Source organism: Candidatus Venteria ishoeyi (assembly GCF_030378065.1).
Taxonomy (GTDB): Bacteria; Pseudomonadota; Gammaproteobacteria; order Beggiatoales; family Beggiatoaceae; genus Venteria; species Venteria ishoeyi.
In genome coordinates, this window is the sequence record NZ_JAUCGJ010000022.1 from 1 (window position 1) to 57,671 (window position 57,671).

The 57,671-nt window shown below is 44.2% G+C and carries 50 protein-coding genes (1 of these 50 running past the window's edge); 23 read left to right on the top strand and 27 right to left on the bottom strand.

The annotated features are described in order from the left end of the window. The first annotated feature begins 134 nt into the window (after positions 1-134). The gene (locus tag QUF61_RS09070; RefSeq protein ID WP_289681388.1) at positions 135-977 is read left to right on the top strand and encodes a restriction endonuclease; all 843 of its coding nucleotides are present in this window, start codon (positions 135-137) and stop codon (positions 975-977) included. Between the two features lie 163 nt (positions 978-1,140). On the opposite strand, the gene rsxG is transcribed toward QUF61_RS09070, so the two are convergent. The 3 genes from rsxG to QUF61_RS09085 are packed head-to-tail and all read right to left on the bottom strand — an operon-like array spanning position 1,141 to position 3,124. Further along, a complete protein-coding gene (rsxG, locus tag QUF61_RS09075; RefSeq protein ID WP_103919191.1) occupies positions 1,141-1,794 on the bottom strand; it encodes an electron transport complex subunit RsxG in 654 nt (217 codons plus the stop codon). Positions 1,795-1,803: 9 nt separating this feature from the next. Beyond that, a complete protein-coding gene (locus tag QUF61_RS09080) occupies positions 1,804-2,091 on the bottom strand; it encodes a hypothetical protein (protein WP_289681389.1) in 288 nt (95 codons plus the stop codon). Between the two features lie 7 nt (positions 2,092-2,098). Beyond that, entirely contained in the window at positions 2,099-3,124 is a 1,026-nt protein-coding gene (locus tag QUF61_RS09085) for an RnfABCDGE type electron transport complex subunit D (RefSeq protein ID WP_289681390.1), read from the bottom strand. Between the two features lie 58 nt (positions 3,125-3,182). Here QUF61_RS09085 and QUF61_RS09090 point away from each other — a divergent pair, with 58 nt between their 5' ends. The 3 genes from QUF61_RS09090 (at position 3,183) to QUF61_RS09100 (ending at position 6,265) form a co-directional block, all read left to right on the top strand. Beyond that, complete coding sequence (locus tag QUF61_RS09090; protein ID WP_289681391.1) at positions 3,183-4,418, top strand: permease; 1,236 nt, start codon at positions 3,183-3,185, stop codon at positions 4,416-4,418. Positions 4,419-4,568: 150 nt separating this feature from the next. Next, complete coding sequence (locus tag QUF61_RS09095) at positions 4,569-5,918, top strand: sigma-54-dependent transcriptional regulator (RefSeq protein ID WP_289681392.1); 1,350 nt, start codon at positions 4,569-4,571, stop codon at positions 5,916-5,918. A gap of 14 nt (positions 5,919-5,932) precedes the next feature. Next, a complete protein-coding gene (locus QUF61_RS09100; protein WP_289681393.1) occupies positions 5,933-6,265 on the top strand; it encodes a hypothetical protein in 333 nt (110 codons plus the stop codon). A gap of 27 nt (positions 6,266-6,292) precedes the next feature. Here QUF61_RS09100 and QUF61_RS09105 read toward each other — a convergent pair whose 3' ends face one another. Beyond that, complete coding sequence (locus QUF61_RS09105) at positions 6,293-7,336, bottom strand: AAA family ATPase (RefSeq protein WP_289681394.1); 1,044 nt, start codon at positions 7,334-7,336, stop codon at positions 6,293-6,295. Between the two features lie 80 nt (positions 7,337-7,416). After that, the gene (locus QUF61_RS09110; protein WP_289681395.1) at positions 7,417-9,000 is read right to left on the bottom strand and encodes an IPTL-CTERM sorting domain-containing protein; all 1,584 of its coding nucleotides are present in this window, start codon (positions 8,998-9,000) and stop codon (positions 7,417-7,419) included. A 139-nt stretch (positions 9,001-9,139) separates the two neighbouring features. On the opposite strand from QUF61_RS09110, the gene QUF61_RS09115 reads away from it, so the two are divergent. Genes QUF61_RS09115 through QUF61_RS09125 form a run of 3 tightly spaced genes read left to right on the top strand, consistent with a single transcriptional unit; the run spans position 9,140 to position 12,737 of the window. Next, the gene (locus QUF61_RS09115; protein WP_289681396.1) at positions 9,140-10,192 is read left to right on the top strand and encodes a hypothetical protein; all 1,053 of its coding nucleotides are present in this window, start codon (positions 9,140-9,142) and stop codon (positions 10,190-10,192) included. Further along, positions 10,192-11,724 (top strand): SAM-dependent methyltransferase, encoded by a 1,533-nt coding sequence (locus tag QUF61_RS09120; protein WP_289681397.1) that lies wholly within the window; start codon positions 10,192-10,194, stop codon positions 11,722-11,724. Before QUF61_RS09115 ends, QUF61_RS09120 begins: the two co-directional genes overlap by 1 nt. 47 nt (positions 11,725-11,771) lie before the next feature. Continuing rightward, positions 11,772-12,737: a hypothetical protein gene (locus QUF61_RS09125; protein WP_289681398.1), complete on the top strand. Its 966-nt coding sequence runs from the start codon at positions 11,772-11,774 to the stop codon at positions 12,735-12,737. Between the two features lie 97 nt (positions 12,738-12,834). Here the strand turns inward: QUF61_RS09125 and lysA are convergent, their stop codons facing one another. Then, positions 12,835-14,076 carry a diaminopimelate decarboxylase gene (gene lysA, locus QUF61_RS09130; protein ID WP_289681399.1) on the bottom strand — a complete coding sequence of 414 codons (1,242 nt, stop codon included), beginning with the start codon at positions 14,074-14,076 and terminating at the stop codon, positions 12,835-12,837. Positions 14,077-14,082: 6 nt separating this feature from the next. Further along, a complete protein-coding gene (gene lptM / locus QUF61_RS09135) occupies positions 14,083-14,277 on the bottom strand; it encodes an LPS translocon maturation chaperone LptM (RefSeq protein ID WP_289681400.1) in 195 nt (64 codons plus the stop codon). A 151-nt stretch (positions 14,278-14,428) separates the two neighbouring features. On the opposite strand from lptM, the gene QUF61_RS09140 reads away from it, so the two are divergent. After that, a complete protein-coding gene (locus QUF61_RS09140) occupies positions 14,429-15,151 on the top strand; it encodes a magnesium transporter CorA family protein (RefSeq protein ID WP_289681401.1) in 723 nt (240 codons plus the stop codon). Between the two features lie 25 nt (positions 15,152-15,176). On the opposite strand, the gene QUF61_RS09145 is transcribed toward QUF61_RS09140, so the two are convergent. The 5 genes from QUF61_RS09145 to mgtE form a co-directional block, all read right to left on the bottom strand. Next, positions 15,177-16,319 carry a sensor histidine kinase gene (locus QUF61_RS09145; RefSeq protein ID WP_289681402.1) on the bottom strand — a complete coding sequence of 381 codons (1,143 nt, stop codon included), beginning with the start codon at positions 16,317-16,319 and terminating at the stop codon, positions 15,177-15,179. A gap of 49 nt (positions 16,320-16,368) precedes the next feature. Next, positions 16,369-16,758, bottom strand: a complete 390-nt coding sequence (locus QUF61_RS09150) for a PilZ domain-containing protein (RefSeq protein WP_289681403.1) — start codon at positions 16,756-16,758, stop codon at positions 16,369-16,371. Between the two features lie 66 nt (positions 16,759-16,824). Beyond that, positions 16,825-18,156: a phosphate regulon sensor histidine kinase PhoR gene (gene phoR / locus QUF61_RS09155; protein WP_289681404.1), complete on the bottom strand. Its 1,332-nt coding sequence runs from the start codon at positions 18,154-18,156 to the stop codon at positions 16,825-16,827. Next, positions 18,153-18,848, bottom strand: coding sequence for a phosphate regulon transcriptional regulator PhoB (phoB, locus tag QUF61_RS09160; RefSeq protein ID WP_289681405.1), 696 nt, complete (start codon positions 18,846-18,848; stop codon positions 18,153-18,155). The genes phoR and phoB overlap by 4 nt, the downstream gene beginning before the upstream one ends. A 183-nt stretch (positions 18,849-19,031) precedes the next feature. Continuing rightward, the gene (mgtE, locus tag QUF61_RS09165) at positions 19,032-20,435 is read right to left on the bottom strand and encodes a magnesium transporter (protein WP_289681406.1); all 1,404 of its coding nucleotides are present in this window, start codon (positions 20,433-20,435) and stop codon (positions 19,032-19,034) included. A gap of 286 nt (positions 20,436-20,721) precedes the next feature. Between mgtE and QUF61_RS09170 the strand changes: the two genes are divergently transcribed. From QUF61_RS09170 to QUF61_RS09190, 5 genes are all read left to right on the top strand, one after another. Next, positions 20,722-21,513 carry a hypothetical protein gene (locus QUF61_RS09170; protein WP_289681407.1) on the top strand — a complete coding sequence of 264 codons (792 nt, stop codon included), beginning with the start codon at positions 20,722-20,724 and terminating at the stop codon, positions 21,511-21,513. A 107-nt stretch (positions 21,514-21,620) separates the two neighbouring features. Then, positions 21,621-22,082 carry an ATP synthase subunit C gene (locus QUF61_RS09175; protein ID WP_289681408.1) on the top strand — a complete coding sequence of 154 codons (462 nt, stop codon included), beginning with the start codon at positions 21,621-21,623 and terminating at the stop codon, positions 22,080-22,082. Then, on the top strand, positions 22,082-22,432 hold the full coding sequence (locus QUF61_RS09180) for a V-type ATP synthase subunit F (RefSeq protein WP_289681409.1): 351 nt from the start codon (positions 22,082-22,084) through the stop codon (positions 22,430-22,432). Before QUF61_RS09175 ends, QUF61_RS09180 begins: the two co-directional genes overlap by 1 nt. Further along, positions 22,429-23,130 (top strand): V-type ATP synthase subunit E family protein, encoded by a 702-nt coding sequence (locus QUF61_RS09185; RefSeq protein ID WP_289681410.1) that lies wholly within the window; start codon positions 22,429-22,431, stop codon positions 23,128-23,130. The genes QUF61_RS09180 and QUF61_RS09185 overlap by 4 nt, the downstream gene beginning before the upstream one ends. Beyond that, positions 23,123-24,901, top strand: coding sequence for a V-type ATP synthase subunit A (locus tag QUF61_RS09190; RefSeq protein WP_289681411.1), 1,779 nt, complete (start codon positions 23,123-23,125; stop codon positions 24,899-24,901). Before QUF61_RS09185 ends, QUF61_RS09190 begins: the two co-directional genes overlap by 8 nt. Before the next feature lie 47 nt (positions 24,902-24,948). Here QUF61_RS09190 and QUF61_RS09195 read toward each other — a convergent pair whose 3' ends face one another. Continuing rightward, a complete protein-coding gene (locus tag QUF61_RS09195; protein WP_289681412.1) occupies positions 24,949-26,073 on the bottom strand; it encodes a hypothetical protein in 1,125 nt (374 codons plus the stop codon). Between the two features lie 79 nt (positions 26,074-26,152). Further along, a complete protein-coding gene (locus tag QUF61_RS09200; protein WP_289681413.1) occupies positions 26,153-26,629 on the bottom strand; it encodes a L,D-transpeptidase in 477 nt (158 codons plus the stop codon). 144 nt (positions 26,630-26,773) lie between these two features. On the opposite strand from QUF61_RS09200, the gene QUF61_RS09205 reads away from it, so the two are divergent. Beyond that, complete coding sequence (locus QUF61_RS09205) at positions 26,774-28,915, top strand: TonB-dependent receptor plug domain-containing protein (protein WP_289681414.1); 2,142 nt, start codon at positions 26,774-26,776, stop codon at positions 28,913-28,915. A 32-nt stretch (positions 28,916-28,947) separates the two neighbouring features. Continuing rightward, entirely contained in the window at positions 28,948-29,853 is a 906-nt protein-coding gene (locus tag QUF61_RS09210) for a DUF58 domain-containing protein (protein ID WP_289681415.1), read from the top strand. A gap of 30 nt (positions 29,854-29,883) precedes the next feature. Here the strand turns inward: QUF61_RS09210 and QUF61_RS09215 are convergent, their stop codons facing one another. From QUF61_RS09215 to QUF61_RS09230, 4 genes are all read right to left on the bottom strand, one after another. Then, positions 29,884-30,255, bottom strand: a complete 372-nt coding sequence (locus QUF61_RS09215; protein ID WP_289681416.1) for a cupin domain-containing protein — start codon at positions 30,253-30,255, stop codon at positions 29,884-29,886. 194 nt (positions 30,256-30,449) lie between these two features. Then, positions 30,450-30,791, bottom strand: coding sequence for a hypothetical protein (locus QUF61_RS09220; RefSeq protein WP_289681417.1), 342 nt, complete (start codon positions 30,789-30,791; stop codon positions 30,450-30,452). 388 nt (positions 30,792-31,179) lie between these two features. Continuing rightward, positions 31,180-34,269 (bottom strand): ChaN family lipoprotein, encoded by a 3,090-nt coding sequence (locus tag QUF61_RS09225; RefSeq protein ID WP_289681418.1) that lies wholly within the window; start codon positions 34,267-34,269, stop codon positions 31,180-31,182. A gap of 88 nt (positions 34,270-34,357) precedes the next feature. Further along, positions 34,358-34,834, bottom strand: coding sequence for a hypothetical protein (locus tag QUF61_RS09230; protein ID WP_289681419.1), 477 nt, complete (start codon positions 34,832-34,834; stop codon positions 34,358-34,360). Here QUF61_RS09230 and QUF61_RS09235 point away from each other — a divergent pair. Further along, the gene (locus tag QUF61_RS09235; RefSeq protein ID WP_289681420.1) at positions 34,833-39,050 is read left to right on the top strand and encodes a hybrid sensor histidine kinase/response regulator; all 4,218 of its coding nucleotides are present in this window, start codon (positions 34,833-34,835) and stop codon (positions 39,048-39,050) included. The two genes, QUF61_RS09230 and QUF61_RS09235, sit on opposite strands and share 2 nt — an antisense overlap. A 320-nt stretch (positions 39,051-39,370) precedes the next feature. Here QUF61_RS09235 and QUF61_RS09240 read toward each other — a convergent pair whose 3' ends face one another. The 5 genes from QUF61_RS09240 to QUF61_RS09260 form a co-directional block, all read right to left on the bottom strand. After that, a complete protein-coding gene (locus QUF61_RS09240; RefSeq protein WP_289681421.1) occupies positions 39,371-40,600 on the bottom strand; it encodes an exonuclease SbcCD subunit D C-terminal domain-containing protein in 1,230 nt (409 codons plus the stop codon). Then, positions 40,597-41,697 carry an undecaprenyldiphospho-muramoylpentapeptide beta-N-acetylglucosaminyltransferase gene (gene murG / locus QUF61_RS09245; protein ID WP_289681422.1) on the bottom strand — a complete coding sequence of 367 codons (1,101 nt, stop codon included), beginning with the start codon at positions 41,695-41,697 and terminating at the stop codon, positions 40,597-40,599. Before murG ends, QUF61_RS09240 begins: the two co-directional genes overlap by 4 nt. A gap of 17 nt (positions 41,698-41,714) precedes the next feature. After that, a complete protein-coding gene (locus tag QUF61_RS09250) occupies positions 41,715-42,263 on the bottom strand; it encodes a hypothetical protein (protein WP_289681423.1) in 549 nt (182 codons plus the stop codon). Next, on the bottom strand, positions 42,260-43,273 hold the full coding sequence (locus tag QUF61_RS09255; RefSeq protein WP_289681424.1) for an ATP-binding protein: 1,014 nt from the start codon (positions 43,271-43,273) through the stop codon (positions 42,260-42,262). The genes QUF61_RS09250 and QUF61_RS09255 overlap by 4 nt, the downstream gene beginning before the upstream one ends. A gap of 74 nt (positions 43,274-43,347) precedes the next feature. Further along, a complete protein-coding gene (locus tag QUF61_RS09260) occupies positions 43,348-44,535 on the bottom strand; it encodes a thioredoxin family protein (RefSeq protein ID WP_289681425.1) in 1,188 nt (395 codons plus the stop codon). 86 nt (positions 44,536-44,621) lie between these two features. Here QUF61_RS09260 and QUF61_RS09265 point away from each other — a divergent pair, with 86 nt between their 5' ends. From QUF61_RS09265 to QUF61_RS09295, 7 genes are all read left to right on the top strand, one after another. Beyond that, entirely contained in the window at positions 44,622-45,965 is a 1,344-nt protein-coding gene (locus QUF61_RS09265; RefSeq protein ID WP_289681426.1) for an alanine/glycine:cation symporter family protein, read from the top strand. 91 nt (positions 45,966-46,056) lie between these two features. Beyond that, positions 46,057-47,409 carry a TolC family outer membrane protein gene (locus tag QUF61_RS09270; RefSeq protein ID WP_289681427.1) on the top strand — a complete coding sequence of 451 codons (1,353 nt, stop codon included), beginning with the start codon at positions 46,057-46,059 and terminating at the stop codon, positions 47,407-47,409. Positions 47,410-47,426: 17 nt separating this feature from the next. Further along, positions 47,427-50,399, top strand: coding sequence for a cyclic nucleotide-binding domain-containing protein (locus tag QUF61_RS09275; protein WP_103921258.1), 2,973 nt, complete (start codon positions 47,427-47,429; stop codon positions 50,397-50,399). Between the two features lie 51 nt (positions 50,400-50,450). After that, on the top strand, positions 50,451-50,897 hold the full coding sequence (locus QUF61_RS09280; RefSeq protein ID WP_289681428.1) for a GNAT family N-acetyltransferase: 447 nt from the start codon (positions 50,451-50,453) through the stop codon (positions 50,895-50,897). A gap of 287 nt (positions 50,898-51,184) precedes the next feature. After that, positions 51,185-52,024 (top strand): class I SAM-dependent methyltransferase, encoded by an 840-nt coding sequence (locus QUF61_RS09285; protein ID WP_289681429.1) that lies wholly within the window; start codon positions 51,185-51,187, stop codon positions 52,022-52,024. 369 nt (positions 52,025-52,393) lie between these two features. Continuing rightward, positions 52,394-53,437 carry an STAS-like domain-containing protein gene (locus QUF61_RS09290; RefSeq protein ID WP_289681430.1) on the top strand — a complete coding sequence of 348 codons (1,044 nt, stop codon included), beginning with the start codon at positions 52,394-52,396 and terminating at the stop codon, positions 53,435-53,437. 131 nt (positions 53,438-53,568) lie between these two features. Beyond that, positions 53,569-54,081 (top strand): GNAT family N-acetyltransferase, encoded by a 513-nt coding sequence (locus QUF61_RS09295; RefSeq protein ID WP_289681431.1) that lies wholly within the window; start codon positions 53,569-53,571, stop codon positions 54,079-54,081. A gap of 145 nt (positions 54,082-54,226) precedes the next feature. On the opposite strand, the gene QUF61_RS09300 is transcribed toward QUF61_RS09295, so the two are convergent. The 4 genes from QUF61_RS09300 to zipA form a co-directional block, all read right to left on the bottom strand. Next, a complete protein-coding gene (locus QUF61_RS09300; RefSeq protein WP_289681432.1) occupies positions 54,227-55,201 on the bottom strand; it encodes a S49 family peptidase in 975 nt (324 codons plus the stop codon). After that, a complete protein-coding gene (locus QUF61_RS09305) occupies positions 55,201-55,842 on the bottom strand; it encodes an HAD family hydrolase (RefSeq protein WP_289681433.1) in 642 nt (213 codons plus the stop codon). Before QUF61_RS09305 ends, QUF61_RS09300 begins: the two co-directional genes overlap by 1 nt. A gap of 90 nt (positions 55,843-55,932) precedes the next feature. Then, the gene (gene rluC / locus QUF61_RS09310; RefSeq protein ID WP_286019469.1) at positions 55,933-56,898 is read right to left on the bottom strand and encodes a 23S rRNA pseudouridine(955/2504/2580) synthase RluC; all 966 of its coding nucleotides are present in this window, start codon (positions 56,896-56,898) and stop codon (positions 55,933-55,935) included. After that, positions 56,885-57,671, bottom strand: the 3' portion of a protein-coding gene (gene zipA, locus QUF61_RS09315) for a cell division protein ZipA (protein WP_289681434.1). 116 nt of this gene lie beyond the right edge of the window; only the last 787 of its 903 coding nucleotides appear in the window; its start codon lies beyond the right edge, outside the window; it ends in the stop codon at positions 56,885-56,887. Before zipA ends, rluC begins: the two co-directional genes overlap by 14 nt.

The window sequence follows — 57,671 nt, forward strand, 5'->3', positions numbered from 1 at the left end:
GGCATGAAGATGCCTGAATATCATCGTATGACGGAATTGGAGGTAAGGCTTTTGGCATAATTCTATCTTTTATGGTGTCTATTTTTCCTATATTTTAACTCATTTTATGCTGACCGGGAATTGCTGCCTCACCGGTGCATCCTCATCAAGCAAACCGCATATATTTTAACTCATTTTATGCTGACCGGGAATTGCTGCTTGAATACAACGTTCAGCGAGGTGAGCAGGCTAAAAGCATCAGCTATGATCAAATGAAGTTTGGTAACAGTTTCAAGCTAAAGGAAACCTCCAGTGAGCATAATGTCCACTCGATTCACTCAGCAGTGAAATACGACCTGATCGGCAAGGTGGCTGAAAACGTGCAACTGACCAGACATACTGTTACAGAGATTTTATCAGGACTCGAAAAGCCGGTATTTGCACAGTTTAAAAACAACCCGGAAAGCTTCATCTCTGAAGCCACGCGCCTGATTCAGGAACAAAAAGCGAGCGTTATTATCGAGCACTTGAGCTACGATGCTGTAACCGAGACTCATGACATCGATATCTTTACAGATGGACAAAGTAAACAGGACTTCAGTAAAGCCGGAGATCTACTTAAACGACATATATACGACTATGTCATTACCGACTCCAAAACAGAACGTAATTTTGTCAAAGAGCTTGATACAAGTTCCGAAGTAGTTGTATACGCTAAATTACCAAAAGGATTTTCAATCCCCACGCCGGTTGGAAACTACAATCCCGACTGGGCCATATCCTTCAAAGAAGGTACCGTTAAGCATGTCTACTTTGTCGCAGAAACCAAAGGCTCCATGTCCAGCATGGAACTCCGTGAAATTGAAAAGACAAAGATAAAATGTGCACGTAAGTTCTTTGATGAAATTAATCGAAAGATTGACCCTGAAAATGTAAAATATGGTGTGGTAAATAGCTTTAGTAAACTGATGGAAATTGTTGGCGCTGGGGCTATCTGAATGATGCTATAGAAAATTGTTATGAATGTGCTTTTCTACCTCATCAATAACTTACTGTAAAAAAATGCTGATATAAAATCTCACACAAAGTTACAAAAACATCAGGAGCCTTCTTTGCGATCTTGGCGGCTTTGTGTGAGATTTTTTTCATCGTATGTCGAACTCAGATTTGTTCATTTGGATTCGCTTCAAACAACTGCTCACGATACTTTTCATAATATTTCAAACTTTTAAGCACGGCGCGAACTACAGCTCTCGGTGTAATCGTCGCGCCGGTGAATTGATCAAACACTCCACCATCACGCTTAACCTGCCAGCGATCTTCTTCCGGGTTATGCAATGAATGGCCTTGAAAACGGGTGATCCAGTCTGACTTACGTTCATCAACATCATCGCCCAGGCCTGGTGTTTCCTGGTGGCTGATCACGCGCACGCCGAGTAAAGTACCCGCATAATCAATACCTACCAGTAAACGGATATTACCGTTATAGCCATCGGGGGCAACCGGCATAAAAGCCAGGGCCACTGGCTGTCCTGCTTTACGCGCGCGATAAACAGTGATGGGATCAGAGGTACCCAGTAATACCGGGTGTTGTATTTCAAGCGTGTCTATCAGTAAATCATTATCGTGCAGCTCTGGTGGTAACAATTGGTGCAGCTTATTGAGTAAGGCAGCCCTTTCGTTGTTTTGAATTTTTTCACGAGTGCCTTCATAAGTCAGGGCCACAAGTAAGGTACCGAATACGGCAAAAATCAGTAAGACAATACCGCCACGCGCTGCATTTTTCAGTGCTGAGACTTCTTGTTTTTGGTTCATGAAACTTCCTTAATCTGCATTCGCTTCCGTGCCTGCTGTTGTGTCTGATGGGATGCTGGTTTTTATTTCTGCTTCATCTTCTTCATTGTCTTCATCCAGATTTTCCTCATCTGCCTCTTCATCCTCATCTTCCGCAGGTGCCTCTTCTGTTTCCTGGGCATTATTTTTTTCGCTGTGTTGGGCATCACTCTGCTGGGTTACGGGCGGGGCAACCTTCAGACGCGTGGCAACATCATAGTAACAGGCAAAAAGTCCCATGATAAAACTTAAAAAAGCAACAATTAACAGTTTTATCATGTCTTTTCTAATCCCGGTTTTCTGCGCCAAAAACCGGTGGCTGGGTATAATAATCCAGCGTGGGTACAGCCATATTCATCAATAAAACGGCAAATGCAACGCCATCAGGATAACCGCCCCAGCTGCGGATAATGTAGATAAGCAAACCAATGCCTGCGGCATAATAGAGCTTGCCACGATTGGAGGTTGCTGCGGTAATTGGGTCAGTGGCAATAAAAAAAGCACCCAACATGGTTGCACCGCTGAATAAATGGAATAAAGGCGAAGGCATGCTGTCGAGATAAAGCACATGAAATAAACTTGCAATTACAAACAGGCTGCCCAGCAAGGCAACAGGAATCTGCCAGCCAATAATTTTCCGGTAAACCAGCCAGATGCCGCCTAATAATAAAGCCAGACTAATCCATTCCTGTTCTTGACCGCCAACCAAGCCAAAACCGGGTAGTTGCACAATTTCACTGAGCATCCAGGATTCGTTCAGATGATTTTTCATCACATCCAGCGTTGTGGCACCACTTAGACCATCAACCTGTAGGTTGTTAAAAATAATCTGAAAGCTTTCCATAAACCCCGCATAAAATACCGTACCATTGGCATCAGCAACTTGCCATTGGGTCATTTCCACCGGAAATGAAATGAGTAACATGGCATAACCTACCATTGTGGGGTTGAAGCTGTTATAACCCAGGCCACCATATAAATGTTTGGCAAATATCAACGCAAAACTGATACCCAGTACACTAATCCACCAGGGGGCCAGCGGTGGAATCGCAACTGCCAGCAAACAGGCGCTGAGTAAGGCGGAATTATCACTGACAAAGGCTTTAATCGGGCGTTTGCGTAGATGCAGCATTACAACTTCAGTCACTAATGCTGCGGTGCAGGTCAGTAGTAATTGCCAGAATATGCCCCAACCATAAAAGATAAATATCAATAAAATAGCGGGTATCAAGGCGTATAATACCTGGCGCATAATTTCAGAAATGGTATAAGACTGGTGGCTGTAAGGGGCTGGACTGACTGTAAATGGCATTTCACGCATCCTGCGGGTGTAAATTCGGGTTGATTATAACATTCAGGAAAATTCCACTATGGATTTATTTATACATATTTTAGAACAAACCCTTTATTTCTATAATGAAATTGCCATTTATCTGGTATTGGGTTTTGTAATTGCAGCATTACTGCATATTCTGTTTCCAGAATCACTGGTGCGTAAACATTTAGGGCATAACTCCTTTTTATCAGTATTAAAATCCACCGCTTTTGGTATTCCGCTGCCGATTTGTTCCTGTGGTGTGGTGCCGGTTGCCGCTTCCTTGAAAAAAAGCGGGGCTTCCAATGGGGCTACGGTTTCTTTTCTGATCTCAACCCCGCAAATTGGCGCGGACAGTTACTTAATTACCTACTCATTATTAGGCTGGATTTTTGGTGTTTTTCGCATTATGGCCGCTTTAATAACCGCGTTGGCTGCCGGTTTATTTGTGAATTTATTTCAACGCAAGCCAACAGGCATCGATAAACAAGAGGCAACAAGCTCAGGTACACAGGAAACTGCCAAAGATCGTTTGTCTCATATTGGTCGTTATATTGAATATGAATTACTTGGCCCAATCGCCAATGCGCTGTTGATTGGCATTGTCATTGCGGGTTTTATCAGTGCTTTGGTACCAGAAAATTTCTTTGAAGCCTGGATGGGCGGCACCTGGACATCAATGTTGGTTATGCTGGTGGTGGGCATCCCCCTGTATATCTGTGCTTCCGCCTCAACCCCAATTGCGGCCTCGTTAATTTTGAAGGGCATGTCACCCGGCGCGGCTTTGGTATTTTTATTAGTTGGTCCGGCAACCAATGCCATGAGCATTGCCACCGTACTGAAAATCGTGGGTAAGCGCGCCACTGCGATTTATTTATTAACCATTGCCGTGGTCAGCTTGTTATTGGGCGGCCTGTTAAACCTGATGGTTGCACATTATGGGATGGGACAAATCATTTTTACCCATCAGCATGAATTGTTACCCGCCTGGCTGAAATTAATCGGCTCAGGCTTGCTGTTGTTGATGCTGGCTGGTTATTATATGCGTCGCTTTTTTTCACAAAAAACACAGGAGATGTTGGATATGAGCAATCGTATTACCTTAACCGTTGATGGTATGACATGTATGCATTGCGCAGCGAATGTTAAACGCGCTGTTGAGGGTATTGAGGGTGCCGCTGACGCGCAAATTAATCTGGAAAATAAATCAGTTAGCTTTGAGTTGGATGACAGCAGCAAAACTGAGCAGATTAAACTGGAAATCCGGGCTGCGGGTTATGAAACATCATAAAGTTTTCCAGCCAGTTTTGCGTTAGTACTCTGCTTGCCCTCGCTATTGAAATAAAATGACTTCCAAATACTTCAATGGCATTGTTTCTGGCATCCTGCTGCAAAAAACAGGATAATGGCCCTTTTTTTATGACAAAGAACGACTAGGAACATGAGCGCACACATTCTTGTTGTTGATGATGAACCCGATATTTGCAGCCTGCTACAGGAAATTCTTGAAGATGAGGGGTTCCATGTTGATATTGCTGAAAATGGGGAAAGTGCCCGCAATTTACGTCAGGAAAAACGTCCTGATGTGATTTTACTGGATATCTGGATGCCGGATATCGATGGCATTTCTCTATTAAAAGAATGGATGGAAAGTGGTTTGAATGAAACCCCGGTCATTATGATGTCCGGGCATGGCACGGTGGAAACTGCGGTGGAAGCCACCCGTTTGGGAGCCTATGATTTCATTGAGAAACCCATTGCCTTATCCAAACTCTTATTAACCATTCATCGTGCCTTGGAAATAAGTAATCTACGGCGCGAAAATACCGGCCTTAAACATAATGTTGAAGTTGCTGAGCCATTAGGGCGCAGTGAGGTGATGAACACCCTGCGCGAGCAGGTATTGCGTATGGAGCATCACGATGCTTCGGTATTGATTATCGGCGAGCCAGGCAGTGGTCGCTCGCTGTTTGCGCATTATCTGCACGATAACAGTCCGCGTAAAGGTGCGCCATTTATCAATGTGCGTATTGCTGGCATGAGCGCGGAAAATCAATCGGTCGAATTATTCGGTAGCGAAGGCAACACCCCGGCGCGTTTAGAGCAGGCAAATGGCGGTACCTTATTTATCCGTGATATTGCTGATTTAGACAGCGCGCTGCAAGCAAGGCTGCTCAGTAGTCTGGAAAACCAAGCCTTTGTGCATAATGCCACAAATCAAACCGTGCCGATTAATGTGCGTATTATCGCGGCGATCCCTTATGAATTAGAGCAGGTGGTCAGTACCGGAAAATTACGTGAAGACTTGTATTATTATCTGAATGTCCTACCCTTACATATACCACCTTTGCGCGAACATTGTGAAGATGTGCCGGAGTTGCTGGAGTATTATGTCAACCTGTTTGTTACTCAGGAAAATCTCCCTTACCGGCGTTTTACCGTGGCCGCACAAAATCGTTTACGCAATTATCATTGGCCGGGTAATGTGCGAGAATTAAAAAATCTGGTACAGCGCCTGTTAATTTTAGGCCATGATGATGATATTGATGTGGACGAGGTTGAACCCACGCTCAATGCACAGCAACGTGCGGTCACGACCAGTAATATGCCAATTTTTGATTTGCCATTGCGAGAAGCGCGCGAGCAGTTTGAACGGGCTTACCTGGAATATCAGTTGCAGGAAGCCGGTGGTAATGTCAGCAAAGTTGCCAGCCGGGTAGGGCTGGAGCGCACCCATTTATATCGCAAACTGCGTGCGCTGGATATTGATCCGAAACAGACGAAACGATGATAGAGGACAGCTTTATGTATCAATCACTTATCACCAGTATCACAGTTATTGCTTTATTAAGTTCGACTATTGCATTTGCTGAAGGCAGCGCCCGACATAGTGAATTATCACTACAACACGGCATCAATGCCAGCGCTCAAGGCGCGGCAGGTAGCGCGCAGATCGTTTCAGGCGCTTCCAGTGTGCCGCTGGGGGCTTCTGCGGCGGTTAGTGGTACTTTGGCGGAAGATCTATCCGAATCAGCACAGCTTAAAATTGGTGATCCCCTGCCTATCGGTGATGCGGTTGTCAGCGCTGGGCCTGCGCCGAATGAAGCCTTACAGCAATCTACAGCGGTAGATGAATAGTTATGCTCATCTACTTAAGCTGAATCATTACTCATACAACATCACTTCTGCCACCTGCTGCGCCCAAGCTTGAAACTGTGGCACACGGAACAATTCATCACCAATGGCGCGTTGCATATCAGAAATGAGCATCACGCCCATTTCACGCTGTGGGAAATAACCGGCATATTCTAAAATACGCCCGTATACTGCCTGTGAATCCTCGCTGCCCTTGGCACGGATAGCGCGACCCACCAAAGCTGAGGCTACCGCATATTGTAAGTCGATAGCCTTAGGCACGGGGACATCCTCGCCATTTAAGATGGCATCCAGGCTGGGCATATTCTCCAGGTTATCAATAAACGCTTTTAATTCAATGCCTGCCGCCGGGCCAATACAAGCTTGCAGCCCTCCCAGTAATAAATCCGGCAATTCCATGAATTTTTGCACAGCACGATGGGCAAACTCCCAGGAGCGCGGCGAAGGGAAAGCTACGGGATTATGCGCGGGATCAAAATCAAATAATAATTCCGGGCGAAAACGCAAAAATCCGATAATACGCTCATCAATCTGATTCTGATAAGCCCAGGCCACCCAGTCATCCAAATGGGTATCCACTTCAAAATGGGAAAAACGGTTTGCCAGCGGCGCGGGCATGGTGTAAGTCACGCCACGATCACCCTGGCGGTTGCCTGCTGCGACAATAATCCAATGCTCCGGCACTTCATAAGCGCCCAGACGCCGATCCAGAATCAGTTGGTAGGCTGCCGCAGAGACACTGGGTGGAGCTGAGGTAATTTCATCCAGAAACAGTATGCCGGCTTCACCATGACGCTCACGGTCGGGCAATAAGGCGGGTACTGCCCATTCCACCAGTTCTTTGCTGCGAAAAGGAATACCCCGTAAATCACTGGGTTCCATTTGTGATAGACGGATATCAATCACTGGCACCTGATGCCGTGCAGCAACCTGAGCCACAATCTGGGATTTACCCACACCCGGCGGCCCCCATAACATAACCGGTGTATGATGTCCGGCAACGGCGCTGATAAATTCACGATCAAGTAACACACTCAGTTGAGCTGGACGCATCTTGTTATTAATCCTTAAAGTTCAGATGTTTCGCTGTAAGAGTGACTTTGATATATGCGTAGCATGCAAAATTCAAGAGCCTATGAAATCTCTCTCACTTTACGCATTCCCAGACCTAGCACTAATAAAGACAATAAAATCATCGCCCATTCTGACAGGGTGGGAATTGAGGCTGCGGGATTATTGACTGTAGGCACTGGGGCAACGGCTTGTCCAGTCACAAATAAACGAAACAGTGGCATTGCCGGATCATTGCTTTGAAATTGTAATCTACCGCTGAACTGTCCGATTGTTGTGGGACTAAATTGTACCCCAAAACGGCTGGTGCCTCCGGGGGTGATAGGCGTTTGTGGGAAGTTGACCAGTTGATAAGCCGCAGGCAGACTGGAATTACTGAGCACTAAATCAGCCGTGCCGGTGTTTTGCAGCGAGATTAATAAAGTTTGGCTGCCACCACTGGGCAGACTGGCAAAGTTCAGGTTATCCACATCGCTGTTCAATGCTTGCCCATTACTGTTCAGTACCGTCAGTTTGGGCACTGTGCTGATAACGCTGCCTTGCAAAGATAGTTGAAACGGATTTTCATCCGGGTCATTATTATCCAGTTGCAAGTTCCCGGAAAATTGTCCAGCATTATTGGCATCCAGTTGCACGATTAAATCCAGACTGGCAGCAGATGCCAGCAACGTTGGCAGGGCGCTGGTATTTTGCAGGGAAAAGCCTGCAGGTAAAGTCAACTGACTCAGGTTCAAGTCCGCAGCACCAAGCCCAGCGCTGTTTTGCACCCGCAAAGTTTTTGTCAGTGGCTGGTTTTCAGGTGTGCTGCCAAAGTCAACAAGACTGCTGCCGCTGACTAAATCTGTAGCCCCATCAAATATCTGAATTTCAGCAGGAATGGTACTGAAACCACGTAAAAAAACCGCAGAATCAAAACTGGAATCACGCACATCGGCAACTGCCAGTTTCAGATGGTATTGATTGCCTGCCGTCAATGCCGTGGTGGCAGTTTGCAGGCGGGTAAAACCGTCATATTCAATCGCAAACGGAGCGACTTGATTGGCAAAATCATTATAGTCATTATTAACAAATTCAGTGCTATTGCTGGTTTTATTAATACTGTTAATCGAAATATTGGTCAGATTGATTTTTTGAGTGGGGTTAGCGATATCATGCAGAAAAAAACCAAAAACATCATTAAAATTGGAATTTACAAACTCATTATATTCTTCTGAGGCTAACAAATATTGGAAAGACAGATTGCTACCCTGGGCGAGAAAGTCAAATTCCAATACTGCCGCATCGTAACTGCTGCCTGTTGTGGTTAAGTTATTGAGATCGCTATCCCCTGCACTATTAAAATTGGTTGTTTTACCACCGGAAAGGTTAGGGCCGCTGGCATCCTGGGTTTTGCCTGTACTCAGCACAATACCACTATCGATGTCCAGGCCGGAACTTGTCCCCTGATTGAACACAGCCGCTGCTTCAGTCGCGCCATGATACTGGCATTGCGAAACCGAAGAACCGGCAAGGCAGGCTTGTGGGTCATTGAGCAGTTGCTGCACCAGGGTATTGGCTGTTTGCGGACTTAATATATCAAGCGCACTCGCCACGGGATTAAGTAAGGTTAAAAATATGGCTGTTAAAAAATATGCTATAGGTTTCATGGTTTATATTCCTGAACATCGGGTTTTATCCAATAATATACAGGGCAAAACGAAAAAAGTCTTGTTTGTTGCTTATTCACGCTATGGGTTTTGTTACACTAAAGAAACGGGAACAATAATTTTATAAGGTCAAATCCTCATGACAGAAAAACAGACAAAAACCTATGAAATGATGTGGGACTGTAAGTTTTGCGGCACCACCAAGCTGCTGGGTAAAACGCATCGTTATTGTCCGGCCTGCGGCGCGGCGCAAGACCCGGAACAACGTTATTATCCCTCGGATCAGGATAAGGTTGCAGTTGAAGATCATCAGTTTATTGGTGCTGACAAGCTTTGTCAGGCTTGTGATACGCCAAATGCCGCCAATGTTGAGTTTTGTATCAGTTGCGGTTCGCCCATGAGCGAAGCGGCGCAGGCGAAAGTACGGGATTCACAGTTGCGTGCTACTGATGAAAGCTTCTCGGAAACACGTCAGGCTGATCAACTGACTGACCAGGCAACAGCAGAAAAAGCACAATTGGCTGCGCAACAGGCAAAAAAGAAAAAACAAATCTGGATAATTGCCGGCGTAGCGGTGGTTATTGCTTTAATTGCCACATTTTTGCTGTGGAGCAAAGAAGTGACGGTGGAGTTGCAGCAACATCGTTGGGAATACAGTATACAAATCGAGCAATATCGCGCCCAGGCCAAAGCCAGTTGGTGTGATGCCATGCCACATGATGCTTATCGCATTAATCGCAGTGAAAAAGTGCGCAGCCATAAACAGGTAGCGGATGGTCAGGAATGCAGTATGCGCCGTATTGATCAAGGTGATGGCACCTATCAGGAAAAACAGGAATGCCGCACCCGCTACCGTAAAGAACCCATTTATGATCAATATTGTAATTACCAGCTCAACCGTTGGGCGCACAACCGCGCTGCAACCAGCCAGGGACAGGATAAAAAACCACGCTGGGCCAGTTTTAAGCTGGCTTGTGGCGGTCAAAGACAAAGCCAGAAGCTGGGTTGTGAACGCGAAGGGCAGCGCTTGGCCCAGCATTATTTGATGCTCAGTGATAAGCAAAATGGTAAAACCTATCAATGCGAGGTGCAGCAAGCCTTGTGGCAACAGTCACAGCTTAAATCACGCTGGCATCTGGACATTAATCTTGCAGGTAGTCCACGTTGCGGCACTTTGGAGCCTTTAAGGTAATGGATAAAAAAGGCAGTTTAATCGTCGCTGGCTCTGGCATAAAAAGTATTGCCCATATCACGCTGGAAACCCGCGCCTGGATACGTAGTGCAGATTTATTATTATATTGCGTTGCTGATCCGGCAACTGCCATCTGGCTGCGCAAACAGAATCCACGTTGCACTGATTTATCCGGCTTTTATCAGGATCAGCAGCCGCGTATACAAACTTATCAAAACATGGCGCAATACATCATGCAGGAAGTACGGCGGGGGCAGCAAGTCTGTGTCGTGTTTTACGGTCATCCCGGCGTATTCAGTCTGCCGCCACATTTAGCCATTGCCATGGCGCGCGCAGAGGGTTTTCCTGCCGCCATGCTGCCCGGCGTTTCTGCTGAAGATTGTTTGTTTGCCGATATTGGTTTTGACCCGGCAAACAGTGGTTGCCTGAGTCTGGAAAGTACGGAAATGCTGCTATGCAAACGGCAGTTGCCTACAGATATGCATGTGATTTTATGGCAACCCGGTAATGTCGGTGAGCTGCATTATCAGGAAAAGACCCATGACAACCCGAATAAACAGGTATTGCTGGAATATTTGCAGCAGTTTTATCCGGCACAACATGCAATATTTATTTACCAGGCCAGCCCTTATCCAGGCTGTCCGGCACAGATTGAATACCTGCCTTTAGCGCAATTACAACAGCGCAGCTTAGGTTCAATCAGCACCTTATACCTGCCGCCTGTATCGCCACCGCAGATTGATAAAAGCATGGCTGAAAAACTGGGTATAGCGTTAGAATCGCCCATACCTGAAAATAGTGAGCAAACGCATAACAACTCAGCAACAGATGATGCCATCACGTTGAGCGCAATGACCAGTCATGCCTGCCCACCTGCTAAACAACCCTTGCCAGGTCGTAGCGCACTGACAAATTTATTGGAAAATTTTGCTCTACAACCCGCATTACTTGCCGTATTACAACAGCAACCCACGGTAATACGTCTGGCAATGACACTGAATCAAACGGAATACCAAGCCATTTGCGATGCCAGTCCCAGCGCAGTTTATCAAGCTTTGTATCAGAGTGAGGCCATCACCTCCCAAACCAGCAATAATCTGGAAAAGCTGGAGCAGAGCAAGCCACAACAAACATCGCAAATGCAAATCAGCGTATCGGCACAACAGTTTTTTTATTTGCTTATTGCTCAAACAGATTTGGCTGCGGCTTATGCCGAAGTGACAGCGCAGGCGCAAATGTCAGAGCAAGCCGCGCAGTTGCTTGAACAGTGGTTACAGGAGCAAGGGCAGCAATGCAAGCCACAGGAGCTTTATGCCTGCTTAACATTACAACCCCATCATTTTTCCATACCGACACTGAATTATGTGCGCAAACTGATTAAAATGGCGACCTATGTGGCGCAAGGGGAGAAGTTGCCTGGTAGTGATTGGTACGATCTCATGGATATTTGGTTGGACATTTCCCGGAATCTTCGCCAGCATAAACACTTACAAGCGGCGATACCACAACCGTTGGTTGTACGCAGTGAATAATAAAAAAGAAGCTTATATCAAACTCAGCTTATTTATTAAAGGCACCCATGTCACTAAGCCCTGTAAAAATTAGATATCTCATATTTTTTATTGCGATTATCGCTTGTTTGGGCGTGTTATTTTTCACTGGTCTGATTGAGTTCCCTTTTCAAGATTCCAAGCCCATCACCGTCGTTAAAGAAACCACGCAAAAAATTAAAAATAAAATTCCCTTTATCAAAAAAAAGAAAAAACCTGAACCTAAACCCGAGAAGCTGCCTAACAGTAATTTTCAGCTCAATGCACTCGATACCCAGTTAAATGATTTTCAAAATAAAATTCAGGTGCAGGCACAACTTTATCAAATTATACGCCTGCAAAATAAACAATTATTACGGCAATATGATGGACAACATAAAAATAATAAAACCCGTTATTATCAACCCGCTTGTAATCACGGCAACCCTAATGAAAGTTGTCAGAAACGCCGGAAAAATCAGGTTTTAAAATTAGTTGCTGAGCTTATAAAATTCTCTAAAGTGGTAAGTGATCTGAGTCATAAACGAACCACGATAACTACAACATTGAAAGAAGCTGAGCAAATCCTCAATAATATGAGAAAGCAAATTCAACAGCAACAAGCGCAGGTTGAACAACGTCAACAGCAGTATGAAAAAAATCTGAATCTTGATCACGTATTGGCAGAAAATTATGATACTTATCAGCAACATGTAAAAAATGCCATGATTACAGAAATGAATGAACAATTCCAGCGCTGGACTGAGTTTGATGAGCGTTTGGGCTATTTACAAAATAACCTTTATACCTACCAGCAACAACAAGAAATGTTATTAAATCTTATCAGTACTTTTGCACCAATTTTCCAGGAAGCCGCTAATAGCGCAGCACTTTCACAGCAAACACGGCTTTCTCCAGAAACCAGTATTTTGCTTACGGATATGGAGCAGTTATTTCAAGATTTTGATGCCCAGCTTGGTTTATTGACAGGCCTTCCAGGTGCTGTTAAACCCTGAAAAAATTGCTCATTCTCTACTGGCAACGCCGACATTCTGTCAGCTTTCTGGGGCTACCGTCTGGAAGACGGCACCCCTGGCAAATTACAAAGTCGTATTAGATGCACTCCAACACCATTAAATCATCCAGCGTTTCTCTTTTGCGCACAACTCTGGCGGTGTCACCCTGCACCATAATCTCCGGCGGCCTGGGGCGACTGTTATATTGCGAACTCATCACAAAGCCATAAGCCCCCGCAGAGCGCACGGCTAAAATATCTTGTTCACAAATCGACAGATGGCGCTGCTTGCCAAGAAAATCGCCCGTTTCACAAATAGGCCCAACAACGTCATAAGGCAATGCTTCACTATCATGCCGAGGTTGCAGCGGAATGATTTCCTGCCAGGCTTGATATAAAGATGGACGTAATAAATCATTCATAGCCGCATCAACAATGGCAAAATGATGCACTGGTGTCGTTTTCAGGTATTCCACTGTGGTTAATAAAACCCCGGCATTCGCGGCAATTGCACGCCCTGGCTCCAGCAAAATCTGATAAGGTGCATCACCCAGCGCTGCATTTAAGGCCTGACAATATTGTGCAGGTTCTGTCGGGCTTTCACTACGATAACGCACACCCAACCCCCCCCCTAAGTCAAGATGATGCAGTTCTATACCTTGGGCTTTTAATTGTTCAACCAGTTTTAACACCCGTTCCAGGGCATCCATAAATGGACTGATTTCCGTTAATTGCGAACCAATGTGGCAATCAATACCCATGATTTTAATATGGGATAATGTAGCCGCTTCCTGATAAACATGTAAAGCGGCATCAACATCAATGCCAAATTTATTTTCTTTTAAGCCCGTGGAAATATAAGGATGGGTGTTGGCATCAACATCGGGGTTAACGCGAATGGACACGGATGCCTGTTTATCCATCTCTGCGGCAACCTGATTTAAACGCAATAATTCCGAACGAGATTCGACATTAAAACAATAAATACCCACTTCCAGCGCGCGACGCATTTCCGCTTCAGTCTTACCCACGCCAGAGAAAACCACTTTCCCCGGATCGCCACCTGCGCGTAATACCCGTTCTAACTCACCCTGTGAAACGATATCAAACCCACTGCCTAATTTTGCCAGCAAAGCCAGTACAGCAAGGTTAGAATTCGCTTTTACTGCATAACAGATTAAATGGGGGCGTCTGCTCAAGGCATCATCAAAAGCACGCCAATGGCGCTCTAAAGTTGCCGCAGAGTAGACATAACACGGGGTACCATATTCTTTGGCCAATTGTTGTAAATCGACATCTTCAGCATGCAGGGTACCTGCTTGATAACGAAAATAATCCATGATGTTTTATTTTTTATCCGTTGTGTGAGGTTTTTTATTCATTGTTTGTGCTTTCTGTGGCACTTTGATGGTATCAGGGCGCGTTTCAGTTTGTGCTTCGGCTTGTGCTTGCGGTAAATATAAAGGGCCTTTCTGACCGCACGCTGTCAATGTGAAGCTCAACAAACAAAGAAACAGAAAAAATAAACGAGATAAAGGCATTTGTATTTTCAGTCTGTATTAAAAAAAGGCATTACTTTAGCATATTTAACCTGGGTTCGGTGTAAGCTTCTTTATAGCTGCTGTGCAGCTAAAAATCACTTCCACCTTACGCCAGATTATTGATAGTGTGTACCAGATTTAGGAGAATTTAATGCAAGCTGAAATTGTGCCTCGTAACTGGGCAGTACCAGAAATATTTCGTGCCCGTTTTGGTAAACATAGTGGACGACAGCGTCTGATGGCAGCAGATGGACATTTGCTGCTGATTTTACATTTACCACCTCAATGTGATAGTAGTGAACGTCAAAGCCGTTTATTCTGGTGCTCGCCAGAAGGACATTGGAAAGCATCAAAAGCAGCAGGAGATGGTTGGCGGGCTTTACTGCAATTATTGGAACACTATCAGCAAATAATAGAAAAGTTTGAAATTCATCTGGAAAAAGCACAGCAAGCGGAAGATTTTTTTAAGCTGGTACGTGAAATTGCCCCGATTGCGCGTACCTTGCGCCATCAACATGATACGCTACAGCAGGCGCGTGAACAGTTTCAATCCGTCAAAGAACTGATTTCCCTGCGCGATCATGCTTATCAACTGACACGTTCTGCGGACTTATTAGAACAGGAAGCCAAATATGCAATGGATTTTACAATTGCCAGACGCGGTGAAGAACAGGCCGCGCTCAGCCATAAAATTGCTGCTTCAGGACATCGTTTAAATTTACTGGTCAGTTTATTTTTACCCGTTACCGCGCTGGCAACCATTTTCAGCATGAAGTTCCCAAGCGGTCTGGAAATGTTGCCGGGTATATTCTGGATTATACTGGCTTGCGGTGTTGGGATAGGTTATATGATGCGGCAATCTTTAGACGAGTAAATCGCCCTGCCGCGCAATGGGGTCATTATTCCGCACGTTCATAAGGAAAACGCAAACTGACCCGGTAGCTGCGTTCATCGTTTTGGATATCTAAATGACCCTGACGACCATAATAGACATTCAGACGTTGACGCAAGTTCTCCAGCGCAATCCGGTTGCCTTTACCTTTTTGTGGCACTGGCATATCCGGTGGTGGCAGTGGATTTTCAATATCAATTTTAATATCGTGCTCATCACTCATGCCGACCACTTGAATTAAGCCACCTTCGGGCAAGGGTTGAATACCATAATAAATGGCATTTTCCAGTAATGGTTGCAAACTAAGTTTAGGCAGCAGCGCATCTTTGGGAATGGTTTCCATATGCCATTCCACTTGCAAACGATTGCCCATACGCAGTCCTTCAATGCGCAGATAACGTTGACATAACTGTAACTCATCTTCCAGCGTTACCCGCTTTTTGGCATCACTTAAGGTGGCACGAAACAGTTCAGACAAATCTTCTACAGCCTGCTCTGCCAAATCCGGATCAAAGCGGGTTAAACTGGCAATGGTATTCATGCTGTTAAATAGAAAATGCGGGTGAATACGCGCCTGCAAAGCCTGCACCCGAAATTCCGCTTCGGCCTCAGTGGTCAGACGCCAGTGGTAAATCAGATAAAAATAACGCAGTGCCACAAGGGTGACAATGGCGCTGATTGCCAGATTACGAAACATAAACAGGTGATAGCGTATCGGCACCACATTAATCAAACCTTCGCCTGTAATTCTTAATTTCATGGCTGGCATGATAAATTGCTGCTCTGAACCCGGCATGGGGTTTTTTACCGAGCTTATCACCGGATTAACAAAAAAATACCAGGCAATATGGGTAAATAGTGCCGTAATTAATAAGATCAGCATATAACTGAATAACACTGCAAATATTTTATTGCGCCGTTCCAGCCAATTACGCAATAAACATAACAACATGCCACTGCAAAGTGTTACGCCCAGAGTAAACAGGGAAACATGCCAGAGTATTTCCAGTTTGTACTGAGCCACTTCCATCGGTGCTAAAACCAATAAAATTGCTAACAACTGAGAAATCATCAGGGCGCTGAATAACATTTGCCATTGACAGAAGTCCGGCAGAAAAGTGCTGGTTGGAGAGGAAGAGGCTGGCGGCATGGTGTTTTAGCCCGAGGCAAAATGTCTATACGAAAACCTCGTATAGACGCTAAGCTTCATCTAACGGTTTAACATAACGTGTGGGATGAAAATCAGGATCAAAACCTAATAAACTCTGAATTTCCTGGATTAATTTTTGATCGGCAACGGGCAAATCAGGAAACTGGCAACCGATAACAAACAGATGATCCTGATGCACATAAGGACGAAACCAGCGGATTTCCACAGTAATGGGAAAGATAGGTTGATGAAATGGTAGATGTTTGGGTAAATGAATCCAGAATTTCTGGATGTCTCCCGGTTCAATGGCGTGATGGGCAATCATTAACATGCCGTGTAAAGAAATATCTGCCAGATAACCCAGCAATTTTCCTTGTGCATCCATGATATGTGGGTAACGATGCAATTGTCGGCGATCTTCCAGGCGCTGATTTTTCATAACTTTCCCTTTTACCAAAGTCTCTGTACATCCAGTAGATTTACAGCATTTTTTGATGCTTAGTACCTACAATACAATCATTTTTACCGGAAAATTACAACAAAAACAGCTTCCCTGAGCGACTTGACTTTGAATTTCAAGGTGAGCGCAATGCCGGTTTAAGACGTGTTTGACAATTGCCAGACCCAATCCTGTACCACCTTGATTACGGGAGCGCCCAACATCCACCCGATAAAAGCGTTCAGTCAAACGGGGCAAATGCTCAGACGCAATACCCTCTCCGCTATCGGTTACACTCATATGCGCACCATCATCATCCCAGAACCAGCGAATATGAATTTTGCCTTGTGCAGGTGTATAACGCACGGCATTAAAAATCAAATTACCAAATGCGCTGTTGAGTTCATCAGCCTGACCATAGACTTGTAAATCAGGCACGGATTCCAAGCTTAGTTGATGTTGCTGTCCACCGCTTAAGGCGATAGCTTCAAGATGTAGGTTTTCCAATAATTGGGTAACAGCAACCGGTACACTTTGCTCATTGGGTACTTCTGATTCCAGACGAGATAAAACCAGCAAATCATTAATAATATTCTGCATCCGCAAACTTTGCTGTACCATTAATTCCAGTGGCTGCTGCCATTCCTGTGTCAGCTCCTGACAGGCTGGTGATTGCTGCTGCGCGCTGAACTCATCTTGAAACGTTTCAATAAAACCGTGCAATACCGTCAGTGGCGTGCGCAATTCATGGGAAACATTAGCAACAAAATCCTGCCTGATCTGCTTTAAGCGGTGAAGTTTAGTCACATCCCGGGCAATTAATAAATGCTTATTGCCGCCATAGGGTACCAGTTGCACCTGTAGCATCTTATCGGGATTGCAAGGCGAGGGCATTTCTATGGTATCGCGTAAGGTTTCTGGAGGGCTTTGCAGGTATTCATGGAAAATTGGATTATGAATCAGCCGGGGTAATAATTTGCCTGTATCACAGCAGGCTTTTAGACCCAACAGACGCGTTGCGGCCCGATTGAGCCATTCAATTTTATAACGGCTGTTCAGTACAACCGTCGCATCTGGCATTGCCTGGGTGGAAGTACGAAAACGATTGAGCAGGTTAGTCAGTTTACGTTTACGTTTACGATTGTGTTTTTGTAAACTGGAAATTTTATTAACTGCCTTACCCCACAACCCCACCGTAATGGAATCGGGCAATACCAAATTGTAATCTTTCTCCAGCCAGCATACCAGACGATATAAGTTAAACAGGTGCCAACTGAGTATCAAAGTAAGCGTTATTAACAACAGTTCCAGGGTATACCCCGTCAGTGTACTGAGCAGGGCAACTAACAGAAAAGTGGTGCTGATATAAAAAAATGTATAAAGCAGTGATGATTTCATGAATGCTCAGAAAAACGATAACCCACACCATGCACTGTTTGGATAATATGATCGTATTCATAATCTACCAAGGCTTTACGCAAGCGACGAATATGCACATCAACTGTACGCTCTTCAATATAAACATCATTACCCCAGACCTTGTCTAATACCTGACTGCGACTGTAAACCCGGGTTCTATGCATCATAAAGAACTGTAATAAACGAAATTCAGTTGGCCCTAAATGTACATCCTGCTCACTAATTGTTAGGCGGTGTTCTTCCGGGTAAAGTTTTAACGCCTGAATGCGCAGACAGCTTTCTGCATCCTGTTCGCCCGAACGTCTTAGCACCGCGTTAATGCGCGCAGATAATTCTCGCGGTGAAAATGGCTTGGTGACATAATCATCCGCACCGACATTCAGGCCATGCACCTTATCAGCTTCTTCAGCGCGCGCTGTCAACATAATAATTGGAATATTCTGAGTTACTTTTTGTTTTTTCAGATGGCGCGAAAAGTCAATACCACTCAAGCCGGGCAACATCCAATCCATGAGGATTAAAGCGGGAGGCTGCTCAAAAATCAAGGCCTTTGCCTGTTCTGCATCACCTGCCTCCTGGATATCAAAACCGCTACGTTGCAGGTTCATTCTTAACATTTCCCGAATCGGCGCTTCATCTTCGACCAGTAAAATAACAGGTTTAGGTGTCATAACATATCGAGCCATAGTAGTGGAAAATAAGAATTTTACCAAAAACTGAAGCTTATTTTTTATACAAAATAAAGAAATTTTTGTATAACACCCCAGCCATATGTCAACGTGAAGCAAAAGTGGTTTTTTCGTATTTCAAATCTTCAAAACCTGCAAAAAAGAAGCTTTTGCGTAACACTAACCCTACAAATAAATCTGTGTCGCAATAACAAAAAAGATAAACACACCGATAATATCATTACCAGTGGTGATAAAAACCCCGGTTGCAACTGCTGGATCAATGCCAAAACGATGTAATAACAAGGGGATAGTTGCACCTAATGAGGCGGCAATGATAACCACCAGAAACAGCGACAGGCTACTGGTTAAGGCGAGCTTCAGTGGATTATCAAAATTCATCACCGTTGAAAATAATAAAATACTGATAATTAAAGTTACAGCAACCACCAGCCCATTAACCACCGCCCCTAGCAGTTCTTTGCTTAAACGTGGTAATAAGTCACTGGACCAGACTTCACCGGAAGCCAAACCTTGCACGGCAATGGTTGCACTTTGAATACCGGCATTTCCCGCCATTGCCATGACGATGGGAATGAAACTGGCAAGGATCACCGCACGTTGTAGTTCACTTTCAAAGGAGCCAACCACCGTTGCCGCCAAACCTGCACCCAGCAACCCCCCTAATAACCAAGGCAAACGTCCCCGGACAATTTGCCAGACTGAACTGGTGGGTTGTTCGTCCGCAGAAATGCCCCCCATTTTACGTTGATCTTCTTCGGCTTCTTCACGGATGACATCAACCACATCGTCAATTGTGATGCAACCCACTAAACAATTGCTGTCATCCACTACCGGCAAGGACAACATATCATAGCGCTCCATCACCAATGCGACTTCTTCCTGATCCATATCAGTAGGTACCGATACAACATCGGTGTCCGTAATCTGTGTGATTGGTGTCATCGGTACGGCTAACAGCAAATCTTTCAAGCTGACAGAACCCAGCAAATGTCCATGCTCATTGACCACAAATAACTCAGACAATTCTTCAATTTGATCGGCGTGACGACGCACTGCTTCAATGGCCTGACGTACGCTCCAGCCATTAGGTACGGCAACATAATGTGCCGCCATAATGCCGCCGGCAGAATCTTCCTCATAGGTCAGCAACTGTGCAATCGCACTGGAATCCGATAAGGTTGGCAACAATTTGGCAATCAGGTGGGGGGGTAAATTACTGAGTACATCCGCTGCATCATCGGTATCCAACTCTTCCAGCAACGGCGTTAAACGTGGTACAGTCGCTTCACTTAACAAACTGGTACGAAATTCATCGTCCAATTCTGCCAGTACGCCGCTGGCAAGCTCAGTGGGTAGCCATTGAAAAAATTGTCTGGCGTAAGGGTAGGGCAGGTGTAAAACGATAGGTGCAATATCTGCAGGATGCCAGTCATGAATTTTATCCAGCACGATATCTCGCTTTCCCTCCTCAATCAGTTCATATAAAGTGTTAAATAATGCAGCTTCAGCTTCACTAAAACGTGCCACTTTTTTGACTGTGGCCGTAGGTAAGGGTGAATTTGTCATGGGACACTTCCTTGATATAATGGTTGCCGAGGAAGCCATCAATACTGAGACAGCAGCCTAGGAGTCTATCGGACTTCGGGTAATCTACTACAAAAAATCTGGATTTGATCAAATTTTCTATTTATTTTTGTTAAATAGAATCGCTTGAAGTACAAAAAAGAAGTTTTTGCGTAACTCCAGTTATTTAATCTCGGAATACGTATTGCATATCATTTTACAGGTTTTATGTAATTTAAACCTCAAACTGTTTATCCACCGTATGTAAAAACCAGGCTGGCATACTATTATGCAAGAAATTGATATTGATGAAATGCGCCAGATTTTGCAAAGAACACCACCGGAAACTTTGCGTCGGGTACTGCCCAGAGAATTAATTCAGGATTACATCAAGCACCATTTGCTGGAAATGGAGCGCATGATGAAGTCGTTTCAGGCAGTATTAACCTTTCCAACCACTGGTCGCTATCTTCCCCAACAGGCTTTAGCACAGATGCAGGAACTATTAATCCAAGATCTGGATGGGCATGTGAAAAAAATTCAGGGAGAGATCCGGCACTTGCTCAATACCATTTTGCATATGAAAGTTGCACAATCTCATATTATGCTCAATGTAGTGTCCAATTTTGCGCTGCCTTACTGTCTGCTTAACACCATTGATTACCGCGTGAACCAACATACGGTTGTTCCCTGTTACGTGACCTTGTGGGCGCAGCAGGAAGAAGCTAAATCCCCCGTTTATGTCTGGACGGAGCTTTCTCCCATCAATCCGGAAAATACCATTCCACTGCATGATCTTAAATCGAATCCACAAATTGTGCGTTATCCCACAGGACAAGCTGAATTTCAGGCGTTTAATACTGTTATTTCCGTGGAATTACATGATGTGCCAACCCGTATGGATGCAGAACTCAGCGGCAAATCTGTATTAGAACTCCTGAAAGAATTAAAAGCGTTGCGCGAGTCCCTGGTGCGCAACCAGAAGTTACCAGGCAACTTTTTACATATCCGCTGGGCGCGTTACCAGAAGTCTTCACCGACTTTTATCGCTATTCGTGAAATGGATATTGCTGCGACTTAAAACCATAGTATTTTTCCTATCGTATTAGACTGATATGCAATTTAGGCTGATATGCAATATACTTTAATAATTGGTTACTTACTAATATTAAAGGAAAGGAGAGGCTCATGCTATGGATAAGTGGATTAATGGGGTTTACCGTGCTTTTGATTATTGCATCAGGTTTTTATCTCCATAGTGCTGAGCAAGCTGAAGGCGTTGCCAGCAAATTTCAAAAACAATGGCTTAAGCATATTTTAGGTTTTAACGCCTTGTTATTTATTGGTAGTTTTCTGGCACTGACACTTCTGGCAACGCAACAGGTGTTTGCAGAGCCTGTGGCTATTGCTGCAAGCAAACCTATGGAAATGACGATGGGCGCTGGTTTGGTTTTTCTTGGTATTGCCTTGCCGACCATTTTCGCTGTACTGGCAGCGGCTTATGCCGTTGCCGCAATTGGTACTGCCGCATTGGCCGTTATTGCCGAAAAACCGGAAACCTTTGGGCGCAGTCTGATTTTTATGGGGCTGGCGGAAGGTATCGCCATTTACGGCCTGGTACTCAGCATCCTGATGCTGGATAAAATTTAATGCGTTTATTGGCTTTTGGTGAAAAACACCTCATGCAGGGCTTTGCGCTGCTGGGGTTTGAAACCTATCCTGATGCCGACTTAAGCGTACTGGAGCAATCTGCCTGTCATTTACTCAGCAGTAAAGAAAGGGCCTTGATTTTAATTGAACAAAGTCTGATTTGTTATCCCCACTGCAAATGTTTAACCCAGCTACGCAATGAAAGCGCGCATGTGGTGATTATTGAAATCCCTCCACTAAATGCCCCCAGTGCTTATCGCCCCCGGGTTGAAGAACTGGTCAATAAAATTTTAGGCCCCCAAGCACTGAATACTCTGGATACTGAAACTGAACAGGTGATTGATAAATGAGTTCCAGTACGGAAAGTGAGCGCCAACAAGCTGATGCCTTGGGTGATGCTATCTTGCAACACGCTAAGGAACTCGCTGCGCAACAGCAAGCAGAAATGAAGCAAATGCTCTACCGCATCCACCAGGAATCCGGCTATCACTTACAGTTACAGGAACAACAAACCATTGCGCAGGCACAGGAAGCCGCCCAACAACAGGTCGTGCGTGAAGTGCAGGCCGCGCAAATGGCTATGCGTGCAGACTTGGATCGCTTGTGCTGGCAACTGGTTGATGATGTATTGCATAAACTGGAGGCACGCTTACAAGATAGCGTGCAAGATGAAAAAAACTACCTGCTATTATTATTTGACTTATTAAAACAAGCAGCTGACTGCATTGAACAGGAACAACTGGTGGCAAAAGTAACGGCCTTGGATTATGCGCGTTTGCAACAGCAAACTGATAACTGGCAGGATATCGTCACAAAACTGGGTATCGTGCAACAAGTTGAGTTGAAAACCTTGTCTCAGCAACAGGAAAAAACGGCGATTGGTGGTATTTTAGTGTGCAGCATTGATGAGCGTATTTGCGTTGATAACACCTTTCATGGGCAGCTTGAACGCAACAAGGAACGCCTGCGGCAAATTATTCTGGCGCGTTTATTACCTGCCGATGAATCTCCCGGCATCGCCTTTACCGAGTTATCGTTCAATGGGTAAAATTATTGAAATTAACGGCCCTATCGTGCGTGTTGAAATTGACAATATTCATAATGGCGAACAGGTTAAGGTGGGCCATCTGGAATTGATGGGCGAAGTTATCAGCCTGGAAGGCAGGCAAGCCATCGTTCAGGTTTATGAAGCCACCGACACCTTAAAACCCGGTGGCAAGGTCGAAGCCCTGGGACATCCTTTATCCGTGGAACTGGGGCCGGGTTTATTAGGCCAGATTTTTGATGGGGTACAACGCCCCTTACCGCAGATTTTAGCGCGTAGTGGTGATTATATCGGACGGGGCTTAAACCTGGATCCGCTGGATCGGGAAAAAACCTGGCCATTTGTACCCACAACTACTTATAAGCCCGGTGACAAAATCAGTGCCGGACAAATTCTGGGCAGTGTGCAGGAAACCGAGACCATTAATCAGCAAATTATGTTGCCTCCAGACTTGTGCGGCATTTTATTAAGCCTGTCGCCTGCGGGTAGTTACAGCATAGAACAAACCATTGCCACTATTCAGGATAGCCAGGATAAGATACATGAAGTCAAACTATTTCAACGCTGGCCCGTGCGTATGCCCAGACCTTATCAAAAACGCACCCATGCCAGTGAGCCACTGTTTACCGGACAACGGATTTTAGATACCTTTTTCCCCTTGCTTAAAGGCGGCAAAGCTGCCGTGCCAGGGCCGTTTGGCGCGGGTAAAACCATGGTGCAGCAACAGATTGCACGCTGGGCAGATGCCGATATTGTCCTCTATGTGGGTTGTGGCGAGCGCGGCAATGAGCTGGTTGATATTCTGGAAAGCTTTCCCAAACTGATGGACCCTTATACCGGGCGCTCTTTGATGGAGCGCACGCTGCTGGTTGCCAATACCTCCAATATGCCAGTGGTGGCGCGGGAAGCATCGATTTATATTGGCATTACCATTGCCGAATTTTTCCGCGATCAGGGTTTTGACGTGGTAATGGTGGCAGATTCCACCAGTCGCTGGGCGGAAGCACTGCGTGAAGTCTCTGGGCGCTTGGGACAAATGCCGGTGGAAGAAGGTTACCCCGCTTACCTGGCCTCCAATCTGGCGGCTTTTTATGAGCGCGCAGGGCAGGTGGAAGCGCTGAACGGCAAAACCGGATCAGTGACCATTATCGGCGCAGTCTCTCCCCCTGGCGGTGACTTTTCCGAGCCTGTCACCAGCCATACCAAAGAAATTATCCAGACTTTCTGGGCCTTATCCAAAGAACTTGCCGATGCCCGCCACTACCCCGCCGTGGACTGGAATGAAAGCTTTTCTGATTATGTCAAACAATCCCAGTTGTGGTGGGGAGAACATATAGACAGTCGCTGGGCGGCTTACCGTGCGCAGGCGATGAGCTTATTAACCCAGGCCGATGAATTAACCCGTATCGTTAACCTGGTCGGACAAGAAGCCTTGTCCGCTCCACAACGCTGGGTGCTGGAAGGGGCTAAACTGATTAAAGAGGGTTTATTGCAACAAAGCGCCTTGGATGAAATTGACAGTTTCTGCTCACAGGAAAAGCAGTTTTTATTATTGGAAATCATGCTCGATATTTACCAACAAGGGCAGGAACTCTTGGCCCTGGACGTGCCCGCCCAACAACTGGCTGACCTGCCTTTGCTGGCCCAGGCCAAACGTTTGAAATCACGTTATCGAAATGATCAACCGGAAGCAATGAAGGCTTTTAAGCAAGAAGTGGAAATTTTGTTTGACCGGATTCGTTATGAGTATAAACAGGTGCATTCATCCATCTAAATGTAGCAAGTGCTGTAGAGACGTAGCAATGCTACGTCTCTACTATTTTAGATAATGTAAAAAATACTGGGGCCTTTTAAAACCACAAAAGTTTGCCCTGAGGCTGTCGCCTGATAGCCGAGAAATAATGCAAAAGGTCGGCCAGCTGCGCCTTGTGGACGGCGGATCTCACCCAGATTAAAATTCACCTGTCCGGTTGTTAAGGACTGCGATCCGGCATAGGGGGTAATAGGCGAGAGGTTTATTTTCTGCTCCGGCGTAATCGTAGCACCGTTCCAGTTTTGCCAGTTACCATTTACGCATTGCTGCCAGATAGCAGTATTGACACTACTGATATTGGTGGGATCCAGCCATGCGCCTAAGACCAGATAGCTGACTTGCATACCTTCATCACGGGGGTCGGGGTCAATGCTGAGATTTGCGCTTAGACTGCTGCCTTCTTTAAGCTGGGTTCCGTCAACCTGGCGAATACCCTGCATGAATACGCCCAGACCAAATTCTGTTGCGGTTTGGGTGCGTTCCGGGTGGTTTAACAACACTGCGCTGGTGCTGGGTGCTGGATCGGGATCATCTTCACGGCGAATCGGTGCCTCAATAATGCCATCGACATCTGTCGATCCCCCGCCCGCCCAAGGACGCGCATTACGCCAGGTGTTATAGGCATTGGCATCACCGATTAACATGGAAAATTTTAACGAGCCAAAGTTCAGTTGCAGTGAGCCTGCGGGGTTATACAATATAAAATGTAAATAGCGTGGCTCATCCAAAGCCGGATAGACCGGGCTGCCGGTGCCATATAAAGGCTCATTCAAAGCCGCTGTGACCGGGTGTAAATCACTAAAATATAAATTACCATTACTGGCATCCTGGGGCCGTTGAATAGGTCGTATCCGGTAAATGCCCGGATCATAATCAAAACCACCAACCACCGGTTTTTGTAATGGATTATTGCCAGCGCCGCCCTGCCAGTTATTGGACTCACCACTGATTGCAACATAAGTTGTACCGGGTGGGGCCAATACTCGAATACGCAGGCGTCGCCCGGGGGTAACCGTGCGCACCGGCATGTTGGCACCGGTATAACCCACCTCCAGCAAACTGTTATTATGCCCGATCTGCGGGTAGCTGGTTGCATCCAGTGGGGGTAATAAATAATCAAAATCCCATGACATCAAACTTCTCCTTTGGTTATTTATTTACTGGTGTTACGTAGTTGCTGTTTTTTGTGCAACACCAGTGAGTAGTATAAACCTAATCGGTAATCCACACGACAGTCCCCGTATCCACCAAGTCAAATAATTGAACTAAAGCCTTATCTCGCATACGGATACAACCATGAGACAAGGCTTGCCCCATAGGATATTCTGGTGGACAACCATGAATATAAATATAACGCCGTAAGGTATCAACCTTACCATAACGGTTTTTACCCGGTTCCAGGCCACCCAGCCAAAGTATGCGGGTCAATATCCAGTCCCGCTGTGGCTGCGCCTTACCCAAGGCCGCTGTATAAATTTCTCCGGTGGCGCGTCTGCCCACAAATACACTGCCTAATGGTGCGCCTGTGCCAATTTTAGCTTTAACGACCAGCTTACCGCATGGTGTGCAACCACTGCCTGCCTGCTCTCCAGGACCATTTAATGCAGTGGAAACCGGTGTGGATAAAAGTGTTTGTTGTTGTTGAATAAATGTTAATCGCTGAGTGGCTAACTGAATATGAATCATCATTGCTTATCCTTTACTGTATACTATACCGATTCTTTAATATAACCATTTCGTTACTATTCCGTTACTAAAATGAAAAAATTTATATTTTATCACTTCATTGCAACCATGCTCGTTTGCATATCACCCCAGATTTATGCGTCCAATGTGTCTCAGCTTGAGGTCTTGCGCAATATGTCGCTGGAAGAACTGATGAATGTTTCGATTATCACGGCTTCCGGACACGCTGAAAAACTAAATAATACGCCTTCGGTGGTACAGGTGCTCACCCGTAAACAAATTCAGGAGCGGCGTTATCGTAACCTCAGTGACTTGCTGGCAGATTTACCTGGCGTTGACATACAAAGAAACAGCAAATCCAGTATCTATAACAACATTACCCTACGTGGGCATTTAAGTAATAACCGGTTTTTAATCCTGCAAGATGGTGTACGCATTGAATCCCCCGGTTTAGGTAAAATCGCTGTTGCGGATAATTTCCCCTTATTTCATGCGCGTCAGGTTGAGGTGGTTTACGGCCCGACTTCAGCCTTATATGGCGCAGATGCGTTTGCCGGTGTGATTAATATTATCACCGAAGACGGCAGTGAAGTGGAGGGTGCTGACATCTCCGTTAGCGTAGGCGCGGACAATTATCGCTATCAGCGCGCGCAAGCCGGAATGCAGTTAAGTGAAACGGTTGATTTGGTGGTTGCAGGACATAAACACCGTTCCGATACCGCTGACTTAGGCCATTATTATCCGCAGGATTTCCCCAAAGTGGATGCCGTTACTTTTGATGGCAGAACGATTGTTGCCGCTGAAGATCGGGAAGATTATACCAGCCCGATTAAAAGTCACAGCTTATTTGCCAAGCTTAAAGTCACTGAGCATTTTACTTTAGGGATAAATCAATCGCATTTTCAGAGTTTATCCAATACCGGTGATAAACCCGATGCCGCACTGTATCTGAATGAAAGTATCTGGCAGACCAATATCCAGTCTATTTATGGTAAATTTAATTTTAATCTGACCGACAAACTCTCAGGTGAGTTATTGCTCGATCATGTACATGATGAGATTTCGCCCCATTCTAAATATGTTAATATTTATGTTAATTTCATGGATGAAGGCTATCAGTATGCAAAAAGTCGAAAAAATAGTATTGAGCAGAAATTTGACTATTTAATCAACGATCAGCAGCGTCTGATTTTTGGCTTGGTCTATGAAAGTTTTTATGCCATTCCGCAAATACCATCCTTGGAAGCACCCTATAATAAAGATCGGCCACTCAATGAACAAAACCAGTATTACCCCGGTACGCAGGGTAACTTACCTATTATTTTCCGTGATCTGCACTATGATAATCAGGCGGCCTATGCGCAATTACAATCAGAATGGAACCCACAATGGGCAACTATATTGGGTATTCGTTATGATAATAACTCCCGCTACCAGGCTACCTGGAACCCACGTATCGGCGTAGTCTACCGTTATACGCCGGATACGGTATTCAAACTCAATTATGGTGAAGCTTTCCGCGCGCCTTCCACCAGCGAAGCAATGGGGACATTTGGCGGTTTCACGGGTAAACAAAATGCACAGGGTGAATATATCAGCAACTTTTTCCGGACGCCCAATCTGGATTTGGAACCTGAAAAAAATCAGCACCTGGAACTGAATCTGACCACCTTATTCAGTCCTCATTTTAGCACTATGTTCAGCACTTATTATGACAAGTCGGATAACCTCATTCTTACCCAGAGACAAAAACCGGTTAATCAATTTATCCCTGGCGCAGAAATTCTTAACAGTAATATCAAAGGCAATGCCGGTGAGGAAGTCCACTATGGGCTGGATGTCTCATTGAATTACCAGCATCAATTCAGTCATGGCATTGACGGTGACTTCTGGGCTGGCTACGGTTTTATCCAGGGCTGGATACGTGAAACCAAGGAAGGGGAAAAAATACAGTTACCTTATATTGCACCGCATAAACTGAAGCTGGGCGCAACTCTGCGTTATGGCAAATATTTTATGACAACTAAATGGCATGTGCTGAGTAAAACCTATACTGGCGAAGAAGACCCCAATGATGAAACCAATCGCCTGAGTGCACCCGGTTATACTTTATTGGACATGCATTTTGGCGCAAGGGATGTTGGTTTTAAAAATCTTTCTCTGCACCTGGATATTTATAACCTGCTGGACAGACGTTACTATGCCGCCGCAGGTTCCGCCAGCACCACTTTTGTAAAAATGCCACAACAGCCGCGTTCTTTGGTATTATCCCTGGGTTATCGTTTTTAGGTTAAAGTACCTACACCGAACTCAGGTTAATCATGCCCAACACAAAAAAACAATCCGGCGTCAGCGTTGATCTGGATGAACTCATCCAATTACAATTTCAGGCCAGTCGTGCAAAACGTGGCAGTAAACGCAAAGTGATGACTTTGCTTTCCGGCGGACGTTTATCCGGTTTTCGCGGTCGCGGCATGGAATTTCTGGAAACCCGGCATTATCAGCCGGGTGATGATATTCGCGCCATTGACTGGCGTGTGACCGCCCGCAGCAATAATAAACCCCACACTAAAATCTTTCACGAGGAGCGCGAGCGCCCGGTATTGGTACTTCTGGATCAGCGCGCGGCAATGCGCTTTGGCAGTCGGGTGGCGTTTAAATCCGTGCAGGCCGCACGCGCCAGCGCATTACTGGCGTGGTCAGCCATGCAAAATGGTGATCGGGTGGGCGGTGTGGTATTAAATGATGATCGGTATCAGGACATACGCCCCGCAGGTGGTCGGCGCGGTATTTTAAGACTGTTTCAACATATGGCGCAGTCCACAAACGATAAGGCAACGCCACCCGGTGGGCAAAACACGACTTTAGCAAGTGCCTTGCTGCAATTACGTCGCATCAGTCATCCGGGCAGTTTTATTACAATATTCAGTGATTTTCAGGATTTTGATAAGGAGGCGCAACATCACCTTGGGCAGTTGGCGCAACATACGGATGTGCTGGGTGTTTTCATTTACGACAGTTTGGAACAGCAACTGCCACCACCGGGTTTATACGCCATCAGTGATGGTAAGCAACAACGCTGGCTGAACAGTGCTGATAAACGCGCCAGAGAGATTTATCAAAACTTGTTTAAACAACGCTATCAGGCGCTTGAGCAGCATTTTCAACAACGCGGTTTACGTTTAACGCAATTGGCAACGCATGATGATCCGGCAACAATTTTATAATTAGGTAACTTGCAAGAAATAACAGCCCATTCAGATTGATTCTAAATTTTCATAAACTTCAGGTAAGAAACGTGGCGTACACATTGCCAGAAAGATTAAATCCTGCTGCCCCATATTGCGGATTCTTTGTTGGCACTGCGCCGGGATGATAACAACGTCACCGGCACTGACTGCTTGTGCTGGCATAGTACCCACTTCCACCAGTCCTTCGCCCTCAAGTATCAGGTAACGCTCTACAGTGCCTTTAAGCCGGTGCCACTGCGTCGTTACACCCGGCTCCACGCGGGCGCGGGCTATAGAGAGCGCGGGATCATCATTGCTATTGGATAATTCGGTAATATAACAGCCTTCGGGGATGTAATATTCCGTTGTTTGGGTGTTTTGTTTAATGGTTGGCTGCATTTCCCGATACCTGCATTTCCCGATATGCCCTTGCTAAGGAGTGAGAATTTTATAACTTCAGCAACTTGGCTGGTCTTTTCCTCCATTTTCTGCGTTGTGAAAACAGTTACATAGCTTGCTATGCGCCTGTTTTCACGCCTTGAAAATGAATAAAAACCCTGCGCCCAGTTTCTGCATTTATTTCATCCTCACTCCTAAGCACGTTTGCGACGACTGTATCTCCGGTTACTTTTTTGTAGATTATTTAAGATACCAGATAAATGATATTTTAATAAACTCAGGCGTCCTTGATAACCGCATTGAATACAACGCTGTTGGTTTTGTTCTTCGCTACTGACGGCAGTACCGCATTCAGGACACAGTGGACGCATCCAAAGCAGTAACAATAATATTAACACAAACATATCTGAGCCAAATACGGTCAGTGGAATCACGCTGACAATACCCCATTCCCAGCCATTACGGTGTTTGCGTGCAGCCAGCAAGCCTAATAGGCCAGCCAGACTCAAACCATATAGCAAATCAAAACCATCCATAGCGATACTCCAAAACTTTGCTTTAATGAGAAATCCGCTTAAGCGAATGTGATGCCAAATCAACCTGAAACTAACATTGAATTCAGGTTGATTTTTTGAAAAAAGCGCGATCATCCTTAATGGCTGCTTTTTTGAAAAAAAGGAGTTTACACGATAAGAACAATACTGCAACATAATTATCATATATATCCAGATTATAAAAAACATCATAATCAAGTTATTTTGACGTATTGTTAAAGTAAATTATAAAGACAGGAAAAATGATGAGAGCAGGATGAGCAAAGCGATACATGCCTAATTTTCTGTGTTGTGAAAACAGTTGCATATAGGTTCTCAGCTAAATGCTTTACGGATAACACCCCTTCGGAGGGGTGTTATCCATTGGCTTTTAAAACTGGATGCTGAGTTGAATAATTTTCTCACCACGTTTGAGATGTAAGGTGGCTTGTTGACCAGCACCAATCTGAAATAAGGCAATTTTCAGGTCTGTCAGGGTTTGAATGGGAATGTCACCCAGTTTTATGATCCAGTCTTGTTTGGCAACTCCCGCCGCTTGCGCAGGACTGTCGGGAACAATGTCCTGGATTTCGACACCTTCGGGTTTATCTTCAATGATAACGCCCATTTTTGGCGCAGCCTGACCCTCAAGTTCCGGGGACAATAATATATAATCACCAATATCGGCCTGGATATTATCATCCTGTAATAGCGTCAGGTAAGGACGTTGTGCACGGCGAAACAAACGCTGCGGAATACCGTAATCGTTGCGGATGTGACCATTACCCGCCAGTATCACCAGTTGGGTATCGGGATGTTGTTGCAGATATTGATGGGCGACTTCAGCCATGCCTTCATCCCATAAAATCTGCGCTTGCAGGAAATGTGTAAAAGAGCGTTTTCCATGTTCACTGGGCATGCCGTGTTGATGAGTTGGTTTGTCGGTTTTTAGCGGTGGTTTCTTTTCTATTTTTTCCTGGTGTTGTTTTTCTGCATCCTGTGCTGTTATTTCTGGTTTTGCCTGTTCTGATTTCTTAGTATGCTTCAGTGGCATCTTAAACGCTTTTGCCATTGCGTTCCTGTGTAGGCCATAAACAGCTTGCAAATCCTGCTGATAATCCATACCCGAAAAATCCAGCGCCGCAGGAATTTGTTTCTGTTGCGCAGCTTCCAGGCTAGGCAGCCCGTTTCTGGCTGTCTGGCGGGTTATTTTGCCATTGAGATTAAGCGCAATCAGAGGGATTTTATGGGTTTTGGCGTAATCAATAATCGGTTTATACAGATTATAATCAAACCGCCATTGCGTGAAATAATTGGATTTCCGTAAAAATTGGGCCTCATTAATATCACCGGCAATATATGCATCTAAGACACTTTGCGCTTCACGGGCGAACATTTCCATGCCAATCGCAATTGGTTTGCCTTGTTGCTGAAGAAAACGAATAATTTCCAACTGATTGATATGGTGGGCATACTGATCGTGATGCTCGCCAATGAAAATGACAGGACTTTGCGCCAGTTCCGGCAAAATTTTATTCAGTGTAGTGAGTTGCAGGTTTTGTTGGCCTGAAAAACGCAGGGCTTGAACCGCCTCATGGCTGAGTACCGGAATACCGGAAACTGTATCCTGAATATTTTTTTGTACGGATTTTCCGGTGAAGGCAATTTCCGTGTATTTGCCATAATGTGGCAGTCGCCGTGCGTTCCTGGCAGCTTGCTCAGCATTATGAGCCGCTAACCAAAGCAGTTTATAATGCGGATTCAGGGGATTTTTAAATACACGCAGTGCCACTTCCGCTTCAGGCAGGTGCTGCCCTGCTAACCACTGTGCAGCCAGTGGGTTGTCTCTGCCTAATAGCACCACAGTATTTTTTTGTAACATTGCCCAATCGCTGTTTTCTGCGCTGCTCAGGCTGATATTTTCCAATCCCAGCGAGGCTAATAAGGGCTGATAAGTGCTGCCCTGCTGGGCTTCTCCAATAATGAGCAAGTCCTGTTTTTGTTCCAGTATATGGGCCAATACTGGAGGTGTTTCCGCAGCATCAAGCTTACGCATCACATCATAGTCTTTATCCAGAACAATATTTAAGGGACGCTGCTCCAAAGCTAAGCGCACTGTGGTTTTTTTATCTTTTAAATCCAGCCATTGTATTTCCCAGCGGGTTTTATTGTCTGCTGCTTCATATTCAAGATGCAGTGGAACGCGCAAAATATAAGCGGTTTCAGTTGTCTGCAATACTTCAAATTGCAGCTTAAGCTGTCCTTTAATAATGCTTAAACCAGCATTTTCCACCTGTAATGCCGGAATATCTTTGCGCGTCAGCCAGTCGCTGAAAAAATCAGCCAACGTATCTTTGCTGACTTGTTCAAAGGCATGTTGTATGTCTGTCCAGCCAGCACGTTGAAACTGTTTATTTTGAATCAATAAGCGTAATGCTTTAAAGAAATCATCATCACCATAGCGTTGGCGCAACTGGTGAAATACCATCGCCGATTTACCATAACCAATCGCACTTTGTGCTTTATTCGTGCGACTGTGAAAATCTTGCAGTGGAAATGCTTTATCTTCAGTCACCCGAATACTGTAATCGGTTAATAACTGCTTACGAAAAGCGGCACCCTCACCGCGCTGGTTTGCATATTCATAATCTGCCAGGTAATTGGTCAAACCTTCTGACCAGTTACCGCCACTTTGATCGATATACACGGAATTGCCAAACCATTGATGTAGAATTTCATGACCCAATGATGTGCGTACAATAAATGGTAAACGAATCACGCGACTCCCCAGCAAAGTGTAGCTGGGTAAAGACCAGCCTGTTGGAAATAAGTTAGAGACAATGGCAAAGCGTTTATAGGGATAAGGCGTTAATAGCTTTTCATAAAGCTTGATATAATGTTGAGTATAGGCCAGATAGGTTTTGGCTTGTCGGGCATTTTCCGGGGTAAAAAAGGTTTCCAGTTGTACCTCACCCGTTTTACCTGAATAGGTTTGTTGTTGTATTTGATAGTGCTTGCTGGCAATTAAGTTCACCGAGTCACGCGGGTAGTCAAAAATAAATTTAAGATTGCCTGCCTTATCTTGCTGGGTGCGGTCACTTTCTGAATTAGCAGTAAAACCTTCAGGTAATCGTGTTTGCAACTGATAATAAGCCAGTTGTTCTGGATAAGGATACCAATGTCCACTCAGCACCAGATTCTCAGCATCCAAAAGATTGTGCTGGGTGCGATTGGGTTTAAAGCGATAACTGAGTGGGAAACTTTTACCCGCCTGTAAATTTAACGGCAGACGCTGTAGCAAACGATTACCGGGTTTTCCTGCCAGCATGACCGATTGCATATGCTCATTCCAATGCAACAGCACCTGGGTATCGGTATCACTGCGCAATTGAATATCAACCTGAATCTGTTGTTCAGGCCAGTCCACTTGCAAGTTGATGTGATAATCCAGGCGCGCCTGGGCATTGAATGTCCATAACATGAGCTGCGTGAACAAGAAAATAAAGCAAAATGATTTCAATGCCAGTCTCCAATCAATAAGAATAAACCAAAATAGCCTGGAGACAGGATCATCTGAGACATCCTTGTTCCCGCATCCAGGTATTTTGATCGACTTTATTTGTTAAGTCTTCAGGTACCTGGTAAAACGTGATAACTTCTGTGCCACCATCACTGCTTAATAAATAACTGGTACCATTACTGAGTGACAAACGTTTTTGTGGCCAGGGCATGGATTGTTTACCAAAGGCCCAGTTGATACGAAGTTTTTCTTGGGTACTGGTATTCTTAAGGTATACTTTTTCAGGTTTATTTGTTTGAGGACGCCAAAGATATACCGTCTGAGAAGAAAAGTAACACACCGTGCCACCGTATGTAATATCAACCCAACCAATTCCCAGTCCAGTTTTATTACTGCTGCGAACAGGAGGGCCAAAGCGTTCGCTGGACTCTATAATCTCTTGCTCTTCTGAGCCTGCACTTGTGTTTGCCATGACTACAGGCGTTAAACAGAACATTACAAATAGTGTACGACGAATAAAAAACATGAATACTCTCCCAATATATGGTTTGATGCTACTGTCTCTTTTATGTTGTTTCATACAATATAGTGTTGCGGCAATTTCTGAAGAAAATCAGAGTCCTACACCGGATACTATAAAATTTCATCACTTATCTGTAAACAATGGTTTATCACACCATACAGTTTATGACATTTTACAAGATCATCAGGGTTATATGTGGTTTGCAACGCAAGATGGCCTGAATCGATATGATGCTTACGATTTTACCCATTATAAACAGGATTCCAAAAACCCGCACAGTTTAGAAGAAAATTTTGTACTGACATTGCATGAAGATCGCTTGGGACAATTATGGTTAGGTACCTATGGCGGAGGGTTGTACCGTTTTGACCACAGTCTGGAACGTTTTGTCAGCTATCGGCATCATGCTGAAATTGCAAGCAGTCTCAGCAATGATACCGTTTGGGATATTTTAGAGGATCATCAAGGTCGCCTCTGGATTGCAACCGATGAAGGACTTAATCGTCTTGATAGTCCCTTGAATGCAACCATATTAGAATTCACCCGCTATCCTTATGCTGGAAAAAATAATAAAAACCTCAACTGTCACTATGTCATGCATTTATTTGAAGACAGTATGGACAATTTATGGTTGGGTACTGATGGTTGTGGTTTATATCGTATTAATACAGAAACTGGCGAGATTCGTAACTATCGCCATGATATCGATAAGCCACATACGCTCAGCCACAATGCGGTCTTATCAATTGCCGAAGATAGCCAGCAACGCTTATGGATAGGTACCGCCAAGGGATTAAATCATTATCAGTCTGAGCAGGAGCAATTTATACGCTATCTTCACGATCCTGCCGCTGAAAACAGCCTGAGTCATAACCAGATTCGCTGTTTATTAGCCGATAAGGCCGGGGGAATATGGGTTGGCACCAATGGTGGTGGACTGAATTATTTTGATAGCAAGCAACAGATTTTTGTACGTTTCAATCAGCAAACCGAAACAAACTTTGCCAACAGCGATATTATCCGCAGCTTGTACCGGGATCGCTCCGGTATCTTATGGGTGGGTACTGAAGGTGGCGGTTTGTATCTTGATTATGGTTTGCCCCCTTTTCATAATATACAATCATACCCAGGTATCGACAACAGCCTCAGCCATCCGCGTGTTTTGTCTTTATTAGAAGATCATCAGGGACAATTATGGGTAGGCACCCGTTCCGGGCTGGATGTCACAGATAAAAAGCAAAATCATTTTCAGCATTTTTTAGAAAAAAAAACCATTTTTGCCTTAGCTGAAGATGCTTTCCAGCAGCTGTGGGTGGGTACATTAGGGGATGGTTTATTTGCTTTTGACAGCCAGCGCCAAGTGATCGCGCATTACCAATATAGTCGGAAAAATTCAAATAGTCTCAGTAGTGATAATATTCGCGCACTGGCACTCGATCAGCATAACAGCTTATGGATAGGCACCCGCTACGGCCTTAACCGTCTTCAGATTTCCCCCACTGTTGACAATAGACCCGATAGTGTAGAAACCAAATTTGAGCGTTTTCTGCATAAAGCAAAAGATACACACAGTCTTAGCCATAATATTATTTTAGCGCTCCATGTTGATCATCAAAACCGTTTATGGGTTGGTACTCAAGGTGGTGGCTTAAATCAATGGCTGCCTGAAACCAAAAATTTTCACCGATATTTACATGATGCAGCAGATAATAACAGCATTAGTCATAATACAGTTGCCAGTATTTATGAAGACAGTCAACATCGTCTGTGGATAGGCACCTTAGGCGGCGGCTTAAATCGCTGGGATGAATCCCGGAATCACTTTATACGTTATGATCATTTAAAAAACGGGTCCGGCAAAGAACCCAGCCAGGTAATTTACGCCATTTTGGAAGATGAACAGGGGAGTTTATGGCTCAGTGGCAACCAACAGCTTTGTTATTTTCAACCACAAATAGAAGATTATCATTGTTATGACAAGACTGATGGAATATTAGTTAAAGAGTTTTTCAGTGCTGCCTGGCGTGATAAAAAAGGCCAGCTTTATTTTGGTGGACAAAATGGTTTTGAGCGTTTTTATCCGCAACAAATTAAAAATAACCCCTATGCGCCACCTGTTGTTCTCACTGAGCTTAGTATTTTTGGTCATCCGGTTGGCATAGGAAAAAACAGCCCCTTATCTCAGGTTATCAATAAAACCCAGCAACTCAATTTACCCTGGGATCAGGCATTTTTTTCACTGCAATTTGCTGCACTTAATTTTATTCACCCGGAAAAAAATCAATACGCTTACCAACTTGAAGGTTTTGATAAGAGTTGGAATTTAACCGGTAATCGTAGGCAAGCCTGGTATACCAACGTGCCGCCGGGAGAATATCAATTTCGCGTCAAGGCATCAAATAATGATAATTTATGGAATCAGCAAGGCACGACATTACAAATTCATATTATTCCACCCTGGTGGCAAACCTGGTGGTTTAAAGGCTTATTGTTGTTTATTGCATTAGGTTTATTTATTGTTTCTCCTTTTGTTTATTACCGCTGGCAATTACATCATCAAACCCGGCGCGCTAGTGAACTGGAAGCACAGGTCAGCACTCGCACCCAGGAGTTGCTGCAAGCCAAACAACAAGCAGAGAAAGCCACCGAGACCAAATCCAGTTTTCTGGCGAATATGAGTCATGAAATTCGCACACCGATGAATGCCATTATCGGCATGTCCAATCTGGCTTTACAAACGGGTTTGAACCCCAAACAACTGCATTACATTGAAAAAGTGCATACGGCAGGAAATGTGTTGCTGGCAATTATTAACGATATTCTGGATTTTTCTAAAATTGAAGCTAAAAAAATGGAAATGGAACAGGTTGATTTCCAAATCCAGGAGGTATTTGATAATACCAAGAGCTTATTAGAATTTAAGGCGCTGGAAAAAAACCTGCAACTGAAATTTTATATTGCAGAAAATACACCGCTAACATTGACAGGTGATCCTTTACGTTTAGGACAAATCCTGGTGAACTTAGGCAATAATGCCATTAAGTTTACTGAATCAGGAATCATAAATATCAGTGTTTTTAAGATGCTTGAACAAGATGATTTTGTTAAATTACGTTTTTCTGTTTCAGACACTGGCATAGGGATGAATGCTAAACAACAACAAAAATTATTTCAGCCCTTTTCTCAGGTCGATAGTTCCACCACTCGAAACTATGGTGGCACCGGCTTGGGTTTAAGTATTTGTAAAAAGCTGGTGGAAATGATGGATGGCACAATTTGGGTGGACAGTGAAGCAGGTAAAGGCAGTCTTTTTGGTTTCACCGCCAACTTTACAACGGGACAAACGCAACCCAAAACATCGCAGAAAAAAGCCCCTGTTTTTGTTGAAACTTTGCATGGCGCTAAAATACTTTTGGTTGAAGACAATGCAATCAATCAGGAACTGGCAATGACCTTGTTAAATAAACAGGGCATCATAACCACGCTGGCTGAAAATGGGCAGCAAGCCTTGGAACAATTGCAACAACAGCAGTTTGACGGGGTATTAATGGATATTCAAATGCCCATTATGGATGGTTACAGCACAACCCGGGAAATCAGAAAGCAGCCCGCGCTAAAGAATCTGCCAATTATTGCAATGACCGCCAATGCCATGCCTGAGGATATAAAATGCAGCAAAGCGGCAGGTATGAATGATCATATTGCCAAACCATTACAAGCGGCAGCCATGCTTAAAACGATGGCGCGTTGGATTAAACCTGCAATACCAACTCTCATAACCCCAGTGGTAGCAACTGATGATACAGCATCCAAACTGGCAGCAATAAAAAACCAAACAATACCGGAAAATTTGGATTTTTCAAAACTGGTGGGAATTGATACCGATGCAGGTCTCGCAATAACGATTGATGATGAGCAATTATATTATCGTTTACTACTCAATTTTTATGATACCTATCAGGATTTTGCACAACAATTTAACACGCTGAAAAAGCAGGCAGACTATCAGGAAGCAACCCGTCTTGTGCACAGCCTGAAAGGAGTTGCTTCACATGTCGGTGCCTTTGAAGTACAGTTTGCCGCGCAGGAACTGGAAAAAGCCTGTACTCAGAATTTGCCAGAAGCTGAAATTCAGAAAAGCCTGCAACACTTGGTGAATAAATTAAACCCAGTGATCTCAGCCTTAGGTAATTTCAAGCATGATGCAAGCATACAATAAACCCCATCCACTTTGAAATCGACAAAAATATTCTATTAATGTCATACCTGCGCAGGCAGGTATCCAGTCGCTGTTCACGAAGGCTGGGTTCCCGTCTACACGGGAATAACAAAAACTGCGGTTTTCAACTTAGGAGTGAGAATTTTATAACTTCAGCAACCTGGCTGGTCTTTTTCTCCATTTTCTGCGTTGTGCCTATTTGGACTTAGGCAGTTACATAGCTTGCTATGCGCCTGTTTTCACGCCTTGAAAATGAATAAAAATCCTGCGCCCAGTTTCTGTATTTATTTCATCCTCACTCCTTAGACGGGGTTTAGCAATTATTGCCTATCACTCTCGGCTTCTAATACCTGAGTATGCAGTATTTGAAATAAATCCTGTAATTGCGCGGTTTCTTCTGCTGTTTTAGCGCTATCTTCACATTTTTTCAAAAAAACATCCAAGGGTTGCAAATCGTCCAGGCCGGGAGCGATTGCAGTTAATGCGGTCTCTGCATTTTGTTGCACTAACAATTTTAAGATGTGTAGGTTTTGAGTTTGGCAACAGGCTGATAATTGTTGCTCAGCCATTGCTTCAGACTGATTTAAGGTGATTTCCAGCCAAGCAGGAAACTCAGTGGATGCCAGTGGTGGAAAATCATTTATCAGTTGTAATACTTGTTCCAAATCACCTTGCAGTCGCAGTAAACGTCGTGTGCGAGGCACTTCTATTTCACGCACAACTGTTAACTGTGCCCCGTCAAATTCCGCGATTAAAACCTGACTACGGTTTTCTGCTTCAGCAAAACCCAGAGGAATTAATGCGCCACAATAACGCAGACGGTCTTGCTTGGCGATCCGTTGCGTACGGTGTAAATGACCCAGAGCCACATAATCCAACTGTGCGGGAAAACAATCTGCGCCAACCTGTCCCAGGTTGCCAACATGAATGGCTTGCTCGCTGTCGGAAGTCAACGCGCCAGCGGCAAATAGATGCCCGGTTGCAATATGTGGCACACTATGACCGTGTTCGTGCATGGCCTGACAAATTGCCGCATAATGCTGATGAATACCCTGGCGTAAGCTCTGTTCTCGCTCTGTTGCACTTTCTCCAGCTTTGGCATATTTTAAATCGCGATCTCGCAGATAAGGCATGGCACCAATCACCGCTATTAACTTATCCTGCTTATCAGTAACTGGAAATACCTGACGCTTAAAATCCACCTCGCCATCAGCTTGACGCGCACTGCAACCCACAACCTGAATACATTGCTTTTCCAGTACCGGTTGCGCAGCTTCCAACAAAGCCGGAGAATCATGATTACCGCCAATAATGATAATTTGCTGACATTGCGTTTCAGCAGCAGCGGCAAGAAATTGATAATACTGGCGTAAAGCATAGTTGGGGGGATTGGCTGTATCAAACACATCACCGGCAATAATTAATATATCAATCTGCTCGGTTAGCAGTGTTTCCAGCAGCCAGTCCAGGGCATGTTGATGCTCTTTTCGGCGTTCCTGGTTAATCAGCTTATGCCCAAGATGCCAGTCAGAGGTATGCAGTAATTTCATTGTTTCCGTACACCTAAGCAGGTCTTAATCACTTTGCTGACTGCTTTAGGACGTGCTAAGGCGCGGGCTGTGGCGGACATGTGTTGCAGGCGTTCTGGCTGAGCACACAATTCATCCAGCAGATTTGCCAACTTATCTGCATTTAAGTCAGTTTGTTGAATGAGTAAGGCAGCACCTTCATCAACCAGGAATTTCGCATTAGCCGTTTGATGATCGTCTACCGCAAAAGGAAACGGGATAAAAATGGCGGGTAAGCCTGCTTGCGCCACTTCGCTCACCGTCATCGCCCCCGCACGGCACACAATAATATCCGCCCAGCGATAAGCCGCAGCCATATTTTCAATAAAAGGTTCCACCCGGTCATCATGCTGTTCACGCCGCATCACTGAACCCTGACGTCCCGTTTGATGCCATAGCTGTACCGGGTTTTTCATTTTCTGCACAGCTTGCGGCAGTGTCATATTTAAAGCCTGCGCGCCGAGGCTGCCGCCTAAGACTAATAAACGCAAAGGACTATGCAGTGGACGGGGACTGGGGGGATTGATAGACAAAATATCAAAACGCAGGGGATTACCCGTGTGCAATGCCTGATATTTTTTGGCAAAAGTGCCGGGGAAGGCTTCCATCACCCGCTTGGCAAAACGTGCCAGAATACGGTTGGTTAAACCGGGAATGGCATTTTGCTCATGAATTAATAAGGGGATACCCAGCATCCAGGCGGCAATACCACCCGGCCCTGAAGCAAAACCGCCCATGCCCAATACCGCGCCGGGCTGCACTTTAGCCATCACCCAGCCCGCCTGATAAATCGCATATAACAAACGAAATGGGGCGAAAATCTGGGTCCAGCGGCTTTTTCCACGCAAACCGCTGATGGAAATATAACTGATGTCAAGACCGGCATTAGGCACAACCCGTGATTCCAGCCCCTTGCGCGTACCCAGCCAATGCACGGGTATCCCCTTACCTTTTAAGGCAGTTGCACAGGCCAGCGCGGGAAATACATGACCGCCGGTACCGCCTGCCATAATTAACACAGGACGCGTGGAATTAGTATTAGAGGTGTGTGATGCAGGGCTATTGGCTTGCTGGCTCACATTGCTTTCCTATCATGTTATTTTTCATTTTCTAATGCTGGCGCACCTATAATAAGCTGCTTTTCTTGCGCTAATTCCTCATTGAAAACAACTACTGCGGTGGGAGATAAGGCCCAGGTTTTTACGGTGGCACGAAGTGACTTATCCAGAGCCTCTTTTAAAGGTGGTATCCATTCGGTTTTACATTTTTTAACAACCAAAACTAAACGAAAATCAAGCACAGCAAGATCAAGCTTTTGAAATTTTTGTGGTAACTCAGCATAAGCTGCCTGATGACGCTTTAAGCAGGCTGCAAGCCCTAACGACAATGCATTAATTAATTTTTGGCTAACACTGGCAATGTACTTATCAAAATCTGTTTCATTTTTAGAATGTGGAGAACTTGTTTTTGCTTCCACAACCCAAATGACCGGCCCTTTTTTTGAATGGCGCAATAACAGGAATTCAGCAATGGGAACACTGTCTTGCACACGTTGATACATTGTGCTTTTTTCAATATAAAAAAAAGAGCCTTCAGGATAAGGGCCAAATGCCATACCCGATTCGGTAATTGGATCAGTTGTCATTGCAATGCCAACGCTACTTCTTTTTTATAAAGTCTAATAGACTCATCAATAATAGGGTTATCTGGCATTCCTTCCCTTAAATCGGCTGTTTTCCAGGCAGCGTTATGAGAAGATAATATAGGAATTGAGCTGTTTTTCTGCTGTGCCAGTAAAAATAATTTTTTTACCACAAAATAAGAATGGCTGGCGAGGAAAAACTGAATACCATAATCAGCAAGTACGCCTACAATATCAAGTAATTGTGAAATAGCAGAGGGATGTAATGCAGATTCTGGTTCATCAATAAAAATAATGGAATCTTTACTCAAATAGCGATTACCTAACAAGGTATCTAAAATTGCAATTTTTTTAATACCTTCAGCAGTCAGGCCAATAGGAAATTTTTGATTGCCTTTTTTAAAATGCCAGCGTGCTGTTGCTTCTTCAAATTCTATTTTTCCATCCAGCATGACTTCTAAATTTTTACGCACCTGAGCAAATGCAGTATAATTTTTTCCACCACGGGTCGATTGTCTTAAAGCCCGCGCTAAATCAAGATAAGTATCATCAAAACCAAAAGCCTTGTCTTGCTCCCGGGATTTTAAGATAATCGAGTGCAGAGATAAAACTTCTTTAGCGGGTAAGAAAATTGAATGATTTTCACGGGCTGGTACATGATTTTCCAGATTGGAAATTTTCTTAGTCGTATCCTTCCCATATTCATAATGAAACGTCTTACCTGAAAAATCCAGCATACATGATAAGGGGTTTTCTGCGCCCTTAGTAACCAAGTCACCGATTTTTTCTGCCTGAAATGTCCAATAGAGTTTTTCCACTAAAATTTCTGAGGCAGAGCGTTGTTCTTCCCCTCTTTTATAATCTTCAAGTGTGCGTATGCTACTGTAAATTGTTTTTAATAAAAAAGTTTTGCCACAGCCGTTATCACCAATTATCAGGTTAATATTAGCCAATCCTTCCCAGTGAATATCTGTTAGTGGACCAAAATTTTTGAGGACAACTTTCTTCAGCATACTATTAAATCCTTAAAAATATTAATCTCCATATGTATGACATGGAAAAAGCGGTAACTTACTGCCATCATCGCTTACTCTGAAGACCGCAATATCTCAATCGCTGTATTAGGCTGCCAATGAATGTCTGGTTCTTTATCCAGATATTGTTTATCCATCACAAAACGTAAAACACGCTGCAAGCGATGCATACGGAAAATAGAATCTATCCGAAAAATTTCCCGGCCCTGCTCATCAAAAAATAATAATGAGGGGGTGTAAAATAAATCCAATTGCTCAGCCCATGCCCGCGCATGAGTTTTTTGACCGTCAGGGGTAATCAAAGGCGTGTCAGCCCACATATCCAACTGCACAATATCCATCATTTCCAGTGACTCCAGTATCACGGGATCATTCATATAGCTTTTATGAAAAATATCACAGGCATGACAGCGCCCTTGCTCGAATATCACTACCAGTGGACGTTTAGCCGCTTTATGCTGGTGTCGATCCAGTAGATAAGGGGGGGCTTGAAACAGGGAATTTGAATTCAGGCTGTAATCCCCTTCGGGTGGTGGTTTAACCGTGGTCAGATATTGCCTGAAACGACTGCTTTGATAGTTCCCTGAAACCACAAAATCCAATCCGGCACGGAATACATAAGGGGGATAATAACCACGCAAGCGCAGTGCCTCTACCGGATTGCCTTGTTGGTCGCTGACATAAAATGACATGGCTGGCGTAAACCCCATTTTCTGCGCTTTGGCGTATTCCTGTTCAGTTATGTTCTGACCATCAAAATCAGTGAGTTCCAAGTCACCTAAGGCATTAATACCGATAATGTCAAAATATTTTAATAAATAATTTTGAATATCCGGTTTACCTAAAACCACATCTTGTAATTGTTCACAATAAGGGCAGTTGCGGGTGCTAAAGTAAAGAATAATACCGTGTTTGCCATTGGCTTTTGCCTGGGCTAAATCTTCTTTGAGATCCAGCAGCGTTTTTTTAAAAAAATCGGGATATTCCAGAAAATGTGGTAAAAAGGCATCATCAAATTCGTAAATACCTTCTTCATCCGGTTCAATGCTGAGTGGAACGGCTAATTCAGTATTGGCCTGAGCAGACAAGGCATAGGCACTTAATAGCATAAACCCCAGGTAAAACAAATACGCAGCTTTACCTGCACAGTATTTTGCATAAGCTTGCAGCACGCATAACATATTGCTACGCAGCGTATTGCCAGGTACTAGAGAGGCAGGTAATATCGGTATTTTTTTCATAAATTTGATACAAGGTGAATAATTTTTTGTAAATTTTAGTTTATTCTATCAAAAGTATGCTGACAATATAAGGAGTTGTGAAGCACATGGTCGATAATATACTTAACCCACTCAATGCTTTGGTGTGGGGACCCTGGATGCTGGGGTTAATTCTGGGCACCGGTTTATATTTGATGTTGGGTCTGGGTTTGTTGCCACTGCGCAAATTAGGCACCGGCTTTAAAATGCTGTGGACAGGGCGTAGCGCGCAGGGTGAAGGGGATATCAGCCCGTTTAATGCTTTAATGACCTCTTTATCAGCCACCATTGGCACGGGTAATATTGCCGGGGTCGCCACGGCTATTGCCATCGGTGGCCCCGGTGCCTTATTCTGGATGTGGTGTACCGCATTGGTGGGGATGGCAACCAAATATGCCGAGGCCGTATGTGCCGTACATTTTCGGGAAGTGGATGAAAATGGACAATATGTTGGTGGCCCGATGTATTATATTAAAAATGGTCTGGCGCAACATTGGCATTGGCTGGCAACCGCGTTTGCACTATTTGGCATGATTGCAGGTTTTGGTATTGGTAATGCCGTACAAGCCAATTCAGTGGCGGATGTTTTATTTGACGCTTTTAAATTACCGGTTTGGGTTACTGGCGCGGTATTAGCAGTATTGACGGGTTTGGTACTGTTGGGTGGCATTCAGCGTATTGCCAGGGTTGCTGGCAAGTTGGTGCCGCTGATGGCCGTTTTATATGTGGGCGGCGGTTTGATCATCTTGTTAATGCATTGGACAGAAATCCCCGCAGCCGTTACTTTTATCGTCACCGAAGCCTTTACCCCCACGGCAGCAACGGGTGGTTTTGCCGGTGCTAGTGTCTGGCTGGCAATACAATATGGTGTTGCCCGAGGGGTATTTTCCAATGAGGCCGGTCTTGGCAGCGCGCCAATTGCACATGCGGCAGCAGCGACTAAAGGGCCGGTTTCTCAAGGTTTGATTGCCATGTTAGGCACTTTTATTGATACCCTGATTGTGTGCTCCATCACCGGGCTGGTGATTGTCATTTCCGGTGCCTGGGAATCCGGTGCCACTGGCGCGGCTTTATCTTCTGCGGCATTTGAGCAAAGTTTGCCTGGGGTGGGTACGTATCTGGTCAGTTTTGGCCTGACGGTGTTTGCTTTTACCACCTTGCTGGGTTGGAGCGTATATAGTGAAAAATGTACCGAATACCTGTTTGGCGTGCGCGCAATTTTTGCTTTTCGGGTAGCCTGGATTTTAATGATTTTAGTGGGCGCAATGGCGCATAGCCATTTAGCCGTGGTATGGTTGATTTCAGATACGCTGAATGCTCTAATGGCATTACCGAATCTCATTGCTTTATTATTACTCAGTCCGCTAATTTTTAAGTTGAGCCGAAATTATTTTACCGATGTTACGCAGTAGCTTCTTTTTTGGACGAATACAATTTTTTTTGTCAAAAAAAACCGCCACTGTGCAACGCTTTAACATAACAATAAAACAGGAATGCTTCATAATGAATCAACAGCTTCTTCGTTTCCCCCACATATTTTCCCGATTGGGCTGTACTGCGCTCAGTATTTTTCTGGCACCTGTTTTACTATCGCCCTTAGCTTACGCTGATACATTGCAACAAGTCATTTCCCGTACCCTGCAAAGCAATCCTGATGTGGCGATTACTGCTCAGACTCGCTTGGCGGTTGAGCAGGAACTTAAACGTGCGCGCGCGGGTTATTATCCGCGCATTGACTTGAATCTGGGCTATGGTCTGGAAAACAGTGAAAACGTGACCACCAATTTACGCACGGGCAGCGATTTAGAATTAAAACGCCGCGAAGCCAGTATCAGCTTAAATCAAATGCTATTTGATGGTTTTAGTACGCGCAATGAAACCCAGCGTCAGCAATTCAGGGTGCAGGCACAAGCAAATCGGGTGCAGGAAACCAGCAACACGCTTGCGCTGCGCAGTACTGAAGTCTATCTGGATGTGTTTCGGCGGCAAGCTTTGCTGGAACTGGCTAAAGATAATCTGGTGGTACATCAAAAAACCTTAAATCAAATTCAACAGCGTTATGAACAGGGCGCAGGCCGCCGCGCGGATGTTGATCAAGCCGCTGCGCGAGAAGCTTTGGCAAGTGCAGATTTATTATTAACCCAGGGTGAAATCCGTAATACCCGTGCCAATTATTTACGTGTTACCGGAGAGTTGCCAGAAAACCTGGAAGCGGTTGATGCGCAGTTATTGCAAACAGCAATGGATAAAGACCTGGATAGCTTGTTAGGTCTGGCGGATGAGCATCACCCGCTATTGCAGGCAGCGCAGGCCGATGTGAAAGCTGCACAAGCTGCGTATGCGCAGACACGCGCCGCTTATATGCCGCATCTGGATATGGAGTTAGCCGCCAATCGCAATCGTAATCTGGATGGTATCGAATTTAAAAACAACGATGCCAGTGCTATGCTGCATTTACGTTATAACCTCTATCGCGGTGGCGCGGATAAAGCCCGCCGTAAAGAAACCGCCCACCGCATTGCCGTGGCAAAAGAAACCTTGAAACGGGCGCAGCGCATGGTTGCCGAAGAGATTCGTCTGGCCTGGAATAACCAGCAAACCATCACTGAACGCATGGAATATTTAAAAAAACATGTCGCCACCACAGAAGCCGTTGTCAGCTCTTATCAAAAACAGTTTCAATTAGGACAACGCACGCTGCTGGATGTACTCAATGCAAAAAATGAATTGTATCAGGCGCGCACAGCTTTATCTTCAGCAAGTTATGCAGAAATATTCAGTCATTTTCGCTTGTTGAGCAGCAGCGGACAATTACTGTCGGCGCTGAATATTGAATCTTTAGCTGAAGCCCAATAAACCTATTGAAATTGAATATGTACCAGGAACGGCGTGCGCTGAGTATTGCCATATTTTTTAATATACTGATCTGGGCCAGCGTCACCCTGAGCCGCACTTATATTGATGTCCTGTTTCTCTCAACCTATGACACCGCTTTGCTGCCTGGGTTTTTTACTGCGCAGACGCTACTGATTCTGAGCCTGTCGATTGCCATTACGCCTTTTGCCGCCAAAGGCAGCAGTTGGCTTAATATCAGTATTTTTATGGCAATGGCACTGCTGGTATTGTTAGGTCATTATTTGTTGACCGCCTATCCGGCGTTACGCAGCGAAGCCTCCTGGTTCCCGTTTATTTTCACGCTCTGGCTGTCTGCCATCCCGGTACTGTTAATCGTACTGTCACTCAATGTGATAGCTGATGCTTTTGATGTCCGGCGCTTTAAACGCCTGGTTATCTGGATTAATGTGGTGGGCAATATCGGCGGTTTACTCACTGGCTTGCTGATTCCCAAATTAATTAATAATTATGGCGCAAGTACGCTGTTAGTATTACTGGTATCTTTTATTGCGCTGGCAACCCTGTGTCTATTTTTTCTCAAGCCATTACCAGTGGCAACACGCAATTACAGTAAAGGCCAGTCCCCCTTCAATTACCCGCTGTTTCGTTACATCGCCCTGTGTACTTTCCTGTTAATGGTGGTGGATATTCTCACCGATTACGCCTTAAAAGTTGAACTGGCAGCCATGTTTACAGACAAAGAAGACATCGGCTCTTTTATGGGGCCGTTTTATGGCCTGTCGAATATTCTGATGCTGGCGGCCCAAATTATTGGTACGCAACGTTTATTACATGTCTTTGGTGTGGCGGGATTACTGTCGGTTATTCCCTGGTTTTGCATGGGTAGCAGCGTCTTATTGATGGCAATACCTCATCTCTGGACAGCGGCTTTGATTCGCATGGGTGAGACCGTTTTTCGTTTCAGCTTTTATTCCATTGGGCGCGAAATTGCGCTAAAACCCTTACCCGCTAAAATTCGCCGGGGCGGAAAATTTCTGAATACCGCAGCCGGTTATCTGGGCGCTGGCATCACCGCGATTATTCTATGGATAATGGGTGACAGCTTAAACCTTGTCATGGTAGGGGGCTTAATTATTACTGCCAGTATCGTCTGGTTAATTGTTGCCAGACGTGTAACGGCAAGTTATCAGGATACGCTGGAAGAAGCGATACGGATTAAACGTTTCAGCCTGTCCAGTGATGAAATAGATACAGGTCATGTGGTACCGGGCGATGATAGTAATCGTGACAATATGCTGCATATCACCAAAATTGCTTTTAAAGATAAAGATGTAGATATTATCCGCTTTGGTTTTACTTTATTGGCACGTACCCAGGCAACCTGTCTGCCAGAGGAAGCTTATCCTCATGTCAATGCCGCAGATTATGATGTGCGGGTAGATTTTGTGCAGGCCGCTTACCAGCTTAAAGATCAAAGGGTCGTGCCTTTATTGCTGGCACGCCTGGAAGTGGAAGAAGATGGCAAGGTGCTGTGGTGGTTATTAAAAATTCTGGCACATCTGGCACCGGAAGAAGTGGCCTCAATTGCGCCGCGTTGGCTTAACAGTCCGTTACCACTGGCGCGAGCAGGCGCGGTTCTGGTTTTGCTCAGTAATGGCACGCTCAATGATTTAACCCGCGCGGTCAACACCCTGCAAGTGATGCTCAGCAGCCCGGATGAAGCCATGCGCCGGGGCGCGGCTTATGCCATCAGTGCATCAAAAGTAGGCAACCTGGAAGCCGAACTGGAAAAATTATTACATGATCCGGTAGAAGCTGTCAGTATTGCAGCAATGTGGGCCGTAGCAGATAAAAAATACCTGCATTTATTACCCGTCCTGGCAGAAAAACTGGGCAAAGGACGTAGCTCATTGTATGCCAGTCGCACCCTGGTACAACTTGGCGTGCCTGCTTTGCCACACGTCTTAAAAGTGATTGAGGACGGCAGTCAGATTGCCGCGCGTACCGGGGTTCGCATTTTAACCATGATTCATGATGAAAAAGCGGATGAAGCCATTGTTCAGGTTGCCAAAAATGGCAATGTTATCACCCGCACTTTTTTAGCCAAAGCCTGCTCAATGCGCACAAAACAGCAGGAAAATACAGATTACCTGGTAAAGCAGGCACGTTTATCGGTACAGGAAGAAGCCAATACCGTGCGCCTGTTGCGAGCCTTAAATTGTGCTGAAGAACTGCCTGTGCATAGCCGTTATGAAATCAGTCAGCGTAAAAAAATGGCAGAAGCCCGTTTATTATACTGGTTTGACGTTGCCACCTGTTCAGTGGAACTCAGCGGCGTCATTCCCTCACTGTTGCAGGACAATACCTCGCAGGCCATTGCCAGCCGTCATGCCACCGCTTTGGAATTTTTAGAGGGGCAGACCAAAGATAAATTGCTGTTAAAAGCAATTCTGGTTTTTGAAGAAAACACACAAAAAATTTCCCGTGAAGACATTGAGGCCGCTATTTTGGCAGTGCCGACACTCAATGATCTCTGGCTGGAAAAATTTATTGGTATTGAGCATGGCTGGCAATACCACAAAGGAAAAAACATGGAAATCACTGAAAAGGTCATGTTATTACGCCGGGTTAAATTATTTGCTGATTTACCGGGGGAAATCCTGCTCACCATTGCTGAAACCTGTGAAGACAGGGAGCTGGTCAAGGATGAAGTACTGTTTTCCAAAGGTGATGCACCTGATGGTATGTATATTGTTGCCGCCGGAGAAGTGCAGATTAGACAAGACAAAGAAGTAATCAACACCCTGAAACAATATGATTTTTTTGGTGAACTGGGTTTATTTGATGACTCGCCCAGAATGGCTGATGCCATCGCCAGCGGCGATGGCATGATTTTATTCTTGCAAAAAGAAGTTTTTGACGGGATTACCGAAGACTTGCCCGAAGTGTTACGGGCATTGGTTAAAACGGTTATCAGCTATCTGAAGTAATTACGGTGGGCAACCAAGGCCAAATTGACCTGATAATAAATTGTTAGCAATATGGAAATATTTAAAGAAATCCCCTTTGGTTCCAAGCAATATGAGCAAGAACTCATACTTAGAAATAAAAGTTTGCGTGAGCCACTTGGTCTCTCTCTAAGTGAAGTTGATTTAAATGGTGAAGAACAACAGTATCACTTTGGCCTTTTTGCGGATAATAAGATACTTGGTTGTGTTGTCTTTAAAATAATAAACAATTCAACTGTAAAGCTAAGGCAAATGGCTATTCAGACGATCCTGCAAGGCAAAGGTTTTGGCTCTAAATTAATAAATAAAGCTGAACAGCAAATATATAAACTCGGGTATGAAAATATCGAAATGTCAGCAAGATTTACAGCCATACAATTTTATCAAAAACTTGGCTATAGTGCTTTGGGTAAACCTTTTATTGAACAAGGTATTGAACATATTAAAATGTATAAAAATACTGCTAACAAATCGTTGTAGGGACGCTACCCTTTTATAATAGATTAAAATTTAATCTTTTAGATGTTTTCTCCTGTAAAGCGTTCCCTTTTATTCTACCTTGATGCACCACAAAGGATGATCCTTGAGCAACTGAGAAATTTCGTTATAATCGTTTTATTACATTAACAACAATCAGGAGGTGACTTATGAAATCTAATTATATGAACTCGTTAATTACATCAGTGGCAATTAAAATCAGGTATATTATGACCTGACTAACTGATTGTCGCTGAATAGATGTTTAAAACAATTGTCGGTGACAAATAATGTATACACAATTAAAAGAGATAAACCATAAACCAAAACCTTTTGAGTTTTATACTGCTGATTCGTTGTGGGCAGACCCACATACATCAGAACAGATGCTATCTTATCATCTCAATGAGGATGTTGATTTAGCCTCAAGAAACAAGGTATTTATTGAAAAATCCATTGATTGGATTGTTTCCCATTTTTCTATTGGAGAACAAACTAAGGTATGTGATTTTGGATGCGGCCCTGGCCTCTATACATCCGGTTTGGCGCGTTCTGGCGCGAAGGTGACTGGCGTGGACTTTTCAAAGAACTCTATTGAGTATGCGAAAACATACGCTAAAAATGAAGGCCTAAACATTGATTACGTTCTTCAAAATTACCTTGAGTATAAGCCTGAAGAGCAATACGATATAATCACAATGATTATGTGTGATTTTTGTGCTTTAAGCCCTGTACAAAGAAAGAAAATTATCAAAAAATTCCATCGTCTACTTAAAAATGGTGGGCGCATATTATTGGATGTATATTCATTAAAAGGTTTTGAAGAAAGAACTGAAATATCATTGTATGAACACATGCAGTTACATGGGTTCTGGTCAAAAAATGATTATTACGGCTTTCTAAATACCTTTAAATATGAAGATGAAAAAGTAGTACTAGATAAATATACAATCGTTGAAGAAGAAGGCTCTAAGGTTGTATATAACTGGCTACAGTATTTTAGTGAAGACACGCTAATAAATGAACTGAAAAATGCTGGTTTTAATATTCAGGCTATTTATGATGATGTAGCAGGTTCTAATTATTCAAAGAATAATACTGAATTTGCAGTCATTGCAACAAAACAATAGCGTATAGGAGTGAGGATGAAATAAATACAGAAACTGGGCGCAGGATTTTTATTCATTTTCAAGGCGTGAAAACAGGCGCATAGCAAGCTATGTAACTACCTAAGTCCAAACCGGCACAACGTAGAAAATGGAGAAAAAGACCAGCCAAGTTGCTGAAGTTATAAAATTCTCATTCCCTATAGACTTTCAGATAATTAATTTCCTGGAAAATCAACGGATAACACCCCTCCGAAGGACAACCTAGAAGCGTCCCCTTTTCTCTTGTTATGTTTTACACAGCTAATGTGAAGAATTTTCCACATTAATGACTTGTCCTTTAAGTAAAGGTGGGCTATCCTTTAAGAAAAACTATTACTTAAAGGATGAGCTATGATTTCTAACAAAGAACGTGGAAAGATAATCAGACGTCAAATACTGCGTGATATTAAACACCATCCAAAAGATATTGCAAAACATATTGCAAATATTTTTTCTATTTCTGCACAAGCGACTAATAATCATTTGAGGCGGTTAGAGGCGGGGGGCTGGATTTCCACTCAAGGAAAAGGTAAGGGAAAGCAATATTTTTTGGGAAATAGGCGAAAATATCAATCATTATTTGAGTTGTCTGATACTTTTACTGAAGATAAGGTTTGGAGGGATCATTTTGCCTTTATATTTGAAGATCTATCTGAGGATTTAATAGATATATGCCATTATGGGTTCACAGAAATGGTTAATAATTCAATTGACCACTCAGATGGAAAGCAGGTATATATCTCTGTAGAGAGAAAGCCTGAAGATATAACTATTATAATTGTGGATGATGGTGAAGGAATATTCAGTAGAATTAAACGCTTATGCGATTTGAATGATGAAAAGCAAGCCATATTAGAACTTTCAAAGGGAAAACTGACAACTGACCCTGACAATCATTCAGGTGAAGGAGTTTTTTTTACATCTCGAATTTTTGACTTGTTTGAAATTGACTCTAAAGGATTAAAATTTAGTCATCAAGATAAACTAGAGTTTGACTTTTTAGTTGACTCAGATTTATTAAAGGAAAGTTCTGGGACTTTAGTTTATATGGAAATAAACAGGGGCACCGAAAGAACTATCAAAAGTATTTTTGATAGCTTCACATCAGGCCCTGATAAGTTTCAATTTAACAAAACGGTCATTCCTGTAAAATTAGCAGAATACGAAAATGAAAAACTGGTTTCCCGCTCTCAAGCAAAAAGACTCTTAGCTAGAGTTGAACAATTTAGCAATGTAATTTTTGACTTTTCTGATGTGGCTTTCATTGGCCAAGCTTTTGCTGATGAAATTTTCAGAGTGTATGCAACAAAGCATCCTTACATTGTCTTATTGCCAGTTGAAATGAATAGTTCAGTAAAAATGATGGTTAATAGAGCTATTGCAAATAAGGATTAATAAGGATTGGATTAATGGACGCTACACTTTTAATTGATTGAAATTCAATCTTTTAGATGCTTTCTCCTGTAAAAAATGGAGGCATCACATTTTATTCCTTTTATTCGTTAGATTTCTCAAGAAAGAAAAGTATGTACAAATATCGGGAAGCCACAGAAAATGATTTTAATGAAATCTGTTCTCTCATAAAAAGCAGAGAAGAGATGTTTTTGGTTTACCCAAAAGGTAATTACCCGCTTACTGTTGCTCAGATAACAGAATTATCAAAAGAGAGAATGGAGTTAACAGTAGCAGTTGATGAATTCGGAATCGTTGGTTTTGCCAATATCTATGATTACAATGAAAATGAATATATGTTTATTGGCAACGTCATTATCGAGAAGCAGTATAGAGGTAAGGGGTTAGGAAAAGAAATAGTTTCATATATGCTGGAGAAAGCATTTGTTAAATATGGGCTTTGTGAAGTCAGAATTTCAGTATTTAGTGAAAATATTCCAGCATTACTGCTGTATTCAAATTTTGGCTTTACCCCCTATGCATTAGAAGAAAGAAAAAATCATGAAGGTAGAAGAGTTGCCCTTATCCACATGAAGATGGAAAACAACAGATTAAAGGGGATACTGCTAGCCAGTCGAAAAAAATAGCGCGGTAGGGCAGAAAAGCAACGGATAACACCCCTCCGAAGGGGTGTTATCCGTAAACCATTTATCTGAGAACCTATAATCGCTTGCTACAATGAATGCAGCCAAAATCTCACGTTAACTTATTTGTGCTTTTTTTGCTTTGGAATTAGCGCAATGCCCCGGACAAACCAAACTGACTGCTCAAATGCGTAGCAACTGAAGCGCCTAAGCGTTCGGTTAATTTTTCCAGGTAGGTTTTACTGACGGTGAAATCGACAATATCTTCGGCTTTGATCACTTCTCTGGCAACATAACTGCTGCTGGCGAAATCGTCTACCAGCCCCATTGCCAGTGCTTCTTCACCACTCCAGATTAAACCGGAAAAAACCTTGTCATTGTCTTTCAGGCGTTCACCGCGACCTTTTTTAACCACATCAATAAACTGCTGATGCAACTGCTCTAAAACCTTTTCTACATGTGCCACTTCCGCCGGGTTTTCCGGTGAAAACGGGTCTAAAAAGCCTTTGTGCTCGCCTGCGGTGTGCAGTCTGCGCTGTACACCCAGTTTTTCCATGCTGTCAACAAAACCAAAGCCGTTCATGATAACACCGATAGAACCGACCAGACTGGATTTATTGGCATAGATTTTATCCGCACCTGCGGCAATATAATAACCGCCGGAAGCGCATAAGTCGCTGATAACGGCATATAAGGGAATGTCTTCGTATTTTTCTCGCAAACGGTGGATTTCATCGTTAATATAAGCCGATTGCACCGGGCTGCCGCCAGGACTGTTAATACGTAAAATTACACCTGCGGTGTTGTCATCTTCAAAAGCTTCACGCAAGGCGGTGACAATATTATCCGCGCTGGCATCGGCATCGTTGGAAATAATGCCGGATACATCAACCAAAGCCGTGTGTTTCTTATCGCCGTCTTTTTTTGTTGCACTCCAGTCCGGGTTCATCATTAACAGTAAAACAAATAAATAAGCAAATGCCAGGAATTTGAAAAAAATGCCCCAACGCTTTGTGCGGCGCTGCTCTTCCAGACTGGCTAAAGCCAATTTTCGGACGGTGTTACGTTCCCAGTTTTCGTCCAGTTCCTGTCCATCTGTTTTATTTTTTTTAATGCCAAACATTATAAAATTCCGCTTAATTCAGTAAAGTGATGAATGCAGTGTATCGGGTGATAAAGTTGCAGGCGCTCACAATCATGCACGCCATGACTGATGCCAATGGCATCAACACCCGCGTTAACCGCCATTTCCAGATCATATTCGCTGTCACCAACCATCAGCGCCTGGTCTGGCGTGATGTTTAATTCTGCCAGAATCTGCCCCAGCATCAGAGGATTTGGTTTGGAAGCGGTTTCATCCGCGCAGCGACTGCTTTGAAATAAATCACCCAAGCCACACAGGTTCATGGAAAGGTTCAGGCCACGCCGACTTTTACTGGTGGCTACCGCCAGTTGGTAACGCCCTGCCAGGTCTTTTAATGTGGTTTCCACACCTGGAAATAAAGGGGTTGCGGTTTCATTAACTTCCAGATAATGATGCCGGTATTCATCTGCCAGTGCCTGACACGCTGTCCGGGGTAATTCCGGGTACAGGGTTTGCGCGGCTTCGAGCAGACCCAGGCCAATGATATGACGAATCTCAGCATCCGTTTTTGGTGCTTGGCTCTGTGTCTGAATGGCAAATTGAAAGCTGCTGACGATGCGTGCGATGGAGTCCATCACCGTGCCATCCCAGTCAAAAATTAATAATTGATATTGTTTCATGCTCGATTTATCGGTTAAAGATTTTTTCCATTGATAAAGAAATATCTTTATTGGTTTTTAATAAAGTATCCATATTTGGCTTGCGTGATATCACAGTTGCTGTAAAACACTATCCAATTCTGCTGGCAAGGGGGCAATGACTTCCAGTTTTTTATCGCTGTCCGGCAGCGTAAAAATAATGCGGTAGGCGTGTAAAAACAAACGCCGTAATTTTTTCTGGCTGCGCAGATACTGGTTAAATTCTGCATCCCCATATTTCTCATCACCTGCCAGCGGGTGTTCACTGTATTGAGCGTGAACCCGAATCTGGTGGGTGCGTCCAGTGGTGAGTTTGGCTTCAACCAGACAAGCACCAGGATACTGTTTTTTGAAATGGAAATGGGTTAATGCCGGTTTACCTGTTTTATCAACCCGCACCAGACGCTCACCTGATTTTAAGGTATTCTTTTTCAGCGGTACATTCACCGCAGACATACGCGCTTCCCAGTCGCCCTGCATCAAGGCCAGATAATATTTACCCAGTTGATTATTGCGTAATAATTCATGCAGATAACGCAGCATGGCAGGTTTTTTGGCGATCAGTAAACAACCTGAAGTATCGCGATCCAGGCGATGCACCAACTCCAGATAAGGTGCATCAGAGTATAAGGCACGCAGACCTTCAATCACCCCAAAATGTATGCCACTGCCGCCATGTACCGCAAGGCCAGAGGGTTTGTTAATAACCAGCAGTTCGCCATCTTCATACAATACGCTGTTTTTCAGCCGTTCCAGCCAGATTTTTGATGGGCCGACAGTATTTTCTTCAGATTTCGGCTGATGAAATAAAGGCGGTAGACGTAAAATATCACCGGCTTTTAAGCGATAGACGGGTTTAATGCGCCCTTTATTAATGCGGATTTGCCCAGTGCGCAACAGCCGGTAAATATGCCCTTTAGGAACATCTTTAAGGGTTTTAAATAAAAAGTTATCAATGCGTTGTCCGGCTTGCAGCGCCTCGATTTCCAGAAAACGAACCTGCTTTTGCACGTTCGGGTGGGTTTCAGGTTTGTTCAAATTGCGCGATCTCCTGGCGTATGCCATCAATATGTTCTGCGGTCAGGGTTTGCCTGCGTTCATTTTCCAGATTACCATCAAGCATCTGGGCAAGACGCTGGGCAGTATGTAACATGAGTTCAAATGCGACGCGACCATCTAATAAACCAGGAAGCTGCATAAATAAAACCAAACCCGTGGTATGCAGCGTGGACATTAAATCACGCTCAAAAACACCTGGTTTTAATTGGTTAGCCATACTGAATATGGGTTTTTCACTGGCTTTCAGTTCCATGCCATAATGATGAAAAAGTTGCATATCAGCATGTAGCATACCCAGTTTTTCGCTCACTTCCAAAATATCCTGACCCTGAAACTTGCGCCCCGGTTTGGCGGATACGCCCAGCATAATAATCAACTCGGGGGCTTTTTCTGGTGCTTCATCCGCCTCAGTGCGGCTGGCCTTATCTGCTGAATCTGCTGAATCTGCTGAGACTTGTGTGTGCGAGATTTCAGCCGCAGATGTTTCTGGCTCGGCTTCAACAACGGGGGGATTCACTTCGTCATGAAACGCCGTTTCTGTGGCAAGCGTTTCCTGTTGCTGGTCTTCTTCCAGCCTGATTTCAGCGTCATCCGGCCAGTTTTCTATACGATCATCTGCCAGAGGAATATTATCTTCTGGCATATTAACCGGCTCCTGCCCTTGTCCCGGTTCATCTAACAGCGGATCATCATAATCGGTTTTTTTGTCAAAATATCCCCGGTTATATAACTCTTTATCGGCAACCAGAATT

Excerpts from the sequence above, each read along its gene's own strand:
- QUF61_RS09145 (WP_289681402.1), bottom strand. The coding sequence starts at position 16,319 with ATGCCGCCAGCCTCTTCCTCTCCAACCAGCACTTTTCTGCCGGACTTC.
- QUF61_RS09185 (WP_289681410.1), top strand. The coding sequence starts at position 22,429 with ATGAGTTCCAGTACGGAAAGTGAGCGCCAACAAGCTGATGCCTTGGGT.
- QUF61_RS09150 (WP_289681403.1), bottom strand. The coding sequence starts at position 16,758 with ATGAAAAATCAGCGCCTGGAAGATCGCCGACAATTGCATCGTTACCCA.
- QUF61_RS09295 (WP_289681431.1), top strand. The coding sequence starts at position 53,569 with ATGTACAAATATCGGGAAGCCACAGAAAATGATTTTAATGAAATCTGT.
- QUF61_RS09140 (WP_289681401.1), top strand. The coding sequence starts at position 14,429 with ATGCAAGCTGAAATTGTGCCTCGTAACTGGGCAGTACCAGAAATATTT.
- QUF61_RS09210 (WP_289681415.1), top strand. The coding sequence starts at position 28,948 with ATGCCCAACACAAAAAAACAATCCGGCGTCAGCGTTGATCTGGATGAA.
- QUF61_RS09090 (WP_289681391.1), top strand. The coding sequence starts at position 3,183 with ATGGATTTATTTATACATATTTTAGAACAAACCCTTTATTTCTATAAT.
- QUF61_RS09195 (WP_289681412.1), bottom strand. The coding sequence starts at position 26,073 with ATGTCATGGGATTTTGATTATTTATTACCCCCACTGGATGCAACCAGC.
- QUF61_RS09115 (WP_289681396.1), top strand. The coding sequence starts at position 9,140 with ATGACAGAAAAACAGACAAAAACCTATGAAATGATGTGGGACTGTAAG.
- QUF61_RS09190 (WP_289681411.1), top strand. The coding sequence starts at position 23,123 with ATGGGTAAAATTATTGAAATTAACGGCCCTATCGTGCGTGTTGAAATT.
- QUF61_RS09255 (WP_289681424.1), bottom strand. The coding sequence starts at position 43,273 with ATGCTGAAGAAAGTTGTCCTCAAAAATTTTGGTCCACTAACAGATATT.
- QUF61_RS09170 (WP_289681407.1), top strand. The coding sequence starts at position 20,722 with ATGCAAGAAATTGATATTGATGAAATGCGCCAGATTTTGCAAAGAACA.
- QUF61_RS09265 (WP_289681426.1), top strand. The coding sequence starts at position 44,622 with ATGGTCGATAATATACTTAACCCACTCAATGCTTTGGTGTGGGGACCC.
- QUF61_RS09095 (WP_289681392.1), top strand. The coding sequence starts at position 4,569 with ATGAGCGCACACATTCTTGTTGTTGATGATGAACCCGATATTTGCAGC.
- QUF61_RS09305 (WP_289681433.1), bottom strand. The coding sequence starts at position 55,842 with ATGAAACAATATCAATTATTAATTTTTGACTGGGATGGCACGGTGATG.
- QUF61_RS09215 (WP_289681416.1), bottom strand. The coding sequence starts at position 30,255 with ATGCAGCCAACCATTAAACAAAACACCCAAACAACGGAATATTACATC.
- phoB (WP_289681405.1), bottom strand. The coding sequence starts at position 18,848 with ATGACACCTAAACCTGTTATTTTACTGGTCGAAGATGAAGCGCCGATT.
- QUF61_RS09180 (WP_289681409.1), top strand. The coding sequence starts at position 22,082 with ATGCGTTTATTGGCTTTTGGTGAAAAACACCTCATGCAGGGCTTTGCG.
- QUF61_RS09250 (WP_289681423.1), bottom strand. The coding sequence starts at position 42,263 with ATGACAACTGATCCAATTACCGAATCGGGTATGGCATTTGGCCCTTAT.
- QUF61_RS09240 (WP_289681421.1), bottom strand. The coding sequence starts at position 40,600 with ATGAAATTACTGCATACCTCTGACTGGCATCTTGGGCATAAGCTGATT.
- QUF61_RS09235 (WP_289681420.1), top strand. The coding sequence starts at position 34,833 with ATGAATACTCTCCCAATATATGGTTTGATGCTACTGTCTCTTTTATGT.
- QUF61_RS09220 (WP_289681417.1), bottom strand. The coding sequence starts at position 30,791 with ATGGATGGTTTTGATTTGCTATATGGTTTGAGTCTGGCTGGCCTATTA.
- QUF61_RS09085 (WP_289681390.1), bottom strand. The coding sequence starts at position 3,124 with ATGCCATTTACAGTCAGTCCAGCCCCTTACAGCCACCAGTCTTATACC.
- QUF61_RS09125 (WP_289681398.1), top strand. The coding sequence starts at position 11,772 with ATGTCACTAAGCCCTGTAAAAATTAGATATCTCATATTTTTTATTGCG.
- QUF61_RS09080 (WP_289681389.1), bottom strand. The coding sequence starts at position 2,091 with ATGATAAAACTGTTAATTGTTGCTTTTTTAAGTTTTATCATGGGACTT.
- QUF61_RS09105 (WP_289681394.1), bottom strand. The coding sequence starts at position 7,336 with ATGCGTCCAGCTCAACTGAGTGTGTTACTTGATCGTGAATTTATCAGC.
- lysA (WP_289681399.1), bottom strand. The coding sequence starts at position 14,076 with ATGGATTATTTTCGTTATCAAGCAGGTACCCTGCATGCTGAAGATGTC.
- QUF61_RS09100 (WP_289681393.1), top strand. The coding sequence starts at position 5,933 with ATGTATCAATCACTTATCACCAGTATCACAGTTATTGCTTTATTAAGT.
- QUF61_RS09270 (WP_289681427.1), top strand. The coding sequence starts at position 46,057 with ATGAATCAACAGCTTCTTCGTTTCCCCCACATATTTTCCCGATTGGGC.
- QUF61_RS09280 (WP_289681428.1), top strand. The coding sequence starts at position 50,451 with ATGGAAATATTTAAAGAAATCCCCTTTGGTTCCAAGCAATATGAGCAA.
- mgtE (WP_289681406.1), bottom strand. The coding sequence starts at position 20,435 with ATGACAAATTCACCCTTACCTACGGCCACAGTCAAAAAAGTGGCACGT.
- lptM (WP_289681400.1), bottom strand. The coding sequence starts at position 14,277 with ATGCCTTTATCTCGTTTATTTTTTCTGTTTCTTTGTTTGTTGAGCTTC.
- QUF61_RS09225 (WP_289681418.1), bottom strand. The coding sequence starts at position 34,269 with ATGTTATGGACATTCAATGCCCAGGCGCGCCTGGATTATCACATCAAC.
- phoR (WP_289681404.1), bottom strand. The coding sequence starts at position 18,156 with ATGAAATCATCACTGCTTTATACATTTTTTTATATCAGCACCACTTTT.
- QUF61_RS09275 (WP_103921258.1), top strand. The coding sequence starts at position 47,427 with ATGTACCAGGAACGGCGTGCGCTGAGTATTGCCATATTTTTTAATATA.
- QUF61_RS09230 (WP_289681419.1), bottom strand. The coding sequence starts at position 34,834 with ATGTTTTTTATTCGTCGTACACTATTTGTAATGTTCTGTTTAACGCCT.
- QUF61_RS09300 (WP_289681432.1), bottom strand. The coding sequence starts at position 55,201 with ATGTTTGGCATTAAAAAAAATAAAACAGATGGACAGGAACTGGACGAA.
- QUF61_RS09290 (WP_289681430.1), top strand. The coding sequence starts at position 52,394 with ATGATTTCTAACAAAGAACGTGGAAAGATAATCAGACGTCAAATACTG.
- QUF61_RS09120 (WP_289681397.1), top strand. The coding sequence starts at position 10,192 with ATGGATAAAAAAGGCAGTTTAATCGTCGCTGGCTCTGGCATAAAAAGT.
- rsxG (WP_103919191.1), bottom strand. The coding sequence starts at position 1,794 with ATGAACCAAAAACAAGAAGTCTCAGCACTGAAAAATGCAGCGCGTGGC.
- QUF61_RS09110 (WP_289681395.1), bottom strand. The coding sequence starts at position 9,000 with ATGAAACCTATAGCATATTTTTTAACAGCCATATTTTTAACCTTACTT.
- QUF61_RS09260 (WP_289681425.1), bottom strand. The coding sequence starts at position 44,535 with ATGAAAAAAATACCGATATTACCTGCCTCTCTAGTACCTGGCAATACG.
- QUF61_RS09200 (WP_289681413.1), bottom strand. The coding sequence starts at position 26,629 with ATGATGATTCATATTCAGTTAGCCACTCAGCGATTAACATTTATTCAA.
- QUF61_RS09175 (WP_289681408.1), top strand. The coding sequence starts at position 21,621 with ATGCTATGGATAAGTGGATTAATGGGGTTTACCGTGCTTTTGATTATT.
- QUF61_RS09285 (WP_289681429.1), top strand. The coding sequence starts at position 51,185 with ATGTATACACAATTAAAAGAGATAAACCATAAACCAAAACCTTTTGAG.